Source organism: Acinetobacter pullicarnis, assembly GCF_006352475.1.
In the GTDB taxonomy this organism is placed as follows: Bacteria; Pseudomonadota; Gammaproteobacteria; order Pseudomonadales; family Moraxellaceae; genus Acinetobacter; species Acinetobacter pullicarnis.
In genome coordinates this window covers 2998914-3056584 of the sequence record NZ_VCMZ01000001.1, presented here as the reverse complement: position 1 = coordinate 3056584, position 57671 = coordinate 2998914, and the positions used below count along the sequence as shown (strand labels likewise).

Genomic DNA, 57671 nt, shown 5'->3' with positions numbered 1-57671 from the left:
TTTGCAGCAGGGGCGATGGCATTGTCTTCGGTATTTGTATTGGCCAATGCACTGCGTTTGAATGCCTTTAAACCCGTGTTAACGTCATCATGATCGTCACAATATTTGTGATTATTTAAGTAATTACTTTTATTAAAGACTCAACGTCGCTTAAGATAGGTGGAGTTTTGCTTAGGCGACGAACTGAGGGATAATCAATATGAATATTGGGCAAGCGGCAAAGCAATCGGGTATTTCTGCCAAAATGATTCGTTATTATGAAGAGATTGGTTTACTTCATGCGGTCAATAGAACTGATGCAGGTTATCGAATCTATGCGGCACAAGACCTCAAAGCCTTACATTTTATTAAACATGCACGCGAACTAGGTTTTTCTTCGGAACAAATGAAAGATTTATTGTCACTCTGGAAAAATACAGATCGACAAAGTGCAGAAGTTAAAAAGTTAGCGCTACGACATATCGAAGAACTCAATCAAAAAATTAAAAGTCTGCAAGAGATGGTGCTGGTGCTCGAACAAGCCACAGAATGTTGTGCCGGTGATTATGGCCCAGACTGTAGCATTTTAAATCAAATTGAGCAGGGCTTGGTGGGGTAGAAATCTACTTGTCTTCTAGAATGGCATTCGCAGTGACTGTGCTTATTTATCTACTGAGCATTTAGTCTCTACCAAATAGCCTAGATGATATTTACCCCCTTTTTTCCAGACATCAATACCAATTTTCATTACTAGGTTAATAACCTCATTTCGTGTTTGTGCAAAAGGTAGAAAATTTCTCTAAATCTGTGCATTTTAGGTGGTGCAATAATAGGTATTCTTCTTCACATCGATAATGCTTTTATAGCACTGCTTGGTATCGTAAGTACCATCTCCATAAACTGCAATAATTTCTGCTGACTCCAGAATCTGATCCAGTAAATCGGGCAGAACTTCTAGATCTCCAATGCGGTTACTTTTCATTTCTACAGATGTAATAAAGCCATTTGGTTGTATTGATTTTTTTCAATGAAAAGGTGCAATTACCAATTTAAAGTGGTTTTGTAAAAAAAAGAATAATAATGTTAAGTGGATTGAAAAGTTTTAATACTGATATTTATAACTATTAAAATGGTTTGATTGTATTTTAATGCTAGATAATTATATTTTGGAATGTGTTTTAAAAAAATAATAGATTTATGAACTTCTAATAAATGATTATTTTTATTTTATTGTTAATTTTGTTTGAAATTATTTTATATTTTTATTTGTAAATTTTGATTGTTTAGAATTTATTTAGTATTTGTGTTTTTTGTAGGATCTTTGTTTTATTTAAACATAGATTAGTTAGTTTAACTAAATTGGTTGGGTTTTATTTTTTATTTTTTTATTGGCGGTAGTATAAGGGTTGTGGTGTTTTATTTTAAGGTGATTTGCTTTTTTATAATATAAAACTATATTTAGAGTCTGTTATTTGTGGTTTAAATAATAAACAGCCTTTGTTGAGAATAACGAAAAGGTTAGCTTAATAAAAGGATATTTAAATAATTTTATGTGAGAAAACTTAATGAATAAAACTAAACTTGGGTTAGCCTTTATTGGCATTTTAGTCGGATCATCATCTGTTTATGCTGCTGAAGGTTCTATTACCTTTAGCGGATCGCTTGTGTCTGGTACTTGCACACCTAGTATTGAAGGTGGGGCGGGAGTTAGTTCAGGAACAGTTACCCTACCAACGCTGAATATTTCTGAATTAAAGGATGCGAATAAAACAGCTGGTGAAATGAAATTTACAATTGCACTAACAGGTGATGCTGGGAGCGATGGTTGCGAATCAGGAGGGAAGTTTGCAACACCATATTTTGAGCCTGATATTGCAAAGGTAAATTCGCAAGGTCGATTAATTAATACGGGTACTGCAACCAATGTTGATATTCAAATTTTGGATGGTGCCAACCGAACAATTGATCTAATGAAAGACACAGCTGATCAGATCACTTCAGTATCACCTGGACATAAAGATTACAACTATATTGCTCGTTACTATGCAACTGATACAGCAGGTGCAGGCGCTGTAAATGCATCAATTAGCTATAGTTTCATTTATAAATAATAAGTATAAATTTTTTTTGGTGGGAGAGATTATAAAATGGGTATTAAGTTCCTGGTTACATTGATAACATTGATTTGCTCGCAAACCCTTTTCGCGGGTGTAATAGTTACTGGTACTCGAATAATCTTTCCCTCCGACCAGCAAGCCGTTACAGTACAGTTGGCTAATCCTTTGGAAGTACCAGCACTTGTTCAAGGATGGCTAGATAATGGAGATTCCAAAACGATTCCTGATGCAAATGAAGTTCCTTTTATTTTGACACCCCCATTGGTTCAAATTGAGCCAAAGAAGGGGCAAATGATAAGAATTATAGCAAAGGATGTAGATCAATTACCGAAAGACCGTGAAAGCATATATTGGTTTAATATCTTGGATATTCCACCTGTTGCAACTGAAAAAACAGATGAAAATAAGTTGCAGGTTTCAATACGTACGCGCCTTAAATTAATTTATCGTCCAGTAAAGTTGGAAATGGGCCAAGAAAAAGCTTTTAAAGCGCTTAAATTTAAATATTTATCAGATTCAAAAGAAATTCGAGTTGATAACCCTAGTCCTTATTATATTAATTTTTATGATCTAGATTTAAAATCAGAAAAGCAAGAAACATTTGTACATACAGATCCTGTCATGATTGCACCTTATGCATCAGATAAATTTAAAATAAATATTAATTTTATTCCTGTTCGAGTGGGAGTTAATCTAATTAATGATTATGGCTCGAATCAATCCTATGATTATAATATAGAAAATATAAAATGATGAAAAGATCACTTTTAAGTACTTTAGTCATTTTCTCTATGCAAATTTCCATTGCAGAAGAAGCTGGAGAAAATTTAGAAAATTTACAAGCTTCAGGCATGTCTGCAAGCCACTTGTATTCTTTTGATGCGAGATCATTATTTGGTGGATCAAGTCAAGATATTGACTTGAGTAAGTTTACAAGCACAGATGCAATTGCAGCAGGTGTTTATTCGTTAACGACCAGTGTAAATAATCGGTCTTTAGGGCAGCTTACCTTACAGTTTAAGCATTTAGATGCAAGTCGTAGTGCAGTACTATGCATTGATGATAAATTATTACAATACTTGGACTTACGTAAAGATATTTTAGAGCAACTCCCTAAAGTAGAATGTTTAACGATTAAAAATTTAAGTCCAGATGCTTACTATGATGCTGATCTTTCTACACTGTCATTAAGTATGTCATTGCCTTTGGTGATATTAAATAATCGACCATCTGGTTATATTGCACCAGAACTATTTGAACGAGGGGTAACTGCTGCTTTTTTGGGATATGATTTCAATACTTATCAAAGTAAAAGTGATGGTTATGAAAAAATAACGAGTAATTATTTAAGCCTTAATGGGGGGCTTAATATAGGTGGTTTGAATTTTCGTCATTCTGGGAGTTTTAATGGAGATAGTTCTAGTCTTGGGGACTATCAATCTTATTTAAATACAGTTTCAACAGATATATTACCGTTAAAATCGCGTTTAACGGCTGGTGAATTTAATACGCAAACATATTATATCGATTCGGCTCAAATTGTGGGTGCACAATTGGCATCAGATATTGGTATGCGACCAATGTCTCAACGCAGTTATGCACCTGTGATTAAAGGGGTAGCCAATACGAATGCACTTGTAACTGTTTTTCAAAATGGTCGCAAGGTGTACGAGCGTACTGTTCCAGCTGGTGACTTTGAAATTAATGACCTTAATGCGATTAGTAATAATGGTGATTTGACCGTACAAGTGACAGAAAATGGTGGGGAGAAGTATAGTTTTATTGTGCCATTGCAAGGCAGTATGAATATTATTCGTATTGGGCAATTCAACTATAGTGCTGCAGTAGGTAAATATAAGCTAAATAATAAAATTTCAGATGATTATATTTCACAATTTAGCTTTGAATATGGCTTAAGCAACTATGTGAGCTTGTACGCTGGAACTAATATCAGTAACCCATTTAAAAGTTACCTTTTAGGGGTTGGTACCAATACACATTTAGGTGGCATAAAGTTTGATGTAGAACATAGTAATGCAACATTAGCAAATAATGAACGTTCAGGACAGAAATATCAGACGGCTTATCAATATAATTATGCACCATTGGGTACATCTATTAGTTTAGGTGCGCAGTATCAAAGTCGGGAGTATATGACTTTAAGTAATACAATGGCGATGCGTAATTTAGATAATTTAGATAATGCAGAAATAGATAATATATTTAGAACCTACCGCCTTAAACAACAATTTAATATTTCAATGCATCAAAGTCTCAAAGAAAATAAATATGGTTCAGTCTATTTAAGTGCCTCAAAAAATAATTATTGGAACTCATCCAAGGACTTTTTTCAATATAGTATTGGATATTCAAATAACTGGAAAAAAATAGGATACTCGCTGAGCTTATCTCAGAGTGCAACTGATCTTTTCTTAGGTAATAAAGAGAAGAAAGTTTATATGAGCTTTACGCTTCCACTTGATTTTGGAAGTAAACGTGCAAGTGTTTATTCAAGTATTCAGCATTCAGATTTAATTGGAAAGCCAACCTCAGCAAGTCTTGGATTAAGTGGTGTACTCGGGGAAAGTAATCAGTTTAATTATGGTTTAAATACCAATAACTATTGGAGCAATGATCATTCTAGTTCATCGATATCAACCAATATAAATTACAAACTACCACAAGTGCAGTTAGGTGCAGTTGCAGGATGGAGAAATGATCAAACACAATATGGTATGCATGCACGTGGTGCGTTTGTTGCACATAGATACGGTTTGACTGCCACAAATACCTTATCAGATACATTTACCATCATACATGCTGATGGGGCAAAAGGAGCTGGTGTTTCAAATGCTTGGGGAACTAAAATTGACCGTTTTGGTAATGCGGTTTTTTCAAATCTATCCCCATATGAAATTAATACTGTCAGTTTAGATTTGAAAAACTTACCAGTTAATCTCAATTTTAAATCGAATCAAGCAGAAGTCATTCCTCGTCGTTTTAGTACAACAATGGTGGAATTTAAAGCGGTTAAAACATCAAATATTTTACTTAATGTGAAGTTTGATCAAGGTCAGAAAATTCCAATTGGTGCGTATGCTCTAAATACTGAACAAAAGCCTGTAGGCATGTTTGGTCAATCAAATCAATTATTCATTGAAAATACAGTTGATCTAGAAAATGACATTCAAGTACTTTGGGGGGAGTCAAATCAATATAAATGCCAGATTGAAGCTCCCGAAAAATTAGTACAAAAAACAAAAACAAGCAAAGCCTTTCAGGTTATTGATGTGGAATGCAAATAATGAAATTTAAATATTTTTTTCAAATATCACTATGTTCACTTTTTCTCAGTCAAAGCCATCTTGTCTACGCAGGTGGTGATTGTGAATCATTTACACCAAATTTAAAACTTGGTCAAACTACATTTACTGCTACAACGACCCAAATCCCTGGTAAAAGTTGGTATATTGCAAAGGATGGCATTAGCGATAGAATTAATGCATTTGGGCTGATTGACTGTCGAGCAACAATACCAGATGGATTAGCAAAGGATAAAAACACACAATATGTTCTCGGGAACAAAAGTATAGCGTTACGAAGGGAGCAGACTATTGATGGGATCAGCTATCATGGTCTCATGAATACTGGCCACCCTTTTCTTGACCGGCATGCTTTTATTAACTTTTCCCTACAGAATGGAGATTATGCAGGTACAAATACAAATATAGAGAAGATAAACGGTGCGGTTCGAATCGATCAAGGGAGTGCACTAGGTAAATCATCAGCATTAGATCTAATTTTACATAATCTTCACTTTATTTTTCTGGCACCAATTCCATATCCAATGTCTACAACTCTTAATATTGGTGAGGCTGTATTGAATATGTCAGATAGTAGGCCGTATAGTGAATTACCCGAAGGACAAAAAATTGTTCTTAATCATATAGAAGATCTCTATGTAACAATAAACTTTTTACCTGTTGCAACAAAAACCTGCAGAATGGCGAATCCAACAGTTATTTTACCAAAAGTTTCTACAACAAGTTTTAAAAAAATTGGCGATGAGGTCAGTAAAACAAATTTCTCTTATAGTGTTAGCTGTGATCCGGGCGTTGGATATCAGCTAGTAGAGGTAGTTTTTTTAGATAATGCTGAGATTGAAAATAGATCGAATATATTGAAAAATCTAGGTACGGCAAAAGATGTTGGTATTAAAATCTATAATGCTGCGGACAATGCAGAAGTCAGATTTAATACTGCAATAGATTTTGGCACAATATGGACTTCTAATAAAGAAACAACATTAACTAAACAATTTTATGCGAGATATATCGCGACGGGATCGGATGTTACTGGTGGTACTGTAGAGGCTAAGGCGATAGTTCACCTTAATTATAAATAATATCGCCCTACCAAAGTGAAATATAATAGATCAATCGGTATAAATATGAAGAAAATGCTGCAAGTCGAATAATTAAATAGAAGCCGTGAGAAGATATGTATTCTATGGGAGATGAATTCATCAATATAGAATCATACTTATTTGTAGTCATGATGTCCGTGATATTTTTATTTTTGAACTCAATGTTAATGGCTCAGTTATTTATTATCTAAAATAGCCTAAATGATATAAGCAAAGAAATGTCAATATGCTCTCAACGGTTTTGCGAATAGGCTGTCATTGAGATAAGACTACTTTCACCATTCTAGATTTTAAACACGCAAACGCTTAAAAATATCCGCTAACTGCTGTATAGCCAGTGTTAATTCTTCGGTGGTATAGGCAGCAAATCCCATTAAAATGCCTGCTTGGCTAGGCTTTAGGGCATGTAAGCCACTAAGCCCCAAAAGATCAATGTCCACACGAGCAGCTTGTTCAATCAGCACATGTTCAATGAATTCACCACGGAAGATACACGGGATTTGCAGACCACCGCTGGGAATGATTGGCTGCACAAAATCACTGAGATACTGTTGAATCAGCTGTAATAAAACGTTGAGTCGTTCGGCATAGAGCATGCGCATATTGCGCACATATGCGCCAAAATGTCCGCCTTGGATAAAGCGTGCTAGGGTCAGCTGTGCAATCGGTGCACTATGCCCATCGAGTAAGGTTCGGGCGATGGTCATGGGCTGTACCAACACAGAAGGCAAGACCATATAGCCGATCCGCAAGCCCGGAAACAATGACTTGGTAAAGGTACCGATGTAGATGGTCCGTTCATGCGGATCTAGCCCCTGTACGCAAGCGGTGGGTTTGCCTGCATAATGGAACTCACTGTCATAGTCATCTTCAATAATCCACGCCTGTTGCTGGCTGGCCCATTCAATCATCGCCAAACGGCGGTCGAGTGATAGGGTGACCCCAGTTGGAAACTGATGTGAGGGGGTGAGAAAAACCGCTTTTGCTGCATGTGGACTTTGGCGTAATTGGTCGACTGAAATGCCATCTTGATCGACTGGAATCGGAATGCAATTGAGCCCAACCGCATCGAAGGCTTTTCGTGCGCCGTGATAAAGCGGATCTTCAATAAAAATTGCATCACCTACATCGAGTAATAATTGTGCGCATAAGCTCATGGCCTGTTGTGAACTGGTCAGCACCAAAACCCGTTCAGCCGTTGCATGTGCGCCGCGTTCCAAATTGACATAGTCGGCAATGGCATGTCGTAAGCATTCGATACCTTGGGGTGGACTGTGCAATAAGGCTTTACTGCCATATTCCTTGAGTACTTGCCGTTGTAAACGCTCCCAGATGGGTAAAGGAAATAGTCGTGTTTCGGGAACGCCCGGTGCAAAGGGGCGCGGCTGCATAAAGTCACGAACTCCACCATTTTTAAAAATATGCATGCCACGTTGACTGAGGGTTTGTGCTGGCGTGCCGTGCGTATTGCGTTTTGGCAGACGTTGTACTCTTTTGGAGACCACACTCCCACTGCCAATGCGTCGTTCAATAAAACCTTCGGCATGTAATTGGCTGTAGGCCATCTCGACTGTATCACGTGAAACACCAAGTGAACTGGCCAAAGCACGTGAGGCAGGGAGTGGTTTTCCCACATCGAGGATGCCATCCAAAATTAATTGACGGATGGCACGCTGAATCCGGGCGTAGCGTGGAAGGGCAGCATATTGAGGGGCGACTAAGCAGACCTTTACCGATTCGAGTTGTGAGTGCTTAAACAAATGGTCTGCTCATCTTGATTAAAATGGTAGGGTAATACAAGCCATTGTGCTTTTACAATAGCCATTCTGATCTTCACTCAACCGATCAATATGGAGTAAAGCCCGAACATGTCCTCATCCTCTTCTTTGCGTTTTAATGATCTGATCCACCCAAGTGTGGCAGGCCTCATCTCGGTGATTGTCAATTATGGCGGCACCTTTATTTTGGTATTTCAGGCGGCAAAAATGGCAGGGTTAAGCCCTGAACTCACGGCCTCTTGGGTCTGGTCGATTTCGATTGGGGTGGGGATTACTGGCATTATTTTAAGTTGGTGGGCACGTGCACCGATTATCACCGCATGGTCAACCCCGGCGGCCGCATTTTTGGTCACCGCACTGGTTGCTGTGCCCTATTCTGAAGCGATTGGAGCATATTTACTGTCTGCTGCTGCATTTGTGCTATTGGGGTGGTCTGGCTATTTTGAAAAACTGATTCGCTTTATTCCAGCCAGTATTGCTGCGGGGTTATTGGCAGGGATTTTATTGCAATTTGGCATTGGTGCATTTAGCAGTATGACGGTCGATCCTATATTGGTCGGATTATTGGTCTTGGTTTATATTGTATTGAAGCGTTTTACTGCACGGTATGCGGTGGTCGGTATTTTATTATTGGGCATTATTTTATTGCTGCTGCAAACACGGATTGATTTATCTGGCGTGCAATTAAGTTTTGCGACCCCAGTATTTACGATGCCAACATTTTCTTTTAATGCCTTGCTGAGTGTGGCATTGCCATTATTTTTAATTACCTTAACTGGGCAATATATGCCTGGCATGTTGGTTTTACGCAATGATGGCTTTAAAACCAGTGCCAATCCGATTATCACCGTAACCGGTTTGGGTTCATTGCTGATGGCACCATTTGGTTCACATGCCTTTAATTTGGCTGCGATTACTGCTGCAATTTGTACTGGAAAAGAGTCGCATGAAGACCCATCAAAACGTTGGATTGCCGGTATTGTGGCAGGGCTATTTTATATACTGGTTGGATTGTTTGGGGTAACCTTTGCTGCCATCTTTATGGCCTTACCTGAAACTTTTATTATGACCTTGGCGGGCTTGGCATTACTCGGCACCATCGGTGGGAGCTTGGCAAATGCTTTGGCTGAGCCGAAAACCAGAGAGGCAGCATTAATTACATTTTTAGCTGCCACTGCAAATATTAACTTGTTTGGAATTGGTGGGGCATTTTGGGGTCTAATTATTGGATTAATTGCCTATGTGATTTTAAATGGCTCGCTTACTGGTTTTAAAATGGGTATGAAAAAAGCGTAGTGAGACGAGGGTGATGCTGAGATGTGGGCGAAACAATCACAATCAATCGCCCACCTTGCTTAAATTGACGGCAAGATTAGATCACCCACCAAATCACCAAGGGCAGAGTAAAGGCGACACAGAGAGTTTGTAGGCTAATCACTGCTGCCATTAGTTGACTGTCACCATTCAGGACTTTGGTCAGGATGTATGCAGCGGATGCAGTTGGGAGTGCAAAGAAAATCACCACAACTTGCATCACCAAGAGTGAGACATCAAATACATAGATGCAGACCAGCCAAGCCAGGGCCGGCATGATCAGTAAGCGCGCAAAGGTGTTGATAAAGAGTGGCCAGAGCGCAGCTTTAAACTGGTCAAATTGCAGTGCTGCACCGACGCAAAGTAAGCCAAGCGGTAAGCTACAGATCGCCAATTGATGGAGCAGGTGATTCAATCCGACCCAAAGACTCAGACCAGACGCATTAAATAGCGCCCCAATTAAACAGGATAAGATGAGTGGGTTTTTGATTAAGGCTTTGAATATTGCAATAAAACTCATTTGTTCCGGATCAGTCAATGCCACCACGGAAACGATATTTACCGCAGGAATACTCATGGCCAAACAAATGGCCAAAATGGTCATCCCAGGTTGTTGAAATAAAGCGGCTACCACGGCCAAGGCAATATAGGTATTAAATCGCACGACACTTTGCATATAGACGCCAAAACGTGCTGAAGGCGTGTGATAAAGGGCACGGATGAGATATAAGGCAATACAGGCGATCCCAAAGACTAGCCCTAAAACTAACATCAGACTTTGTACCAGCGCAAAATCAATATTGGCTGTGGCCAACTGACTAAATAGCATGGCAGGGAATAAAATATAATAATTCAGCTTTTCAGCACCAGACCAAAAACCATCGGCTAGAATTTTTTTATGATGCAGCAGATATCCACCCAAGATCAGGGCGAGGAGTGGGAATAGCGAAATAAAAATCTGGCTCATACGAAGGGGGTTATTCCTGTTGATGCTGTACTGTTGACCCTGATTTGGCTTTTTTATTGGTCAAAATGACCCCAGCAAAACAGAATATACCGCCAAGCAGCATGGCCCATGTAACCGTTTCTTTCAAGAGGAAAAAAGATAAGATCACGGCAAAACAAGGTACCAGATTGTTGAAAATAACCGTACGTGATGCACCAATCTGTTCAATGCCTTGTGCATACCAGACAAAGGCCAATACCGTACCGAGGGCACCAAGATATAGCATTGCCAACCAATTCATCGTTGAAATATGAATGGCTTGCCAACTTTCTAATTGTGGAATGGCACTCACCAGCAAAAACAGCAGCCCCCAAAGAATCGCATAGGTGGTGGTGAGCTGGGCGGATAAGGGCGCAACTTTACGAATACACAAGGTGTAGATCACCCAACAGCATACGGCCCCAGACATCATGGCTTCGCCTTGTCCAAAGGCACCATCCAATAAACTACTGAATTGCCCACGACTGACCACAATGATGGTTCCTAAAAAGGCCAGTAAGACGCCAAAATAATTCAGTTTGGACAGTTTTTCTTTAAAAATGATTGCTGCTGCAACCACGGTCATTACCGGCGATAAACTGACAAATAAGGCACTGCGCCCAGCCTCTATATAGTTGAGTGCACCAAGAAAGAAGAGGTTGTAGATGCAAATTCCAGTGAATCCCATTATTGCGGTATACAGCAATTGTGAGGGGCTAATCCAGACCCAGCCAGCGTGTTTACGTACAACCAAAATCACCAGTAAAATTGCGGCAATCCCAAATCGGCCAATTGCAGCCAAATGTGGAGGGACGTCAGGTGCTAAATGACGACCAGCAATAAAGGTTCCACCCCAGAAAAATGCCACTGCAATTAATTTGAGATAGAGCTGCCATTGCGGTGCTCGGATGAGGGGGCTGCGGTCAACACTGGACATGGGGAGGGTGACTTAATTGAATCAAGAGCAGCAGCTTAACCCAGATAGGTCGATTGTAAAATGAGTTTTGAGCGTTAAACCTAGTTTTTTATTTTTATATTTCAGCATTTATTTTTATCATAATTTAAATAAAAAAAGTGGCCAATTGGGAGATTGGCCACAAAGGTTGAGCGAGTGAGGGCTTTGATTTAGCGATCAAGCCCATCGTATAACGTTAAGTCAGTCCTCTTTGATTAGATCACCAGCGCAGTATTGAGTTCGGCAGTGCTTGCTTCAATATTTAAACGTTGGATCAGCTGTTGGGCTTGGGACAATAACTGCTGATCTTGAGCAAAGGCATTGACCAGTTGAACCCCGATCGGCAGTTGATCTTTGCTAAAACCAATCGGAAAGCTGCAAGCGGGAGCATCTAAGTAGTTAAACGGACGAGTGTAATCGCCAACATGCACATAGTTCGTATCGAGCTCATCTAGATCGGTGGCGAACAAGGGGCTGGCGGGTAATAACAAACAGAGGTTGTCGCCTAAACTGTCTTTAAAAATTTGTTGATAATGTGTGCGTTGCTGCAAAGCAGTTTGATATTCGTCTGCTGAAATCAACTTGCCTTTGCAGACACGCTCACGGACCACTTGCCACATTGGCGTCGCAGGATTTTCAGCAGCATCCCCATGATAGCGATAAGACTCATAGGCAATGATTGTTGAGGTAAAGGCTGATAATTCCGTAAAATCAAGTTCTTGTGGTCGTATCCATGGCTTTAAAACAACACCTTGTAAGCTCAAGTCCTCAAGCAGTTTTTGCCAAAGCAGCATAATTTCTGGTGCTAAGGGTGCAGGGAAATCCAAATGATCCAAATAATAGATTGGTGCCATGGCTTCGCTCATGCTGGCAAGTGACTGGTTGCTGAGCAGCAAATACAGCTGAACCAAGTCATTAAAATGCAATGACATCGGTCCTAGCGTATCTAGACTTTTGGCCAAAGGCACCGTACCGGAACCATCGATGCGAAACTGTGATGGTTTAAAACCAAAAATACCGTTAAAGGCAGCAGGTGCCCGAATTGATCCGCCAGTGTCTCCACCAATCGCCAACGGGCTAAGGCCCGCGGCAATTGCGACTGCACAACCCGAAGACGATCCCCCTGGTGCGACCACTTGTGTCGCCCACGGATTATGCGGTGTGCCTTGTTGTGGATTTTGCCCTGAGAGACCAAAAGCCAGTTCTGTCATTTTGGCTTTGGCTAAAATCACAAAACCAAGTTGTTTCAGCTGTTGTACTAAGCTGGCATCTGTATCTGCTTTTTCAGAGAGATAGATCGTACCAGCCTGTGAAACGTGCCCAGCAACATCAATGCTGTCTTTTAAAATAATCGGTGTGCCATGAAAAATACTACAGGCCTTTCCTTGCGCGGTTAAGTCATCTAAATGCTGTGCTTGCGCGAGCGCCTGTTCAGCAAAAAGATCAGAAATACAATTTAACTCAGCTAAGCTTTCGATCCGATTAATAAAAAATTGGGTGACAGCGACAGATGAGGTTGAGCCATTTGCGATGTGCTGAGCCATGTCTAATGCAGACATATTTAAAAAGTTCATTAAATATCTTCCAATTTTTTTCCGGCAGTTTCGGGCATTTTGATAAAGGTGATCAGTGTGATTAAAGCACCGACTAAAATGATGAAGTAAAAATAGTCTTGTTTTCCAATGCTTTGTAACCAAGTCAACATATAAGGTGTGGTTCCACCCAAGAGGGCAACGACTAAGTTGTAGGGTGCACCAATACCAACAGCACGTACTTCTGTTGGAAATTGTTCTGACATTACTGCCGGCCCAATTGAGGTATATAAGGCATAGAGCAATAGACCAAACATCTCTGCCAATAAAATTGAGCTAAATGAGCCATCCATCCATTTAATCACGGGATAGAAGAAGAGTAAGTAGCCAACAGCAAAGACGATCAGTTGTGGTTTACGACCAATTTTATCGGAGAGCATGCCGAACAAAGGTTGGCAAAGCATAAACAACACCATGCTAATGGTATTTGCAGCAAAGGCCGTTTTAGGGTCAGCACCCAGTGTATTAATGGCGTAGGTCGGTACGTAGATTACAAATACATAGAAAGCAAAGGTGGTAAGAATCGAGATGCCAACGATGCGACGTGTTTCACGTGGGTAGTTCTTTAACAGTTTGAAAATTGGGTTTTTAACTTTTGGTTTGTGTTCAGTCAGTTCACTGTCCGGCACTGATTTACGAATCCAGAGTCCAACCAAACCACCGACTGCACCAATGATGAATGGAATTCTCCAGCCATATTCGCTCATTTCGATTTTGCTTAAGCTAGAGGTTAAGATCCAGGCCAAGCCTGATGCCGCCAAGATCCCAATCGCAGAACTAAAGAAGATGAAGCTTGAATATAAACCACGACGATGATCCGGTGCCATTTCAGAGAGATAGGTTGCAGCAGAGGCAAACTCGCCTCCCAAAGAAAGCCCTTGGAGTAAACGCGCAAGCACTAAAATAATGGGGGCCACAATGCCAATCGTAGAATAAGTCGGTGATAAACCAATCATTAAGGAACCAACAGCCATCATAATGATGGTGACTGATAAGGCCGCTTTACGCCCATAACGATCTGAGAAAATACCGATGACAATGCCACCCAATGGACGCATAAAGAAACCCACTGCAAAAATTGCAAAGGTCGCTAACAAGGCCGCTGTTGGGTTGTCAGAAGGGAAAAATTGTTTAGAAAAATATAAGGCGAAGGTTGCATAGATGGTCCAGTCGAACCACTCTACGGCATTTCCTATGCTGCCCGCGATAATCACTTTACGCTGTGAGACAGTTTCTGGTTTAGATGCAGATTCATCTCTGTTAAACTCATCCATAAGTTATTCCCATATTCATAATTCATATTGTGGACAGAAAATATATTATTTATTTGGTTTGTAGACCCAATATGAGATTATATTTAATTTATAGACGTGTCAATGATGATGAATGAGATAAAACATATCGACGAGGTTGATAAGGCATGTGTAACGGCCTTAATGGCCAATCCACGCGGTTCTTGGCGTGACTTGAGCTTGAGTACCGGTATTCCTGAAAAGAAATTATCGAGAAGGGTCAACAAGTTATTTGAAGAACACTATATTCGTACCGTGGCTGAATTGAATCCTTTGGTGGTCAATCGTGGCATTACGGTGCATGTCTGGATCGGGGTGTTGTTTGGCAAAGAAAAAGCGGTTGCTCAGTTTTTTTCTGCTTTGCCTGAGGTTCGGGTGTTGTTTATCACCACGGGGATGGCAGATATATTTTTAGAAATTGGTTTAGAAAAACAGTCTGATCTTGCTGTTTGGATGCATGACTTTGTTAACAACAGCTCAGATATTAAAACGGTTGAAACCCAAGTGGTGTTGAAGCCGTTTACTTGGGCGAGTCGTGTCAGAAAAGCAGATGATCTTCTGTCAACGCATTATCCTGATCGGCACTTAAGCAGTGATGAACTAAAGCTTATTCACCTTTTGTCTTTTGATGCACGCTTGTCGATTAAGCAATTGGCAGAACAGATGCAAATGAGTGAGCATCGGAGCCAAAAAATGCTCAACGATTTACTCAATGAAGATGCATTTTCAATTCGACTTGATTTTGAGCCGAGTATTTTGGGTTTGAGTGTTGAAGCGATTCTGTTGATAAAAATTCAACCACAGCATGCGCAAACCATCGCACAAAGCTTAGTCAGTCTAACGAATACTCGATGTTTATTTGGAATTAGTGGCGAATCACAGTTTTTCTGGCATGTCCTTTGTGAAGACTTAGCAGACTTGTGGCGTTTAACCACGGAAGAGTTGGGTAAACTTGAAGGTATTGTTTCATGTAATAGTAATATGGTGATTGGTGCCTATAAGCGTGCTGGCTTCATGCGTAAGGGAATGAAAATACAGATGGATTAGCAGTTGCTAATCTTGGTATTAGGGACAATATTGATTGATTTAAAAACAGGCAGCATCATTGGAATGATCTGCTGCCTGTGTAAATTGAGTCTGTAACTTTCAACACAACTCAATTGAATTATGCCAGTACATCTGCTTGCTTAGCTCAAAACAGCTTGAGCTTCAATTTCAATGAGCCATTCTGGTAAAGACAGCCCAGTTACAATAATCCAAGAGGATGCAGGGGGGTGTTGACCAAATTTTTCTAATAAAACTTCAGAAATTTCAGCTTGTTCAGCAGGACTGTCACAGCCTTGTTTGATATAAATCCGGAGTACTGTAACGTGATTGAGACCGGCTCCGGCAGCATGCAGTACTTTTTCAATATTCTCTACAGCTTTACGAGTTTGTGCTTTGATACCGCCCGTAACAGTTGTTTCATCGACGTCGACACCCACTTGACCAGATAAAAATAACTGGCGAGTGCCTCGCGTTTCAACCGCTTGACTAAACCCATATTGCAGCGAGTTAAATACAGTCGGTGGATTAATACGTTGGTGTGTCATGTTCGGCCGCTCTGAATCGAAACAAAGACCATAACATACAGCCCAATAAATCTAAATATTATGTTGTGAATTGAAGAGCTTAGCTAAAGATGGGGATTTGAGGAGGGAAGTAAAGAGAGGAGATCTGAATGGGTAAAACTCAAAAACAAAAAAAGCACTATAGCGTGCTTTTTTTGTTATTTGCTACTGATTATTCAGCAACAATGTTTACAGCGTTCGGGCCTTTTTGACCTTGAGCGATGCTGAAAGTAACCTGTTGGCCTTCAGCTAAAGTTTTGAAACCTGAACCAGTGATTTCGCTGAAGTGAGCAAAAACGTCTGGACCTGATTCTGGTTGAATAAAACCGAAACCTTTAGCTTCGTTAAACCACTTTACAGTACCTTTCATTGTATTAGACATAATATATCCTATTGAATTTGAAGATCTTAGCCACTTTTTGGGTGACTGGTTTATAACTTTGAAAAAATAATGCAACTTAAATCTGAAAAAACGAAGGATTATGACTAAAACTGCGATACTTAAAGAAAATTGACCAAAACAAGATTTTTCCTAGTTTGCGATTATACTACATGAAAAAATTCAACTTGCAAGCGTTTTTATTTTCTTTTTTACTTTTGGCTGTGATGCCCCGTTAAATGCTAACAATTAAGCAATTTTCTCAAAATAAAAAGCATCTAGCTGATGAATGTTAATCAATGAACACAAATATTGGCATTTTAAGCTGATTGGCATAAATCCAGCTGCTGTGATGACTGCTTTTTAGCACGATCTGTATTTTTGATGAAAAACAATTAGATCGAACTCGTTTGTTGGCTTGGGGGATCAGATTTCAGTTTTAGACTGATCAATAAGGAAATCCCCATCAATAGTGCGGTAATTGAAAAACACCAACTAAAACCGTGGATGACCGATGCTGTAGATGATTCGCTGAAGCTTGCGAGGTTTTGTCTTCCTGTGCTGTAGGCGAAAATGCTACTCATCAGCACCGTTCCATTGATCAGGCCAATGTTACGGCTCAAATTGAGTAGACCAGTCATCAGACCTTTACGTTTAGGTTCAAGCATGAGGATCAGTGCGGTATTATTTGCGGTTTGAAACAGCGCATAGCCGATGGTGACGAATACCATGAGCAATATATAGCTCCATAGCGTGAGTTGTTGCGCCAATAGGACAAATAGACTGAATCCAAGCGCACTACAACTTAAAGCAAAGGTACGGATGGTTTTTACCCCAAAATGATCGACCCAACGTGCAGCAGGAACGCCCAAGCTTGCAGCCAGTAGCGGCCCCACCGACATCACCAAACCCATTTTGGCAGGGGGGAACTGCAAAACTAAGCTTAGATAAAATGGGCCAATAATCAAAGTTGCCATCATCGCTGTTGCCATCAGGCTATTGATCAAGAGACCGGCTGAAACCGATCCTCGGCTCAACAAGTTCAATGGAATCATCGGTTGCAGACTGCGACGTTGCATACGATAAAAGCCATAACCACAGAGCGCACTACAAATAAGAAAAATGATATTCAATGGTCGATCTAAGCTGAAACCTAGGCCATAAGTAATCAAACTTAAGCTAAGCAGTAGCATCGCGAGCCAGTCCACTGTTTTTTTAGGGGGAACGACTTTGGGGCTTGCTGGTGAAGTGGTTGAATGAGGAAGACGAAAAATCAAGATCAGTGCAGCAATACCGATCGGAATATTTATCCAAAAAATTGCAGGCCATCCTGCAAATCCAATCAAAGCACCACCTAGCGTTGGTCCGAGTGCAGTTCCGACCGCGGATAGACTCCCGATCCAGCCCATGGCTTGGGCTGAATTGGGATCTGCTTGATAGCTGATGAACAGCAACATGGCCGAACTCAGCATCATCGCTGCGGCAATTCCTTGTAATGCACGGTAAAAAATCAGCCAGCCGATACTAGGTGCAAGGGCACAGCAGAGGGCACTCAACATAAACAGGACAATGCCACCCATCAGTATTTGACGACGATCATGCTGATCCAGATATTGACCGATGATCACACTGCTACTCATCATGCTGATTAAATACACCACAATGACCCATTGCACCCCATTTAAGCTTTGCTGAAAACTGGATACCAGCGTGGGAATTGAAATATTAACAATGCTGGTACTGAGTGATGCAAGTAAGATAGGAATGGAAAAGGTAATGAGTCCGGTACGGAAATGCTGCTGATTTGGCATGGTAGTTGAGTATTTAATGGGCAGAATCAGCAGTTTAAAAGCAAAAAGTTGTGCGTTGAAGGCGCGTTAGCTGCAAATCCGCTATGCAGCAAACGCTTGAATGAACCAGTGATCGCTGTGAAATAATCAAGGTGCTTATCTATTTTTATTATTGCCAGACACGAATCACTCAAAATTAGGTTGAGAAGCAAGCGCATGTCCATTGATAAACTTGATTATAATTCGTTAAGAACCTTGCAGGCTTTATTGATTGAACAGAATATTACCCAAGCTGCAAAGCGTTTAAATTTAAGTCCATCGGCAATGAGCCGTGCATTGGGGCGCTTAAGGCTCAGTATGCAAGATCCTTTGTTGATCCGGGCTGGCCAAAAAATGTGTTTAACACCAAGAGCCATTGCTTTGCAGCACGAGATTTTTCCGTTGATTGAGCAGATTGAGAAAATTTTAAGTCCAGTTTCTGCGACCCAGATTGAAAGCTTAGCGCGTTGTTTTACTTTGCGCTGTAGTGAGGGATTTGTAGAAAATTTTGGCCCAAGGCTGATTCGTTATCTTGCTGTACATGCACCTTATTTTGAACTACGTTTTGTGATGAAGCACAATAAAAACAACCAAGGGCTCAGAGAGGGAAGCATTGATTTAGAAACCACGGTTGTTGGTCAGTCCACAGGCTTAGATATGCGCAGTCGTATCTTGTTTCAGGATCGTTTTATTGGTGTGGCGCGGATGGGTCATTCTATAAGTCAGGCTACGCCGAGTATCGAATCTTATATTGCCGCACAACATGTTCTGGTTGTGCGCGATTTTAATAAAATTCATCCCATTGATAGCTATTTAAAAAAAATGCAATTAACTCGCCAAAGTCAGATATCTGTTGCGAGTTTCACGGCTGCTTTGGCTTTGGTGAGGCACACCGATTTAATTGCGACTGTACCTGAACGGTATACAGATCAATTGTGTAGCGACTTATATCGTTTTGAATTGCCTTTTGATTTACAACCGATTCCGCTCTCTTTACTTTGGCATCCACGTTTTGACGCAGATCAGGCACATGCGTGGCTCAGGCAAGTAATTTTGGCACTTTGTAATACAAATTAATGGTGGTGAAAAAAACTACATTGTTGTGTTCCATTATATAGAAAAAACTCATGTTGAAGCGCTAGGTATAACGGCATTCTCACAATTTAATTCAGTTTAAAACACTATTACATAGGTATGTTGTTTTGCTTGACTGAAAACACTAAATTGTGGGTAAGCTTATGAAATAATTGAATATATTTCTTTGTTTTTTAAAAAACTGTGCTATATTTCACAGCGTTGCAAGGCTTTTAGTTTCTATTTAAATATATGACCATCATTTAAATCATGGTTTCAGATCTAAGTACTCAATATTCGCTGGTATTTTTCGGCAAAGCCCCTGATTGAGGGGCTTTATTTTTGTTTATAAGTTTATAAGTTTATTTGTTGTCATTGTAGATATTGTCTTGTTCTGCCACATTTCTAAATCGCTTATACGACCAAATATATTGTTCTGGCGCAATGCTGATCATTTTTTCAATTTCCTGATTTAAACAGTCCACTGATTGTTGCACATCTTTTGAGCGAATCTCATCCGGGAGGCGATGACAATGTACATCAAACTCGGTTAAGTTCGCACGTCGGATACAGCTGAGACCTACCACATTACATTGCGTTTTTGCAGCCAATTTAGAAACCAGCGTACTCGACAACGCATTTTGTCCAAAAAAATCAGAATAAACTCCACCGGAGAGTTTGGGGAGGTGATCGGGTAAAATAACGGTTAAGCCACCTTGTTTAAGGGTTTTGAAAATCGCCCGAATGCCACTTTCATCTGTTGGAACTAAAGTGGCTTTAAACTTTTGTCGTGCCTCTAATAGATAGCGGTTGATCCCTTTGATTTTATTTGGTTTATACATAATCACAGGCTCGCTGTAGACGCTTAACCATGAGTTTAGTAATTCCCAACAGCCATAATGCAAAACCACCACGATGACGCCTTTTTTATTTGCTAATGCTTCCGTAAAGTGTTGTTCACCATGAATTTTAGCCAATAAACTTAAATTATATTCAGCGGGCATTCCCCAAATTTTTACAAATTCAACATAAGTCCTACATTGGCTTTTTAGGCTATTTTTAATTAAACGCTGCTGTGCTTGTGGAGCTAATGTTGGATAAGCAAGCTTAATATTAATCTGTGTAATACGTTTCATCGATGAATTGTATTGATACAAGATGATCGCAATCCAACCTGCAAATAACTGCAATAGGCTGAGCGGGAGGAATGCGATAAATTTAAAAATGAAATACATGAATGGGCTACTTAATTGAACCGAAGTTCAAATTTGAATAAAATTCTAGAAAATATCAGAGAATATTTCTAGCTTATCCGCATCGTTGAACAGTAAAACGGTATGCAAAAAAATCAAAGCGACGAAAGTCACCGCCGTCAGATGCGTGATCAATAGAGAACACGAAATCGTGGATAAAAAACCAGTAATTGATCTTACAAAATTGCTTTTGGCGTGAAGTAGAATATTGAAATACAGGAAAAAATCTAGTCAGTCACGCTTGCCCAACGGCAACAAGATGAGGCAGGTGATGATATAACATAGAATTAATGTTGGCGCTATTTAAATGCACGATGTCGGCCGATTAAGTTGTAGATCGTGCTGTGTTTAAGTTGATCTAGATTGAGGGACTCAGGCTATTCATAAAATAATCAATAAATTTTATGATTCAGGGCTTGACCTTACGATCATGGCAAGCTTTAGAGTTTAACTGTTGAGATTGTTTTATTCTTTTTAATGTCCCGTTTGGAGTCCAATATGAAATTTACTGTTCCTAATATGACCTGTGGTGGTTGTGCACGTGGTGTAACTGCTTCAATTAAAGCCGTTGATGCAGATGCTGTGGTCGATATTAATGTCGCAACAAAAATGGTTGAAGTACAGAGTACCCAATCCTTTGAGGATATTGCTGCAGCACTGACTGAAGATGGTTTTCCACCACAAGCCGTGTAAATAAAATCGCTAAAATCGAGCAATAGCCTGAAGCATCAAGCTATTGCTCCGTCAGCGCAGACCTTGCGTTGAAAACAGGTACTTGATTTCAAAAGTTAAATTGGCTATGTTTCATGCAGTATTTTGTCAATTAAGAATTAAAAATGCACAAAACAAATGACTTACTTCAAGCTGTTGAATGGAAAGATTTACTGAAGCTTACGCAGAAAGACATTATTTCAGAACTTTTTATCTCGCTACCGTGGTTACTTTTTGCCTTTGGCTTTGCTTATTTTGCACAACAATATCACTTGCTTTATTTGCCTGCTTTGGGCTGTTCTTTTATGTTCTTCCTAACCGGTCTGCGACAGGTTCATAACGCATTTCATTTTGCACTCGGTATCACCCGTCCACAAACCCATTGGGTCATGTTTGGGCTTAGTGTATTGATGCTTGGTTCAATGCATGCTGTGCAGATTAATCATTTACGTCATCATCAATATTGCATGCAAGATGAAGATGTTGAAGCGAAGAGTGCGAGAATGCGTTGGTGGCAAGCACTATTATTTGGCCCAATATTCCCATTGATGCTACATAAAAAAGCCTTGCAAGTGGGGAATCAGACACAGCGTAAATGGATTTATGCAGAGCTGTTGGCCAATGTACTGGTATTGCTACTGGCCTTTGTGGTTTTTGATCATATTATTTTGAAATTTCATGTGCTTGCAATGCTTATCGGGCAATGCATGACTGCTTTTTTTGCAGTTTGGACAGTACATCATGATACCGAAGATCATATTTATATGGCGCGTACGGTCAGGCATGAGCTGAAACGTGTGGTCACCTACAACATGTTTTTTCATGTCGAACATCATTTGTTTCCAGCCGTACCGACTCGGCATTTACATGTATTAGCGAAACGTCTAGATGCTTATGCACCTGGGGTCGAGATACGGCAGGTGTTCTAAATATAAAAATACCTACATTCAATTGCTTGACGGATTTCTAAGCAATAGGTAAAACTGCATGTCTATTTCGGCATTTTAATTGCACACTGCCAGACCTTGTCACAGATCTCGCCTCAAGTGATTTAAAGCAATAAATTTGTTCAGTTTTAGGTTTTAAACAAGCATTAAGTTTTTAAAAACTGCATCTTTTCCATGCAGATTAAAGTGGATTCATTCAAGAATATTTAAGCTTTAGGCAAATGATCACTCCAGACGCTTTACCGCAGATTGAGCCGCATCTCTACCCAGCGCTATAAAACAGTATTTAGGACAATTTTATTCGATGTTTAAATCTTTTTTTCCAAACCCCAAGTGGTTTTTTTTATCTGTTATTTTGTGGTTTCTGATCAATATTGGGCTGTGGTACAGCGGTGGTAAAGAATGGGGGACGCTCATTGGTTTTCCTACTGATTATAGTCAAATAGAGCATTCTCTAGGGGTCAGTCGGTTTTGGGACTTAAAGTATATCTGGTTCTATTTATGGTATTGGCTCTCTATTGCGATCTTTGCTTTATTTTGGAAAATTAAAGTCAATCATCCTTGGCAGGCTTGGTCGATTTGGGGCTCTGCTTTTATTATTTTCAATGTCTGGCTTGGCGTGCAAATGAGTGTAACCATTAATGCCTGGTATAGCCCATTTTTTGATTTGATTCAAAAAATGATGAATGATGGGGTCGGTGGAGATGTTAATTTACTCTATCAAGGGACATTAACTTTTTTATATATCGCGATGGTTGCGGTCACCATTGCTGTATTGAATCTATTCTTTGTTAGTCATTATATTTTCCGCTGGCGTACCGCAATGAACGATTATTATATTGCAAACTGGGCGATTCTACGCCAAGTCGAAGGGGCATCACAGCGGGTCCAAGAAGATACCATGCGTTTTGCCACCAGTTTAGAAACGCTTGGGGTCAGTTTTATTAAAGCCATTCTGACTTTAATCGCATTCCTGCCTGTCTTGGTGCAATTATCAGCACATGTACCTGCTTTGCCGATTATTGGTGAGCTGAAATACTCTTTGGTGTGGGCCTCAATTGGCTGGGCATTATTTGGGACATTTGTCTTGATGGTGGTCGGTATTAAATTACCGGGCTTGGAGTTTAATAACCAAAAGGTTGAAGCAGCATTACGTAAAGAGTTGGTTTATGGTGAGGATCATGATCATCGTGCTGAACCGAAAAAGGTGAAGGACTTGTTTGGCAATGTCCGTAAAAATTACTTCCGACTGTATTTTCACTATGCCTATTTCAACGTGGTGAGTATTTGGTATATCCAATTGGATATTTTATTTAGTTTGGTGGTGCTATTCCCTGCGATTGCTGCGGGATTAATCACGTTGGGGTTATTGCAACAGATTAGCCATGTCTTTGAAAAAGTCCGTGAATCCTTCCAATATTTGGTCAGTTCATGGAAAAGCATTATTGAAATGCTCTCGATTTATAAACGTTTAAAAGAGTTTGAGTCGATTTTAAAGTAAGCCGCATCACCCTCATGCTAGTCTTCTCCCTCAGCGGGAGAAGGTGTTTTTAGACAGAATCGATCAATCAAAAATGGCAGTATTTTCCTTAACTGACTAGCATTAGGTGGAGCGAGGACGTTTGCAGGGTTATTCTCGTCAGTGCTGATCAGCACAAAAATATCCTCTTAGGCTTTGCATAATAAATCCATTTCTTTGACCAACATTGCCCAAATGGGTACGGCATCTTTTTTAAAATAGCCCATATGACCAATCTGTGGCATCGCCAATTGTTTGGCTTCTAGGTTGATAAAATGCATGGGGGCTTGTCGATAATATTGCATAAAGGCATAGCGTGAGTTGGGCAAGGCCCAATCGTCATCGAGCGCGGCATAGGCATAGATTGGGGTTTTAACTTCAGCAAACTGAACTTGCAAGGCTTGACCAATTTGAGGGTCTGCAAAGAAGTAAGTTGGGTTTTTACACCAACGTCGCCATTCGTGATATACCCCTTTGGGCAGATCAGCGCCCATCTTCAGTTTGCTCCAAGGCAGATAACCGCTTAGGGCAACCAGCGGTGGAAAGATCACATTCCAAATAATTTTCACTTTAAATTGTTCTTTGGCCGGCATATAACCTGCCCAGCCTGCACCCGTACCAAAGCAGAACATGGCTCGAACCTGTGCATGATTGCTGCAGAGTCCCAGTGCTTGGCCTCCGTAGGAGTGCCCCACCATAAACAATGGCAATTTAGATTCGGCTTTTAAATAAGCAATGGCGCCAGAAAGATCGTATCTGCCCCAGTCGAGGTAAGACATTTGAAAACCTTTGAGCTGTGGTGGGGCGGAAGCGGCGACACCACGATAATCAAAGGTCAGGACTTGATAGCCAAATAGGGTCATGTATTCCGCAAAGCGACGATAAAATGCTTGGGGTACGCCCGTCGCACAGGCCACGACAATCTTGGCTTTGGCGGCAGTTTCGGGGGAATAGCAGGTTCCAGATAATAGATAACCATCACTGGCAGGGAACTGTACAAGGTCTGAGGCACAGGCTACGTTGCGCATGTTGCTTGGATTTTGTGACATAGGCTTAGACTTCATGGGGCAGTGATTAAGTGAAACCAATTAAGGTGATAGCTAAGATAACTAAGATCGCTAAACTGCAAATTCTGAGCTATTGACCGCTAAATTTGGGCTTACGTCGTTCCAGCATGGCAAAGGCACCTTCTTTGGCATCAGCTGAATTTAACAGCGGTGTAAGTTGGTTTTGAAGTTGAGCAAATGCCATTTCTGGGCTGTTTAAAAATGCGCATTGTGCTGATTGTAAAGTGGCTTGGACTGCGAGTGGGGCTGCACTGGCAATGCTTTGTGCAAGTTCCAGCGCACGTTGTAACGGTGATATCTCATCATGCACAACTTCAGTAATCAGATTCATATCATAGGCTGTGGCACTATCAAAAAAATCACCGGTGAGTAAATAGCGCATGGCTTTGACCCAACCAGCCGCTTGCACAAAACGTGCTGTTGCACCACCAAAAGGCATAATGCCGCGTTGCACTTCGATCTGTGCAAACTGACTCTCTGCATGTGCAATTACAATATCTGAATTGAGCATCAACTCAATGCCTGCGGTATAGCAATAGCCTTGGATCGCGGTAATCAGTGGTTTACTGCGTTGACGACCGACAGTTCCCCACGGATTGACCAAATCATCGGTGAAATTAAATACGCCATCTGCAAGTTTCGGTTGTAACTCGATTAGGTCCAGACCGGCAGTAAAATGTTCACCATGTGCGAACAGCACGGCACAGCGCAATGCGGGATTTTCATCGTATTCCGTCAATGCCCACGACAGGTCATGAATCATATGGCTATCGAAAGCATTGCGTTTATGTGGGCGATCCAAGCCAATTAAAAAAACAGATCCACGTATTTCCCGACTGACTTTGCCTTGTTGTTGCTTGACGGTATTCATTATGATTATTTTCCGAAATGAAAATTGTCTACTGTTGTAGCGGTTTCCGCCTCACTACGTCAACCGCAACCCGTGAACCAAGGTTCATAGACATTGCTGAATTGAGCATAGAAGGATGCGGTTAGCCATATTGCTTGTGTAATTTGTAAAAAGTGGATATTTCTTAACGATGATTTTGATTTTAACTTGCATTCAGATGGCTTTTTTTCATAATAGGATTTTTAAAAATTGAACTGAGTCTTATGTCCCCACTTGAAGTGTTTGCGGTTGTGGTCAGTGTACTGGGTGTTTCGTTGACCATTTTACGCAGTATGTGGTGTTGGGTTGTCAATCTGCTTGCTGTGGTGCTGTACGCTTGGCTGTTTTATGAAGTGAAGCTTTATGGGGAAACTATCCTGCAAATCTTCTTTATGGGGATGAACGTCTATGGTTTCGCATATTGGCTGAAAGGAAAACAACAAGATCAGCAAATTCGGGTTGAAATGATTCCGATGCAACTTGCTTTCAAGCAAATGGGCTTGGCGGCGATTGGGGGCTTAATCTTTGGCTTAATTTTATATTTCTTTACCGATGCCGCTGTGCCAATTTTGGATGCGCAACTGGCTGCTTTTAGTTTGCTGGGCACCTATTGGACCAGTCAGAAATATATCGCAACATGGATGCTGTGGGTGGTGGTCGATATTATTTATGTGGGAATGTTTGCTTATAAAGACTTGTATTTAACTGCCGGACTTTATGCCGCCTTTGTTGGACTCGCCGCTTTTGGTTGGTGGCAATGGTTACAGATCCGTGCCAAACAACAGTCTCCTTCTTCGCTATAAGCGTTGATTTTGGCCGATGTTCGGAATGATCCGCGGCCTACTGGATTGAGATTTTAAGGTTCAGCACTTAGGGCATGCTTGAGGGATTGACCATGATTATTGATTTACGCGAACAGCAATTGTTGAAGTTTGAGCAGATCGCGCAGAAAATCATGGCGCAGCCTGAGACTTATTTAAACTTTGATTCAGTCGCAGATTTTTATCAAGCCACGTGGTTAGATGATTTTCCCAAAGGGACGACTTTTTATGCCTCGGGTTTAGATGATGGCGCTGAACAGTTTTATGCACGGATTGAATTACGTGTTTATCGTCATGATGGTGCCTTGGGAAATCCACATCATGCACGACAGGGCTGTTATTTAAATATTACACATAACCATAAAACAGAGATTCAATTTGGCTTCATTTTTGCTTTAACAGCGCAGTAGAGCCAATGACGAACAGCGGTATTTTGCATTTAATGGCAATGGACCTCGGTGCAGGGGATAACAATAGCTGAAATCTGCACCGTTTAAATATTGGATAGAATTAAAAGCGTTAGCGAAAGGATCAACCATGGCACATCGCTTTACCGTCAATGCCACCTTACACGGCATTTCATTACATGATTTTAAACGATTGGCTGCAAAAACAGACTTACATGAAGCTGTCTGCAAACGTATCCCTGGTGAGAAACTAGAGATTTTTGAATCTAAAATAGAAGGCGAGATTTATACCTTAAGACGTGCATACAATTTAGACGTCAATATTCCCGAGATTGCAAAAAAATTATTAAAAGATGCTTTTCGATTAAAGCGTACCGATATCACCAATTTGCAGCAGATGACTTCGCAAGTCGAGCTTGGTGGCAATCTGCCACTAAGTGCCAATTGTGCACGTACCGTGACGGGCAATGCAGATCAGATTGAAATTCATTTGGAATGGGAGGTCAATGTCAAAGTTCCTTTGATTGGTGGCATGTTAGAACGTCATGCTGAAGGTGAAATTCGTAAGTTTAGTGATATTGAATTAGAAATTGTAGAAGATGAGTTGAAGAAAAACCTAAGTATTCAATAATCGATTCAGCATTAAAAAACGCAGCGAAAGGGTTAATGCCAGTTAGTTAAGCTTTTTTAATGATTCAAATGCCCCTCATCCCAGCCTTCTCCCAACGGGAGAAGGAGCTTTCAGAGATAATTGATTAATCTAAAATGGCAGTATTTGTCTTAACTGACTGGTATTACAGCGCAAGGGCTGCGTTTTTTAATGCTGAATGGGTTTAGCTTTTATGTTTTCTGCCGTGCTCGGATATGCTGAATCAACATATAGGCGAGTCGAACTACAAGCAAGGTCGCAACAGCTGCTACCGTCACGTAAAAGGCCTCATGATAGGGCAGTAAGTTGCGCCAAATACGATGTAACCAATGGCTGATTTGGATGCCAACACTAACCACCACAAAAGCCCAGAGAAAACAGGCTAATAAGTTGACTGCGATAAATTTGAGTCGTGGGAAATGTCGAATTCCGACACTCATTGGTAAAATGGTGCGGAGTCCCCAAGCGAAACGCATAAAGAGAATCGTTAAATAGGGATAACGGTCTATAAAAATACTGGCTTGTTCAAATTTCTGTTTGAGCTTGGGTTTATTGTCGATAAAAGCACGACCGTATTTGGCACCAATTTGATAATAGCTTTGATCACCAATAAATCCACCCATTGCTGCCACTAAAACCAATAACCAAAAGTTTAAAATATGCTGTTGTACCGCATAGGCACCCAAGACCAGTACGGTTTCGCCTTCAAATATTGTGCCGATAAAGACAGCAATATAGCCATATTGTTGTAAGAGAGATGCCCAATCCATTTTAATCCTTATTACTTAAGTTATTATAAATATAGAAAGTGAATTATATTCGCACAGTTGAATGATTTTATAAAAGGTTTTGCCCAACATAATTTGGTTGGGCATTTGTACGACTTAGCTGGTTTTTTCAAATTTTTGTCGATATAACCAGGCGGTAATCATCGCAACCACACAGACCAACAGAATATAATACATTCCACCAATTGGACTATATAGACTGAGCCATTGCACGATAGGCAGCGTTAAACCACCTGCAATGGCATAAGACAGATTATAGGAAAATGAAATACCTGAAAAACGAATCGGTGCAGGGAACATTTTCACCAAGCCATAGGCCACCATACCGACAGTGCCTGAGCTCAGTCCTAACAGCATATATAATATAAATAAGGTGGATTGACTGACTTGTCCGAGATTAAGATAAAATAGCAGTGAACTTAAGGCGACAAATATGGCACCCAACAATAAGGTTTTGGTTGCGCCAAAACGGTCTGCACAGAGGCCTGCAATAACACAGCCAAGCATCTGCATGACAATCGCCATACTTTGCATTTTAAAGGCATCTGCACGGGCTATGCCAAAATTAGCAAGTAAATTGGGGGTCGCCAAGATAATCACCACCACACAGGCGGTTAAAAACCAAGTCAATAACATGCCAATACCCACAGCAGTTTTATGCTGAGCAAGCACTTGTAATACTGGAAGTGATTTGGCCAATTGTTGCTTGGCCTGCATGGCTTGAAAGACTGGGGTTTCTTTTAAATAGCGTCGGAGATACAACGCCACCAATCCAAAAACACCGCCAACAATAAAGGCAATACGCCACGCCCATGCTTTCACTTCGAGTTCAGTAAATTGCATTGCAATCCACAGCGACATCAGTGCGCCAAGTAAAATCCCAAGCGACAGGCCCGCGGTGAGTAAGCCGTTGGCAAAGCCAACCCGTTGCGGTGGCACATGTTCTGAAACAAAAGTCCATGCTGCTGGAATTTCACCCCCAATGGCAATACCTTGCAGAATACGCATCAGTAACAGCAATAAGGGGGCGGCATAGCCGATATGCGCGAAATTGGGCAATAAACCAATGGCCAATGTCGGCAAGGCCATCAGTAAAATGGAGAGGGTAAATAGGCGCTTACGGCCAAGTAAGTCACCAAAATGGGCCATCACTACGCCACCAAGTGGCCTAAAGAAATAGCCCGCTGCGAAAATTGCATAGGTGTTAAGCATCGCCCAAAATGGACTTAAGCTGCTTGGAAAGAATTGCTCGGCAATGATTTTGGCGAAAAATACATAAATGACAAAGTCATAGAACTCGAGTGCACCGCCCAGTGAGGAAAGCGCGAGGGTTCGACGATCTTGTCGGGTAAGTGTGGTTGCATCCTGCGGTGTTATCTGTGTCATGGTCGGTTATTTTTTTGTCATCATGATTCGATATTACGCGAATATTAAAATAAAAGTAACACTTTAAAAATATTGAATTTCAAGCGAGCCATGCTTTTTAAAAATGTAATTTAACTTGCTAGGCAGGGCGGCAATGACAGTGCTAAGCTAAGTCCGTATGATTTTTTGTTTTAAATATCATTTTATTGCGTTTAAAGCAGTTGCCTAAGCTGATCTGAGCGCTGACTAAAAGCTGAAACGCTCAGGCATTTTCAGGTTGAAGCCAGTATGACTGTATTGCAATTTTGATTATGGATACGAGTCGTGATGCCAAAGCTAGGCCTAGGTATTCTTTGATCATCCCCTCTATTTTTTAGCCGTGTATGGAGTCATCATGTCCGTTAAATTAATTGCCGTCGATATGGATAGCACCTTTTTAAAAACTGATAAAACTTATAATAAACCACGGTTTTTAAAACAATATGCAGAGCTGAAAAAACGTGGAATTCATTTCGTCGCCGCCAGCGGTAATCCGTTATATACCTTGAAGCAGTATTTCCCCGAAATTGGAAATGAAATTGCGTATGTGGCAGAGAATGGGGTCTATGTGATGGATGGTGATACTGAAATTAACTATTCAGCCTTTCAGCCGGAATTCCTCAAGCAGATCATTGCCGATTTACATCCTGATTTTGCTGAATGTATGCTGCTGTGTGCCAAACACTGTGGCTATATGGGGCCTGAAATACCTGAACAGAGCCTTGCCAAGTTAAATATTTATTTTAAAAAATTACAACAGGTCGCAGATTTACAATCGATTGATGAACCGATTTGCAAAGTGACTTTAAATACTTATCCAAGCGATGAACCAGCAGCCTTGGCATTGTTAAAAACCAAGTCTTATGTGATTGAACAACAGGTGAATATCGTTTCGAGTGGTTTTGGATTTATCGATCTGATTTTGCCAAATAAACACAAAGCCTTTGGCCTTAGTTTTTTGCAGAAAAAATGGGGCATTACCGATGCTGAGATGCTGACCATTGGGGATAACTACAATGACTTACAGATGGTGCAACAGGCTGGGTATGGTTTTGCCATGGCCAACGCCGTGCCGGCATTGAAACAGGTTGCGAAATATCAGACCAAAAGTAATGACGAGGAAGGTGTGCTGGATGTGATTGATTGGGTGCTTGCAGGCAAACAAGATTGGTCGTTATAAGCTGTGAGTCTCAAGTCACAGCTAATCCTTTAAACCCAGATTTAAATCCCAAGTGCGACCGATGTTCGATTATTCCGGTAAACGGCGCTGTTTTGTGTCTGATACAACAGTTAATTTTTGCTTAATTGCGTAAGAGACTTTAAATTGAAGACTGCATTTTAAGTTGTTACTACCTATGAGTCTCAGTCTTTATCTCGCATTTTGTGTGTATGCCGTGGTTACTTCTGTGACACCTGGCCCCAATAATTTTATGGCCTTGGCATCAGGGGTCAATTTTGGTGTGTTGAAAACCCTTCCTTTGGTGATTGGCATCTGTTTTGGTTTTACCATTATGTTTTTGCTGATTGCACTGGGCATTAATGCGGTCTTTGTGCGGTTTCCAGTGATTATTCCTGTATTAAAAATTGCGGGCAGTTTATATATTCTCTATTTGGCCTATTTGATTGCACTCTCTGGAAAATTTAATACCAAGCAAGGCGAGTCAGAGAAAGTATTGGGCTTTTGGAAGGGTGCATTTTTTCAATGGATTAATCCTAAATCTTGGATTGTATTACTCGGTGCAGTGACGGCCTATACCACGGCACAAAGTTCAACGAGTGATATTTTAATGATTGGACTGACTTATGGTGCGATTGGAGTGCCGTGCGTTTTGGTTTGGGCAGTCATCGGTCATCAATTGGCGAGCTATTTAAATCAAGGCAATCGAGTGGTTATTTTTAATCGGGTGATGGGCATCTTGTTGGCATTGTCCTTAGTGCCGATCTGGACGATGTGATCAATAAGACAATGCTTGAGTCATGCGCTGTGCAAGCGTTATGATTTCAATGCAATGGCGACTCATCCATTGCTAGTGATGCTGAGATCAAGGCAAATTCTGAGGAGTAAGATCATGACTGCAATTTTAGCGGTTGCCCAACGTGGTGAAGCCATTTTGACGCTCAAAGCTGCGCCTGTGGCAGAGAGTGAACTCGATAGTGCATGGCTCAATCAACTGAGTAATGCCATGTATGCGACCATGATGCAGCGCAATGGGGTTGGGATTGCAGCACCACAAGTTTATATTTCCAAACGCATTATTATTGTTGCCTCACGTGCGAACCCACGCTATCCCGATGCACCCGATATGGATGCCGTGGTAATGGTCAATCCAGAAATCACCCAGATGTCGGATGCAACCTGCATAGGTGAAGAGGGCTGTTTAAGCGTGCCAGATGCACGTGGTGAAGTGGTTCGCGCTGAAACAATTTCGGTTAAATATTTGAGCTTAGCCGGTGAGTCAAAACATGCGACTTATCATGGTTTTGTCGCACGGATTATACAACATGAGGTGGATCACCTCGACGGAATCTTATTTGTTGATCGGCTTTAAGGGATTGGCGCTCTAAACACGCAAAGAAAGATCAAACCATAGCCACACATTTGCCAGCCACTGAAAACACGAGTCAGGCTTTTTTGATAGCGTACGAACTCATTTTTAGAGAGGGTGTGCATAATCTCGCCACCGCTACTTAAATAATAATGTGTTAAATCATTGCTCACGGTATAAAAATCAAGATAGTGATCATCGAATAGGCTGCTACATAATCCCGCATAAATAAAAAGTGCAAAAAATATAACCCTTCTTTTTGCTGAGTATTCTTGACGTTGTTGTGCGAATAAATAGCTGTTATTCACTTTATTATCTGTTAGCGCAAGCGGTTTACGCTTGATATAACGAAAGCTCAATATAAATAAAATCGTCAGAACAACAGCAAGTACACCAAGCAACTCAGATTGATAGGCAAACTCAGTATTGAAATAAGTTGAGAGATTGAGGAAGAGACTCCATGCGATCCCGAAGCCTGCGATCAAACTGTAGTAAGGGCTGATGTTCTGGATAGGTTGCATTGATTTTAATCGACTCTTTTGAATCTACAGTTTAGTTTAAGCATCACTCATCATGGCTTTAATCTTGGTGGCTTTCTCAAAATGATCCAATTGGTGCTGCATAATCCACCAGTGTGCCGCTTCCATGAGTAATTCAGGGTCGTCATTTTTATTGGCAAAGAAGGCATAAAAAGAAAGACCGACATTCGTACCTTTCTTTTCAATTTTTTCATCACAAACTTTGATGATTTTAGCTTTGAGCGCAGGTCTGAGCATCTGTTGATTTTTCCTTTGGCTTTGAATAAGGCGCTTAGTATAAATATTTCAACAGTCAATTTCATCGTTATATGGCGAAACTAACACAGTATCAACTATTGGTTCATTACAAATAAACTAGCAATTTTTCATCAAGATTAAGCATAAATTGGCAGATTAAAATACTTTAGGATGTTTCTAAGCTTTGAATTCGCTTTTAAAAGAAAAATAAATAACGAAAATAGTTTAAGAGAAAGTAATGGAATTTCTCACTTCTGGCATAACTGAATAAAGAGGTTTATTACCATACTTTATATTAAAAATCGTGTTAAATACTCCATTCTTCATCAGCATTTATACCGAATGCCATAACGATGCATAACCAGGTTATGCTTTGGTTATCTGTATGGTTTTATCATTAGCCCTTGATTATAGTAAATGCTGTCGGTGATTAAAGTAATAATAAAATGTCATTTCAATAATTCAAAAACCATTTATAAATGCATATAAAACTCTTTGCTTAAATAAACAAGATCAACAAAAACTGCTGAATGAAATGCAAATTAATCTGAATACAAAACATTACATTTAAGTGTTGAATAATGTCATTGAAAAATACGCTGGTTTTCAGCATATTGAATGTTCTTGTGTATAAGTTTTTTTTATACGTATCATTCCAAATATTTATGTGTTTAGTTTTTTCAAGTTCGATTGTATTTAAGTGATATCAACCAAGGTCAGAAAATAAGTTCAGATGGTTTTGCTATGTTTAGCTTCTGAAATAAAACAAAAGTCGCAGAACGATAGTTAAGACCTCTGATAAATGGAATTGTCAGTGTTTAGAAGTTTAGATTATCTAATCTATATTGATTAGTTTTACTAAAGATTAAAGGACTAAGTTATGAATTCTAAATTTTTAATCCCAGGTGAAAATATACAGCCTGAATTTTGTAATAAAGTTTATCTATCTGGCGTTCAGGTATTAATACAAATCCCGTTAATGCAAAGAGAATTAGATAAAAAAAATAACTTAGATACAGCAGGATTAATAACTGGGTATCGCGGTTCACCGTTGGGTGGCTATGACCAGTTATTATGGAAAAATGAAAAGCAATTAAAATTAAATAATATTGTATTTCAACCCGGATTAAATGAAGATCTCGCAGCGACTGCACTTTGGGGAACGCAAATGCATAAAGCATTTGGTGCAGTAAAGTATGATGGTGTTTTCGGAATTTGGTACGGAAAGGGACCCGGTGTCGACCGAACGGGTGATGTATTTCGCTCTGCAAATATGATGGGAACCTCAAAAACGGGTGGTGTTCTGGTCATTTCTGGCGATGATCATGCTGCGCAGTCATCGACCTTTCCACATCAAACCGATGGGATTTTTGAAGCAGTACATATCCCTGTGCTACAACCAGCCAATGTGAAAGAAGTCTTTGAGTTTGGATTGGCGGGAATCGCACTGTCTCGATATTCAGGGCTGTGGGTTGCCTTAAAAACCATTGCAGATGTTGTTGAAGCAGCAGGGACAGTCGAGCTCAAAGCACCTAAACCTTATCTTGTGCCAGTAGATCAAGGTTATGATCAATATTTAAATTGGGATATTTCTTTAAAGTGGCCCAAACAACGTTTTGAAATGGAAAAGCGACTGATTGAGTATCGTCTTCCAGCAGTGAAACGCTGGGTAAAGCTAAATAATATCGACAAAATTATATTCAATGCTCATAACAGAACATTAGGCATTATCACCGTTGGAAAAGCCCATCAAGATTTAATGCAGGCCTTGGAGAACCTATCAATCTCTGATACTAAAATGGAAGCATTAGGTATATCGATTTATAAAGTTGGTATGTCATGGCCATTGGTTGAAGATGGAATTATGGATTTTGCCATTGGGCATCAACAAATACTGGTCATTGAAGAAAAGAAAGCCGTTGTTGAAGCGCAAGTAAAAGATATTTTATATAATTTAACAGCGGATAAGCGTCCAATTGTGGTTGGTAAAAAAGATCAGACTGGGAATATGATGTTGCCTGAAATCTTGGAATACTCACCTTCGATTGTGGCAGAAGTCCTCGTTAAACTGTTAAATCATGATCAGGATTTATGCCAAGCCTTTGAGAAACAGCGCGCTGCAGTAAAGCAGATTATTGATAATAAAGCGGTACGTGCACCGACCTTTTGTTCAGGTTGCCCACATAATACTTCTACAACGGTGCCCGATGGATCAATTTCAGGCGGTGGTATTGGTTGTCATATTATGGCCTTAATGATGCCAGATAGAAAAACAGATACATTTTCTCAAATGGGGGGAGAAGGGATTCAGTGGGTTGGTGCGCAACCATTTTCAGAAACCAAACATATTTTCCAAAATCTAGGCGATGGTACCTACGAACATTCAGGCATTTTAGCCATCCGAGCTGCAGTGGCGGCTGGAACCAATATTACTTTTAAAATTTTATATAACGATGCCGTCGCGATGACGGGTGGGCAGCCAACAGAAGGAAATAATAATCCGGCTCGAATCTCGAGACAGTTAAGGGCTGAGGGGGTCGAAGAAATATATTTGGTCTCAGATAATGTCGAGAAGTGGGCTAAAGCTAAAGACTTAGCAGCTCACGTTAAAATAGCGCATCGAGATGAATTAGATCGTGTTCAAATCACGCTTAGAGAAGTTTCTGGCACCAGCGCAATTATTTATGAGCAAACCTGTGCTGCCGAAAAAAGACGAAGAGGCAAAAGAATACAAGCACCGGCTTTACCAACGCGTGCATTTATTCATAATCGTATATGTGAAGGCTGTGGCGATTGCTCAAAACAATCCAATTGTATTTCAATCGAACCACTAAATACTGCATTTGGGATTAAACGAAAAATTAATCAATCGAGTTGTAATACAGATTTATCTTGCCTCAAAGGATTTTGCCCTAGCTTTGTTGAAGTTGAGGGGGCAGTGAGGGCTAAATCTACAGCTTTTTCTAGTCAAGTTGAACAGCAGCTCATTGGTGCGTTAATTGAGGTGCAGCCTCCTAGAATAACGGGCAGTTATAATATTTTATTTGCGGGTATTGGAGGGACTGGTGTTTTAACGGTGGGTGCTTTGGTTGGAAATGCGGCACTTTTAGATCAGAAAAATTCAAATGTACTCGATTTTACTGGCTTGGCTCAGAAAAATGGTGCGGTCTTTAGTCAGGTCAAAATAACCGACAATAATAGTGAAATACATTCATCAAGAATAGGCTTAGGGCAAACAGAACTGCTTTTAGGTGCAGATATGCTGTATGCAGCCTCGACGGAAATTTTATCGAAGGTATCTGTTGAGAAAACCAGTGCGGTCATAAACTCGGACTTAACTCCGACATCTAACTTTATAATCAATCGAGATGAGAAGATTGATAAAGATGAACTCAGAAGTAAAATACAAAGCAATACAAAAAAAGCAAATTATTTTGAGTTTAATGCCAACCTTGTTTGTGTAAGCCTATTTGGTGAACCGACTTTTGTGCATATTTTAATGCTCGGTTATGCATGGCAAAAACAACTTATTCCTATTTCCTTAATATCGCTGGTTGAAGTGATTGAAAATGGCGTTGCGCCGAAAGATAATTTAAGAGCATTTCAATGGGGGCGGATTTTAGCGCAGCATCCTGAAACCATCCAATCCTTCACCAATAATGACATCGTACTGCAAGATGAGTTAGCGACAGACACCCTCATTGAAAAATATAGAACAGAATTGATTGACTATCAGAACGTGGCCTATTCGGAACGATATTTTCAGGTAATCGAGAAAGTTACGCAAAAGTCTGCAAACCTGAATATAAATGACAAAATAATCAGAACTGTCGTAATTAATCTATATAAAGTGATGGCTTATAAGGATGAATATGAAGTCGCGCGATTATATAGTTCCGTTGATTTTAAAAAAGGCTTAGATCGCCAGTTTGATAAAGTTGATAAAATGTATATCTGGCTTGCACCACCTTTTTTAAATATATTTAAAAAAGATAAACAGGTTCAGAAAAAAATTAAATTTGGAAGTTGGGTATTTAAACTATTTTCAGTGTTATCTGCATTTAAATGGATGCGAGGCAAATCACTTGATCCATTCAAATATAATCCTGAAAGAAAATTAGAAGTAAATTTAAGAGAAGATTATATTGATTTGGTTGATCAGGTTTTAAGTCATTTAAACCAAGATAATGTTTTGGAAGCAGAGCATATTCTAAGTTTAGTCGCTGATGTTCGAGGTTTTGGAGAACTTAAAACCCATTCGATTCAGACTTATTATGAAAAAATAAAGCCAATGCTTGAGCATTATAAAGCAAATGTAAAACTGATAAAAATATACACCGAGGCGTAGGGAGTGTGGTGGGTAAACAAAAGAACCTCTCCCTAGCCCTCTCCTTGTAAAGGAGAGGGATTCCCGGTTTATAAGGTTCTGGAACTCAATTTAAAGCTCCCTCTCCCTGTTTTTTAGGGAGAGGGCTGGGGAGAGGGTTATAGCGCAGCAATCTGATCCATGCTTTGTTTGATCTTCGCAAGTTGCTCGACAAACTCAGCTAATTTGGCTTTTTCACCTTCAACTACAGCTGGTGGCGCTTTGCTAACAAAACCTTCGTTTGCAAGTTTTCCAGCGATTTGGTCATGTTGCTTTTGGACTTTATCAAAGTCTTTTTGCAAACGACCCAATTCAGCCTTTGGATCAATCAAACCTTTCATTGGTACATAAACTGAAGCATGACCAATTACCGAAGAAGAAGACAATGGTGGCTCTTGGTCTTTGCCCAAGAACTCAATGCTTTCAACTTTGGCCAAGGCTTTGAACAATGGCTCGATCCGTGAAATCTGGGTATGTTCGGCAGCAGAAATATTTTGTAGCAGTACAGGGAGAAGGCGTGCATTGCCGAGACCCATTTCACCACGAATATTACGTACCGCACCTATCAGACCTTGTAACCATTGCATATCTGCTTCGGCTTGATCATTGAGGTTTGCTGCATCCAATACCGGATAAGCCGCTGTCATGATGGTGTCGCCAGATTTGCCGAGCATTGGCGCAAGCGTTTGCCAAATTTCTTCGGTCAAGAATGGCATCATTGGATGTGCCAAACGTAATGCGGTTTCCATCACAGACAAGAGTACGCGACGCACTTCAGCTTTACGTTCTTCTGAAATTTCAGGATCGTTCAATACGGGTTTGGTCAGTTCTACATACCAGTCACAGTATTCATTCCAAATAAAGTCATAAATACTTTGTGCAGCCAAGTCGAGACGATACGTTGCAAAGGCTTGATGAACCGCTTGTTGCGCTTTTTCTAAGCGGCTCACGATCCATTGTTCTGGCAATTCCCAAAGTTCAGGACGAGGGCTTTGCCCAACGGTTTGACCTTCAAGATTCATCAGTACGAAACGGGTGGCGTTCCAAATTTTATTACAGAAGTTACGGTAACCTTCAACACGTTTTAGATCGAACTTGATGTCACGACCCGTATTGGCAAGTGCACAGAAAGTAAAGCGCACTGCATCTGTACCGTAGGCATTAATACCTTCTGGGAATTCTTTGCGGGTGGCTTTTTCAATTTTAGCCGCTTGTCTTGGGTCCATTAAACCAAAGGTACGTTTTTGTACTAAGCCTTCGAGATCAATCCCATCAATCAAATCTAATGGGTCAAGGACGTTACCTTTAGACTTCGACATTTTCTGACCTTCGCCATCACGGACTAAACCATGCACATACACAGTTTTGAACGGAATTTGTGGCGTGCCATCTTCATTTTTCATGAAGTGTAAGGTCATCATAATCATCCGAGCAACCCAGAAGAAAATGATGTCAAAACCTGTCACCAACACATCGGTTGGATGGAAGGTTTTAAGGTCTAAGTTTTGAATGTCTTTTTCAAAGTCGCCAGTCCAACCCAAGGTTGAGAACGTCCACAGTGCAGACGAGAACCACGTATCTAGGACGTCTTCGTCTTGACTGAGTTCAATATTGGCATCTAGACCATTTTCGCGACGCACTTCTGTTTCGTTACGACCAACATAAATGTTGCCAGCAGCGTCATACCAAGCAGGGATACGGTGACCCCACCACAATTGACGTGAAATACACCAATCTTGGATATTGTTCATCCAAGACATATACATATTGCTGTATTGCTCAGGTACGAACTTGATACGGCCATCTTTGACTGCATCAATTGCAGGTTCAGCCAATGGTGCAATTTTCACATACCATTGATCTGTGAGTAATGGCTCGATAATTACGCCAGAACGGTCACCACGTGGTGCTTTCAGGTCGTATGGTTCGATTTTATCTAACCAGCCTTCCGCTTCTGCTTGCTCAACCATTTTCTTACGTGCAGCAAAACGCTCTACACCAGCATAGTCAGCAGGGGCTGCGATGCTTGCAGAAATTGGCTCGCCCGCTTTGGCCATATATTCAAAGTCTGCCAAAATTTCAGCATTTTTATTGAAGATATTAATCAGTGGTAACTGATTGCGTTTACCCAAGTCATAGTCGTTAAAGTCGTGTGCAGGGGTGATTTTGACACAGCCCGTACCGAAGTCTTTTTCAACATAATCATCTGCAATAATCGGGACTAAACGTCCTGAAATTGGCAACACAATATTTTTGCCCACGAGGTGTGCATAGCGCTCATCTTCAGGATGTACCGCAACTGCTGCATCGCCCAATAGAGTTTCAGGACGTGTGGTGGCAACGACTAAATAGTCGAGGCCATCTTGAGTGCGTACAGATTTGTCTTCAAAGAAGTATTTGAAATGCCACAGTGAGCTTTTCTCTTCAATCGATTCAACTTCGAGATCGGATAGGGCAGTGTGAAATTTTGGATCCCAGTTGACCAAACGCTTACCACGGTAAATCAGGCCATCTTTATGTAGGCGTACAAAAACTTCTTTGACCGCATTGGACAAACCTTCATCCATGGTGAAGCGTTCACGTGACCAATCCACTGATGAGCCTAAACGACGAATTTGGTTGGTAATGGTGTTGCCCGATTGCTCTTTCCATTCCCAAATTTTTTCAATAAATTTGTCACGGCCAAGATCGTGGCGACTGATATCTTGTGCAGCAAGTTGGCGTTCAACCACCATTTGAGTGGCAATACCGGCATGGTCAGTACCCGGTTGCCATAAGGTGTTTCTACCCATCATACGGTTGTAGCGTGTTAGTGAGTCCATGATTGCATTGTTGAAACCATGACCCATGTGCAAACTACCGGTGACGTTTGGGGGCGGAATCATGATGCAGAACGAATCGCCCTGACCAGATGGCTTAAAGTAGCCTTTTTCTTCCCAAATCTTGTACCATTTTTTTTCAATCTCGGTAGGATCGTATGTCGTAGCAATATTTTGCGCAGTATCAGTCATATCAAAACAGATCAAAGGTCAACTAAAAATTGCGACCAGTATAACAAAGAATAATCCAACGTAGGTGGAGAAAACCAAGGCATTTTCTTGAGTTTTGAGATCAATCGGGCTAAATATAATGCAACGCTATTTTCACTGTAATACGAGAATCAAGGGATGGCATGAGATGATCAAGGTTTTCGTGTATAAGTATGACATTCTGTGTAAATAATATTAAATAAATCAATGATAAGGAATAGAGTTATGGCTCAGCTGGAAAAAGATCTACAGCAGAAAGTGGTGTGGATTACCGGTGCATCTTCGGGGTTGGGGAAAGCCTTGGCACAAGAGTGTGCATTGCGAGGAGCACGTTTGGTACTAATGGCGCGTCGTTTTGATGAACTGGAAAATGTCCGCAATGGCTTACTGAATGCCGATCAGCATGTTTCTATTGCCGCAGATATCACCAATGAAAATCAGGTCAGACAAGCCTATGTACAGGTGTTGGAAAAGTTTGGGCGCATTGATTGTCTGATTAACAATGCTGGTTTAAGCCAACGTGCCCTCATCAAAGACACCACCATGCAGACCGAACGCACTATTATGGAAATTGATTATTTCTCACAGGTGTTTCTCACCAAAACCGTATTGCCGACGTTTATTAAACAGAAGTCTGGTCGTATTGCTTATGTGTCGAGTGTGGCTGGACTATTGGGAACCCAATATCGTGCATCTTATTCGGCAGCAAAAGCCGCAATTCACATGTGGGCCAATAGCTTACGTGCAGAAGTGGCTGAAAATGGAATTGGTGTTTCAGTGATTTTTCCCGGTTTTATCCAAACCAATGTGTCCTTTAATGCACTTGATGGTGCTGGTCAGCCACAGGGACATCAAGATGATGCCATTGCCAATGGTTTAGCCCCGAATGTCTTTGCTAAACAGGTGGTCAACGCATTGTTGGCACAAAAGGAATATATCGTGGTGGCAGGCAAAAAAGAAAAACTGGGCGTAATGGTTTCACGCTTATCTCCAAAGTTACTATATAAAATGATTCGTAAAATCAAAGTGAAATAGCGCTCCATTGGAGGGTGTCAGCTGAGTGGTCGGGGGATACCACTCAGCTTGGTTTTATCATTTATCATCAAGTGCATCAGCAGAGTGAACACGTATAACGTTAAATTGCTTGATTATAGATAGGCCAAGTAAAACATAAGTATAAATAGCCTAAGTATCTGTAAAATATCCGTTAAACAACAGGCTTGGCTGAGCGAATTGCTGTGCCATAGGCAAATACTTCAGTCATACCTGGCATACCTAGATCGGTGGTGCTGATGCGTAGACCAAGAATATGATCCGCACCATTTTTTTCAGCCTCTAGTTTTAAACGAACGATGGCTTCACGGCGTGCGCGTTCGACCACGGTTTCATAACTGGTCAGACGACCACCGAATAAACTTTGAATGGTTGCAATGACATATTTAAAATAATCATGTGAGATGACTACATTGCTGCTAATTAATTGCCCAGTTTGATCTGAGCTTTTAAAGCGTGAATTGTCTGTACGGATATAAGCCAAGCGTTGTTCTTGCGCATCCAATGCTTTGAAGTGTTTGGCTTCAATCGAGCGACCAACTGCCCAACCAATCATAAAGAGGACAACAAATAGGCCAATTTTAAAAATTACGGCATCCATAATTTAACCTTGTGTCGCAAAGGGATCAGCAATTGGGGTATTGGGTTGTACCACCACTGCAGTGCCATAAACGAATAGTTCAGAAGCACCCTGGGCAATATTTGAAGTTGAAAAGCGAATCGCGACAATGGCATTGGCACCGAGGGCTTGTGCTTTATCGATCATGCGTTGCATGGCTTCTTGACGAGATTCTTCGAGCAGTTCGGTATAGCCTTTTAGCTCTCCACCGACGATATTTTTAAGACCTGCCATCAAGTCACGTCCTACATGTTTACTGCGAACGGTACTGCCATAAACCACATCAAGCTGACGAATAATTTGATGACCCGGAACATTTTCTAAATTACTAAGTTGCATAACTTTTTTTTCGGATGCGAAGATGTTATGAACATAAGAAATTTTATCAATAAAAGCAATTTAAATGATCGGATGAGGTCAAGGACATTAAAAAACCCACCGAAGTGGGTTTTTTAAAACAGGCTAAAAATGAGGCTTATTTCGTGCGTTCATCTTTATGATATTTCAACTCTGAACTGGAAGGCGCATAGTTGATTTGATCTGCGGTGCTGACTTTAACGCCACCACCTAAGGTTTTATACACTTCAATTTGATTGTTTAAATCAGCTTGTTGCAGTAATAAAAGCCCTTGCTCAGCGCTATAAGATGAACGTTGTGCATCCAATACCGTCAAGAAACTATCAATCCCTGCTTTGAAACGTGCATCTGACAATTGATAGCTCTTGTTGCTGGCTTCAACCAAGCGCTTTTGTGCTGTAAGTCGATCACCAATATTCTGGCGAGTGGCCAAAGCATCATTCACTTCACGGAAAGCCGATTGAATCGATTTCTCATAATCTGACAACGCAATTTGTTGATCAGTTTCAGAGATTTTGATATTGGCTTTACGTGTGCCCCAGTCGAAGATTGGCAGGTTGATACTCGGACCAATCGACCACGCACCGGTGTTTGAACTAAACAATTTGTTTAAATCACCAGAAGCATAGCCCGCAGTACCCGTCAAACTAATGGTTGGGAACATTTGCGCACGTGCAGCACCAATATTGGCACCAGCCGCACTCAATTTATATTCCGCAGTTTTAATATCAGGACGGTTTTGTAGCAATTGACTTGGTAAGCCAGCAGCAAGGGCTTTGCTGTTGGTCACTTGAGTGATGCGTGATGGTGGCAACAAGTTTGCTGGAACAGGCTCACCGACCAAAAGGTTCAATAAGTTCTGTGCTTGGGCAATTTGTGTTTTAAAATTTGCCACATCATTACGTGCCGTTTCTACCAAGATTTGTGCTTGGCGGACTGGCAATTCACTGTCAATACCAACATCAAAACGCTTTTTATTCAGATTATAAGAATCTTCTTGCGCTTTTAAGGTTTGTTGCGCCAGTTTGAGCTGGGCATTGGTAAAGGCATAGCTCAACCATGCTTGTGACACTTGACCAATCAAGGCAATTTGGGTGGCATCGCGTGAGCTTTGCGTGGCCAAATAGTTGTCCAATGCATTGTCTTTTAGACTACGAACCCGACCCCAAAAATCGAGTTCATATGCCGTCACCCCTAAGCCAACTTGATAGGTTGAATAAGGGTTGTTCGGATTTACGTTGGGTGAAACTTGACGTAAAACGCTGCCACTTGCACCAATCGTTGGTAACTGATTATTTTCAGTAATTTGATATTGTTGCTGTGCGCGTTGAATGTTCAAAGCGGCTTTACGTAAATCTCGGTTATTGGCCAAAGACAGATCAATGACTTGGATTAACCGTGCGTCAGAGAAAAAGTCTTTATAACCTTGCTCAGCAATGGATGTTCCAGCCCCTTGGCTTAAATAGCCAGTTGGAATATTTGCTTGAGCGACGGGCTCTGGGCCGCGCATGCTTTGGCAAGCAGCCAAAGACAGCGCGAGTGCAGATACCGCAATGCTACGACCTGAAATAGACCATAAGTTTTGCATCACGATGATTGCTCCTGATTAGTGGTATTTTTAGGCTTGTATTTAAAGACGCTTCGAATCCAAACAAAGAACACTGGAATGAAGAAGATCCCCAATACTGTAGAGGTAAGTACCCCACCAAGTACACCATAACCGACAGAATGCTGACTACTTGCGCCGGCTCCTGTTGACATGGCAAGTGGAAGTACCCCTAAACCAAAGGCCAGGGTGGTCATAATGATAGGACGTAAACGCATACGTGCTGCGTGCAAAGTCGCCTCAAATAACTCTTCGCCTTTTTCCTGTAGTTCTTTCGCAAATTCGACAATCAAAATTGCATTTTTGGCGGAAAGACCGATGACCGCAATAATGGCAACTTTAAAGTAAATATTATCCGAGAGATTAGGATCTTTTAAGAAGTACATCCCACCAAAGGTTAATAAAATCGCGCCAATAATCCCCAGCGGAACCACCAATAGTACAGAAACTGGAATAGACCAACTTTCATACAATGCAGCTAAACAGAGGAAGACAATGAGCAAAGATAATGCCATCAATGCGGGTGTTTGTTCGCCTGAATCACGTTCATCAAGTGATAAACCAGTCCATTCGAAATCAAATCCAGCAAGTCCCATGGCAGGTAGACGCCCAGCGAGCTCTTCCATTGCAAGCATTGCATCGCCAGAACTGGTGCTCGCACCAGGACTACCCTGAATGTTCATGGATGATACGCCGTTATAACGTTCTAAACGTGGTGAACCATAGCTCCATTCACCGCTAGCAAAAGCAGAGAAGGGCACCATTTCACCTAGATTATTACGTACATACCACTTATCCAAGTCTTCAGGCATCATACGCGCATCGGCAGCACCTTGAACATAGACTTTCTTCACACGACCACGGTCAACAAAGTCGTTGATATAAGAACCACCCCAAGCGATGCTCATGGTGGTATTAATATCGGCAACACTCACGCCCATTGCACCAGCTTGCGCTTGATCAATTTTGATTTGGTATTGTGTTGTATCTTCTTGGCCATTTGGTCGTACACCCATTAAGCGTGGATCTTGTGAAGCCATACCTAAAATAGCATTACGTGCCGCAAGCAGTTTGTCATGCCCTTGACCACTTGGATCTTTTAACTGGAAGTTAAAACCTGCAGTCACACCCAATTCAGGCATTGCGGGTAACTGCACAGGCATAATATAGGTGGCGTCTTTAATGTAGACGGCATCTTTGTAGTTCATGTTAAAGAACTTAGCACTACGCCCAACCAAACGATTAATTTGTTGCGGTAATGTCGTACGTTCACTCCAATCCTTTAATTGAACAAAGGCCAGCCCGGCATTTTGACCAACACCAGTGAAAGAGAAGCCCGCAACAGTAAACACAGACTCGACAGTGTCTTTCTCTTTTACGCGATAGTACTCACTCACCGCATCCACTGTTTTACCAGTACGTTCCAAGCTGGCATTTGGTGGTAATTGGACTAATGCAAAGATTACCCCTTGATCCTCTTCGGGTAAGAAAGAAGAAGGGAGTATTTTATACAAGCCAATCATGCCCAAAATCACAGCAACATAAATCACGCCAGAAAATAATTTCTGATGCGTCATGAAGTTGACACCTTTTTGATAGCTATCTGCAGTTTTTTCAAAACTACGGTTAAACCAGCCAAAGAAACGAGATACAGGATTGTTACTCGGTTTTTTATCTGGGTTGTGCTGTCTCAAAATGGTGGCACAAAGTGCGGGTGTAAAGGTCAGTGCCACAATCAATGACAGGATCATTGCGGTGACCAGCGTGACTGAGAACTGACGATAAATAACCCCAGTGGTTCCACTCATAAACGCCATTGGAACGAACACTGCTGTTAATACACTGGTAATCCCGACCAACGCACCAGAAATCTGTTGCATTGAATGTTCGGTTGCAGTGACTGGATCACTGTGCTCTTCAGCCATGACCCGTTCGACGTTTTCTACCACGACGATCGCATCATCGACCAAGAGACCGATGGCCAATACCATCGCGAACATGGTCAAGGTGTTAATAGTGAAACCGAATAAGTTAATAACGGCAAACGTACCTAAAACCACCACTGGAATGGCCATGGTTGGAATAATCGTCGCGCGCCAGTTTTGCAAGAACAAGAACATCACGAGGAAGACCAATAACACCGCTTCAAATAGGGTTTTCACCACACTTTCGATTGAAAGTTGAATGAACGGCGTTGTATCAAAAGCCAGTTTATCTTCAAGGCCTTGAGGATAGTTTTTACGTAATTCGACTAAACGTGCTTCAATGGCTTTCGCTGTATCTAAGGCATTGGCACCTGTGGCAAGTTTAATCGCAACACCGCCCGCGGGTTTACCATTGAATTTAGAGTCAAAACCGTAATCACTTGAACCCACTTCAACTTTAGCAACATCAGATAGGCGGACTTGCGCACCAGAAGCGGCATTCTTTAAGAAGATATTTTTAAATTCTTCAGGGGTTTGCAACATACTTTGCGCTGTGACTGTCGCATTCAAGAGTTGTCCTGGAACAGATGGTGCACCACCCAACTGACCGACAGCAACTTGCGCATTTTGCGCTCGAATTGCTATAGCCACATCATTTGGAGTGATTTGAAAGCTGTTCATCTTGGCAGGGTCAAGCCAGATGCGCATTGCATAAGAACCACCAAAGACTTGAATTTCACCAACGCCTTCAACACGACTGAGTGGTTCAGCAACTGTTGAGTTGACAAAGTCTTTAATGTCTGCACCAGACAGGTTTTCTGTTGGTGAATAGAATGCAACGACTTGCAAGAAGCTTGCACCAGACTTGGTGACTTTTAGCCCTTGACGCTGTACGTCAGCAGGTAAAAGGGCTGTAGCAGATTGCAATTTGTTCTGTACTTGAACTTGGGCAATATCTGGATTGATCCCTTGTTCAAAACTAATATTAATCGATGCCTGACCATTACTCGCACTGTTAGAGGAAATATAACGTAAACCATCCAAACCATTCATTTGTTGTTCAATGATTTGGGTAACGGTATTTTCAACAGTTAATGCAGATGCACCAGGATAAACAGCAGTAATCGTAACAGTCGGTGGAGCGATTGTTGGATACTGTGCAATTGGCATTTTGCTGATGGTGATCACACCAGCCAACATAATGACCAATGCAATTACCCATGCAAAGATGGGTCGATGAATAAAAAAGTGAGCCATTCAGTCTACTCCTTATACACTTGAAGTAGCTTTTTGATCAGCTGCTTTTGCCGGTTGACCAGGTTGAGCTGGAGCTACCGGTTTTGCTGCTGGTTGTGCACCTTGAGCAGGTGCGCCCTGAGGTGCTGCGGCTTTAGGCTGATACGGCTTTGCATTGACTGCTTGTTCAGGTTTTACCTTGGCAATACCATCAACAATAATTTTATCACCGGTTTGCAGACCACTGGTCACAATCCAATTTTCGCCTTTCGTACCCGCCGTTGTCACTGGACGTGGTTCAACCACACCTTTGGCATTGACAAGCATTGCCATCGCTTGGCCTGTAGGTGTACGAGTAATTGCGACTTGAGGAACCAAATAGGCATTCGGGATAACGCTTTGTGCAATCTCTGCATTCACAAACATACCCGGTAGGAGCAAATTGTTTGGATTTGGGAAATTCGCACGAATAGTGATGGTACCTGTATCTGGGTTTACACTTGCATCAGCAAAGGCAAGTTCACCTTCCACCTGATAATACGTGCCATCTTCCAGTTTTAAGCGTACTTTCCTGTTTGTACTGCCATCACGATTACCGCTGCTTTCTTGTTGTCTTAAACGAAGCAACTCAGTACTTGATTGGTTGATATCGACATAGATTGGATTCAACTGTTGAATGGTGACCAATGCAGTAGCTTGATTTGCAGTCACTAAGGCACCAGCAGTCACACTCGAACGACCGGTTTTGCCTGAAATTGGTGCACGTACAATCGAGTAGCCGAGATCAATTTGTGCATTTTTCAAGGTGGCATTAGATGCAGCTAGATCAGCTTCAGCAAGTTTAACTTGGGCAACCAAGTCATCATATTCTTGCTTTGACACAGCGTTCATACCAATGAGTTGCTTATAGCGATTGGTTTTCACCTGTAACGCATTTAAGTTGGCTTGTTGGCGAACCACTGCAGCTTTTGCACTATCTAAGTTAGCACGGTTAATACTTGGATCAATCTCATACAGCGGTTGACCAGCATTGACATAACTTCCTTCCACAAACAAGCGTCTTAAAATAACACCATTGGTTTGTGGGCGAACTTCTGAAATTTCATATGCAGAGGTTCGGCCTGAAAGCTCAACACTCTGTTCAACACTTTGTGGTTGTGCAACAACAACACCAACTTCAGTTGGTGGCATTTTTTGGGCTGCTGCTGCTTTTTCTGCCTCTTTCGGATCTTTACTGCATCCTACAAGTGCAATACTTGTTGCTAAAGCACAAGCAGTGAGGGCGGGAGCCCAAAGCTTTGCCAACATCATTATTCCACCTCGTTAAAATCTAACAAATTTAATTTTTTCTTAAGTTGCTTAAATTGCGCAATGCTAACCACAGCATTGCAATCCATATAAAACCCAGACTCCAGCCCGCAAGGACATCGGTAGGATAATGTGCACCTAGATAGACTCTAGAGACGCCCATACCAATCCACCAAAGGCAGGCAAGCCCAGTGATGACTCTAATTTGCTTATGTTTACGAAAAATAAACACTGCCAAACCTGCAAGTATCACTGCATAAAGACTATGCGCACTTGGAAAAGAGGCACCATAGGTTTCAATGAACGGGTCAACAAGATCAGGACGAGGACGATTGATCAGGTATTTTAGTAACCATCCACTCGTCGCACTTCCAAAAATAGTTATACAAATGAATAGAATGTTTGTATAGCTTTTTACCCAAGCAAGTCTTATACAGCTGATGACACAAATCACGAGCAAAAATGGAAAGCCACCAAGCAGCGATAGACCACGTGCGATACCACTTAAAAATGGAGATCGTACACTACTCATCCATGCCACAATCGTATGATCAAATTGTTGTATACAGGGAAAAGATAGACCTATGCAACTAATAATCATTCCTAAACAGGCAAAAACCAAAAGTAGATAAGGCATGATAGTGACCTGGTTTAGTTTTATCTCAGCTCATGAGATGTGTTAATAAGCCAAAGTGTACTTATCAGTACACTTTATTTCAAGTAAATAAAAATCGAGTTAATGGTAAATTCTTTTTATAACGGTTTAGTTGATCTCGCACATAAACACAACAAATCAGTTATTTGTTCGGTTTTATTGGGTTCGTATCGTTATCTTCAATTTTAAGCGTATGTTTCGGTGGCCAAAAAAAGTCTAATGGACGTGTGAGGAAGTGTGTCAATACCAACTTGGCCAAGGGTTTCCATTGTTCGAAGCGAACCCGCCTAGCGCGAAGTGCCACCACAATTGTGAGAGAGAAGCTGACGAATAAGTTGGTCATCCCAATCAGCAATACACCTAAGAATGAAATAAAAATCAAGCCAATGTCAGGTCCGCCATTGGTACACAGTAAGCCTTGGATAAAGTTAGCGGCTGCAAAAGCAATATGACGAATATCAAGCGGTAACCCTAAAATAAAACCGAGTGTTCCCATACTTCCCAGCATGATCCCGAACAAGAAGTTCCCTGCAAGTGCACCTAGGTTTCTTTCGATATAGTTGGAAAAGACATTTAAACGTTTCTGTCCCATCCATTTTTTTAAGCGGTGATGTGCTTTGAGTCGTGGGCCAATCTTGCGGTAAATTGCTAAATTATCGAAATAACCTGCAATCAAACCAGATAAGAATAAGCAGACACCAGCAATTGCGGCATGCGGTATTGCGAGCGATGTAAAGGGATTTAAGCTATGTAACAGTGCATCTGCCTTGGCATGTTTTAATAGCGGTTCATCAAAACCATATTGCCACAGTAGGGTGATCAGGGCAGCTGTTGGAATCGCAATGGTAATGTTCCCTAAAATGGCCACAAATTGGGTTCGAATAATATTCACAATCAAACCTGCCAATTCGGCAATCTGTGCAGTTTTAGAGCCTTTCTGGTGTTGTACCGTCGATGCCAGTGCTGCGGCTGTCATCGCAGGTTGTTTGGTCGCAACGGTAAAATGCAGTACATGAATCAACATAAAGCCGAAGGAGTAGTTCATGCTATATAAAAAAGCATGCATGACAGGGGCAAGGGTAAGTCGTGCGGCCAGTATCTTGAGCGTGGCCATGGTTGCGATAATCGCACCAGCCCCCGCTGCGGCTTTATACATCCCTAAAAAGCCTTTTTTGTCACTACTTACATAGTGCTCACCGGTTTTACTGGCATTCTCTGTGACTTGTAATGAAATCAATTCACTATTGATGACCAGTAAGGAACGCACACTTTTTTCACTGAAATTCGCAATCACCAAGTCGGTGAGAAGTTCGCCCATACTTTGATAGCGGGTTTGATCTTTCTCAACCAAGATGGTCAATAGTAATTCAATGCGATCAAGGCATTGTTCAAGTAGGGATAAAAGATAGGTGAGACTAATACTCACCCCAATTCGTTTGGTTGCACGTCTAATTTTATAAACCACGTCACGGCATTGCTCAAACATCACCAGCGCTTGAGACGCATCTGGCGGTATGTTTATTGCGGTCGCAGCAGTATCACGATGTTGTTTTTTATAGAGTTCAATGAATTCGACAATTTCACGATTTTGTACCAGAAAGGGAGACTCATATTCGCCCAGCTCTGGTTGTGCGTTAATGAATTCTGGGTAAAGCCCAATACCACTAATGCGATAAGACAACACCGTAATGGCTTTGATCAGCTCTTGCTCGATATTGAGAATGGCTGTTGTGTCGTGAAGATTTTTATTTAATAAGCCAAACAGCTGAATCCAGAGCTGATCTGGGATGTTCTCTAACCAATATTGATCATTACGTTCATTGAATACCTGACCGACCAGATATTGTAGTTGGCTTTCATTGGGGAGTAAGGGGAGAAAGTGTGCGCCAATACGTTGACTCAGCTGATTCCAAAAACCATCTAAAGATAAAATACCGCTATCGGCATAGAGGTTGGTTTGTTTGTAGCGATTGAGGAGGCGTACAAGATAGGCTTGAAAGCACGTGGCAGCAGTCGGAGTAAGTAACAGGGCTTGAAATAAAGCATTTAATCGCTGCTGGATTTCAATGCTGTCATTGCTATCGGCTGGACGAATTCGTTGTACCAGCGCGATGAGTATTTTTTCATCAGGAACAGTCGTACTGATCTCTAACTGTTCCTGCATTTTTAGGAAGAGATCGTTGAATTTTATATGCATATGCAATCGTTATATTTTATTGGATTCGATGTAAAGCCATTTCAGCCAAATAGATCAGTGCTTGGCGGTAGTCACTTTCAGGTAAAGCATGTAAGGCCTGAATAGATAATTCTGTTTCTTCATGCGCACGCTGTCGGCAATAGTCTAGAGCACCAGAGCGATGCACAATGTCGATCACCTGTTCGAGTTCCGTAACGCCACCTGTGGCAATACTACGGCGGATAATCTGGTGTTCTTCATCTTTGGTGTTTTTTAAGGCGGCAATCAACGGTAAGGTTGGTTTACCTTCCATAAGGTCTTCACCAATGTTTTTACCTAAGGTTTCTGCATCTGAGGTGTAATCCAAAATATCATCGATAATCTGAAAGGCATTACCAAAATGACCAGCAAAACGTTTTAATGGCTCACGGTATTGATCTTTGCCCGCCAAGATCGCAGCACCCTCAGTCGCCAGCTCAAATAAGCGTGAGGTTTTACCATGAATAATACTGAGGTAGGTTGCCTCATCTGTATCTGGCTGGTGTTGGGCTTGAAGTTGCAGTACTTCACCTTCGGCAATTTCACAAGTGCCTGTTGAAAAATCTTTGAGCAGGACCATGTTGTTCAGATCGACCAGCAAGTCAAATGCGCGTGAAATCAAGAAGTCACCGACCAGTACAGCAGTTTGATTATTCCATGTTGCATTCGCAGTGGGCTTACCACGACGCAGACCAGATTCATCGACCACATCATCATGTACCAGCGTTGCGGTGTGTAGCATTTCAATAATAGCCGCAAGTCGCTGCGCACGTGCTAAATCTGTTTCTCCACATGCATGTGCTGCCAGTAAACACATAATTGGGCGCATTCTTTTGCCACCCGCTTCAACCACATGTTTGCTAACAGACATAACCAACGCTACTTTAGAGCTAATTCCCTCATTAATTAACTTGTCCATTTCTGCAAAGTCTTGGGCAACAGGAGCGAGAATATCTTGCTTAAAGTCAATGGTCATATGAGCAGCGTCCTTATAAAATGTAGGTCAAATTCGCAGCTAGTGTAGCAATGTGCAGCGATAAATTGTTGCTTTTGATTTGATTGGATAGGTTGAGTGATTAACTTTCAATCCTAATAAAACTGACAACATCATATAATCGTATCAATTTCAAATGCATTACATAGTAGCCGATTGGATTTAAAAATCTATTTTATTTTTAGCTAAATATATAGTTTTGCAGCTTTAAAATATAAGTTGAGTGGAAGGTTTTGGTTCGCTCAACGGTTATGAATTTGGTCGATCTAAACATTTATAGAAAATTGCTTGTTGTTTGTCTAATAATCACTTAAAATCCTTCGCCTTGTATAACCCCCAGTGGCGATCGTCTTAAGATCAGTATATTTCCGTACTGGCACGACGACACGGGCATATATTGGAGTACATTATGTACGCAGTAATCCAAAGCGGTGGTAAGCAGCACCGTGTAATCGAGGGTGAAACCCTTAAAGTTGAATTATTGAAAGCTGAAACTGGCTCAACCATTACATTTGATGATGTGTTGATGCTTGTAAACGGTGATAGCATTCAAATTGGTGCTCCAGTTGTTGCTGGCGCAAAAGTTGTTGCAGAAGTCCTTAGCCATGGTCGTCACGACAAAATTCGTATTGTTAAAATGCGTCGTCGTAAACACTATCGTAAACAACAAGGTCACCGTCAATGGTTTACCGAGTTGAAAATTACAACGATTTCAGGCTAATTACGAGGAGTAATAGACATGGCTCACAAAAAAGCCGGTGGTTCGACACGTAACGGTCGTGATTCAAACCCAAAAATGTTAGGCGTTAAAATGTATGGCGGTCAAGCTGTGACTGCTGGTAACATCATCGTTCGTCAACGTGGTACAGAATTCCACGCGGGTGCAAACGTAGGTATGGGCCGTGACCATACTTTATTTGCTACTGCTGACGGCGTGATCAAGTTCGAAGTGAAAGGTCAGTTTGGCCGTCGCTACGTAACTGTTGAAGCTGTATAAGTTTTAGCGTTATAAAAAAGACCCACAGTTTTGTGGGTTTTTTTATGGGCGCAGTATAAGAGAAAAACGATAAAGCTCCACAATGATGGAGAGATTTAAACATTTAATCGGTATAACAATACAAAACAGCTTATTTCCCCAATTATTCGCTGTAAAATATGGTTTAACATGATCGTCAATTTATTAAATTACATACACTTTTAGATATGTGGGAATAATCTATGAATAAGCTGTTGAAAACAATCTCTGTATCTGTTCTTGGTGCAGCGATGCTAAGCCCAGTATTAAGTACGGTGGTTTTTGCAGCGACGGCTGCGTCTGAACAACAAGCAACCCGTAATTTGGTGCAACAACTTAGTAATATTAAAAGCTTTTCTGCCAATTTCGAACAAACCACCAAAGCAACTGCAGGGACTAAGCCTGCGCAACGTACCGGTTTGTCAGCACAGCATATGAACCAAACTTTTGTTGGGGAAATGAAAGTAGAGCGCCCTGGGAAGTTTTACTGGGAAACCAAAACACCCGCAAAACAGACGATTGTGACTTCGGGAAAAACAGTTTGGATTTATGATCCAGATTTACAACAAGCAGTACGTCAGACTTTAGATGATCAAGTCGCCAATACCCCCGCCTTATTGCTTTCAGGCAACACTGCGCAAATTATGCAGGCCTATCGGGTTGCACAGCCAGATCAAAGCAAAACCTATTATCGACTTTATCCGCGAGTAAAAGATTCAGCATTTCAAAGTTTAACCATTAGTTTTGGGACCAATAAAGCACCCAATATGATGGTTTTACTCGACTCACTCGGACAAACTACATCAATACGCTTTAATAATGTAAAAGTGAATCCAAGCATTCCAGCATCAGTGTTTAATTTCACACCACCAAAAGGCACAGATATTATTAATCAATAAAAGGTTAATCAATAAAAGATTAATCAATAAAAGATTAATCGGTAAAAGGTTAACCAGCAAAACGTTAGTCAATGCGTTTTTACTGGATTCGATCAGCCGAATGAACCAAAAAAACCGCTGAAGGCAAGCTTGCCTTCAGCGGTTTTTAATGTAACGCAACTTCACTACAGATCGAGCGCCATGACGTCTAAGTGTCGCGGTAGGTTGAAATTAATTAACCTCTAAAGTTCGACAATAAAGAAGACGTGATTGATTTATTGTGTGTCGATATTTGCGTTTTTCTGGTTTTTGCCGGATTTGGGTCGACACGTTCAATACGGGTTGCTTTAAACTTACCGTCGTTCTCAACCATCACAAATTTAACTTTTTCATTTTTTTTCGGTTCACCTTCTGTCGCTGGAAAATCTGAAATATGAAAAAATACATCTTGTTCAGGCATGGCAATAAAACCGAATCCTTTTTCAGAATTATATTGTCTAATTTTTCCTTGATGAAACTGCACTTTCATGGACTTTACCTTATGCTGTAAACACGATCAGCACAGTATATAAGAAAAGAGGCTTTTAAAACGCACTCCTGTTGCATAGTTTTATTTAAATAAAACCGAATGTGGCCATTTCAGGCCAATGTTTTAGCTATGAAACCACAGCATACAATCAATACGGCGCTGTTTTTAGCCGATCATCGTGAGTAAAGTATGAGAACCTTCAACTGAACTGGCAGATTTGAACAGGGTGTTTTGAGTCGGCTGGTTTGCATGTGGTATTTGAATAAGCGCGGTCACAATTACAAGCGTTGCATGGCTTTTTTATGCTGGCGATAAAGCATGTAATGCAACTTTTGAGATACATATTTTAATTTCATTCAAAGGTTTAGCTTTGTATAGTGATGGACACGATAGCGTTAGTAATAAAACAGGTTTATAAGATGATGCAATATAAGCACAAAGTAGGGCTTGGGGTCATTTCAGTCTGCGCAGTAGCTATTTTTGCTGCTGGTTGCCAGAAAAAGTCAGATGAAGAGCAATCACATGTTGGTAAAAATGCGGTGACTTTAATTCAAGCCAAAGTTGTTGAGGTTAAGCATCCAAGTAAAACCTTTTGTGATGAAGACGAATGTACCGAGTACAGCCTAAAAACGGTGCAGACTAATCTGCCTTGGATCAATGAATACTTCCTGAAACGCATTGAAAAAGATGTACCAGATGCCTTCACTCCATCCAAGGAAAAAGATCCCGCTAAAGTTGCCAATCAACCGACCGGTGAAAGCCAAATTTCGGTACGTTATTTGGGGCAAAATGATCAGTTTGCCAGTTTTGAAATGCAGACTTCGTTGTATGGTGCGGGCGCTGCACATGGTATGTCACATAATGAATATGTGATTTTTGATTTAAGCCAAAAGAAACGTCTGGCTTTGGCGGATATTTTAAAACCTAATATTGAAAAAAAATTATTAGAGAAGTTATATGAAGCCAATCAAACGTGGTTAGAAGCGCATAAGATTGAGCCAGCTAAACTGGAGCTCAGTGATAATTATTATTATGGGGTCAATGGGATTGTATTTGTCTATCCACTTTATGAGTTGGCATCTTATGCGGAAGGCATGAGTGAGTTGACCTTACCTTATTATGATGCTGCCGCATTTATTAAACCTGAGTATTTAATCAATCAGTAGAAATAGCACTGCGATTAACCCCAATAGATGCCGTTTAATTCAACGGCATCTAGAATCAATGCCAAATAGAAACAGTCTGATCACTATATTTTTAAGCGTGAAGCGCTTACACTATATTCAGTTTTTTTTGCATATAGATTGACTATGATTGACCCAAAATTACTTAGAAACGATATAGAGGCTGTAAATTTAGCTTATGCTAAACGTGGTATTCAACTAAATGCCGAAGAGTGGGCGGATTTAGAAAGCCGTCGTAAAGCGATTCAATCAAAAACTGAATCGTTACAGTCTGAGCGTAATGCGGGTGCCAAACAAGTTGGTCAAATTAAAAAAGCTGGCGGCGATGCATCTGAATTGATGGCACGTATGTCTGCGATTGGCGATGAAATTAAAATTGCTGAAGCAAGTCTCAACGAATTACAAGCTGAGCTAGAAGCTAAAGTTTTAAATATTCCGAACTTGCCAGATGAGTCTGTACCCCATGGTCAGAATGAAAGCGATAATGTTGAAGTATTGACTTGGGGAACGCCACGTCAGTTTGATTTTGAAGTGAAAGATCATACTGATATCGGTGAATTCATGGGTGGGCTTGAGTTTGAAACTGCAACCAAATTGACAGGTTCACGTTTCAGTGTGTTGAAAGGTCCATTGGCGCGTTTACAGCGTGCATTGACCCAATTTATGTTAGATACACATACCCTGAAGCATGGTTATACCGAAGCTTATGTACCGTATCTAGTTAATGCTGAATCTTTACGCGGCACAGGTCAACTGCCTAAATTTGAAGAAGATTTATTCAAATTACAAGGTGAAAAAGAATACTATTTAATTCCAACTGCTGAAGTGCCAGTCACCAACTTTGTCCGTGACGAAATCATTGATGCAGACCGCTTACCCCTTAAATATACTGCGCATACGCCATGTTTCCGTAGTGAAGCAGGATCTTATGGTCGTGATACCCGTGGTTTGATTCGTCAACATCAATTCGACAAAGTTGAAATGGTTCAGATTGTTAAGCCTGAAGATTCTAAGCAAGCCTTAGAAGACCTAACTGGTCATGCGGAAAATATTTTACAAGCGCTGGGCTTGCCTTACCGTAAAGTTGTATTGTGTGGTGGTGATCTTGGTTTTAGTGCAACCAAAACCTATGACTTAGAAGTTTGGGTGCCAAGTCAAAATACTTACCGTGAAATTTCATCATGTTCAAACATGGGTGATTTCCAAGCACGTCGTCTTAAAGCACGCTATCGCACCGATCCTAAGAAAACTGAATTTGTACACACCTTAAATGGTTCAGGTTTGGCTGTGGGGCGTACTCTATTGGCGGTGATGGAAAACTATCAACGTGCGGATGGCTCGATTGAAATTCCAGAAGTATTACGTTCATATATGGGCGGTGCTGAGTTTATCGACTAATTGCTCGCGTTGTAGTAAAGCGAAGTATAGATAGACCAATCTGTTGATATATTGCGATTAATTTACAGATGTGTGAATGCGGCTGGTGGGCAATGCCTCAGCCGCATTTGCGTTAAAAGGCTGGGTGTATTGTGGATATTTTTCCAATTTCATTAAAATTACAGGGCCAAGTATGTTTGCTGGTTGGCGGTGGACAT

General features: G+C 41.0%; 52 protein-coding genes (2 of these 52 cut by a window edge). 26 read left to right on the top strand and 26 right to left on the bottom strand.

Translation table 11 applies throughout. The annotated features are described in order from the left end of the window. A protein-coding gene (locus tag FD716_RS13565; RefSeq protein WP_139852832.1) for a heavy metal translocating P-type ATPase crosses the window boundary here: on the top strand, positions 1 to 93 show its end. 2580 nt of this gene lie to the left of the window's left edge; only the last 93 of its 2673 coding nucleotides appear in the window; its start codon lies beyond the left edge, outside the window; the stop codon is at positions 91 to 93. A gap of 106 nt (positions 94 to 199) precedes the next feature. Next, the gene (gene cueR / locus FD716_RS13560; protein ID WP_139852831.1) at positions 200 to 598 is read left to right on the top strand and encodes a Cu(I)-responsive transcriptional regulator; all 399 of its coding nucleotides are present in this window, start codon (positions 200 to 202) and stop codon (positions 596 to 598) included. Between the two features lie 195 nt (positions 599 to 793). Here cueR and FD716_RS18925 read toward each other — a convergent pair whose 3' ends face one another. Continuing rightward, a complete protein-coding gene (locus FD716_RS18925) occupies positions 794 to 976 on the bottom strand; it encodes a hypothetical protein (RefSeq protein WP_323808200.1) in 183 nt (60 codons plus the stop codon). Between the two features lie 568 nt (positions 977 to 1544). Between FD716_RS18925 and FD716_RS13555 the strand changes: the two genes are divergently transcribed. From FD716_RS13555 to FD716_RS13540, 4 genes are read left to right on the top strand one after another with little or no spacing between them, the layout of a single operon-like run. Then, on the top strand, positions 1545 to 2090 hold the full coding sequence (locus FD716_RS13555; RefSeq protein ID WP_139852830.1) for a fimbrial protein: 546 nt from the start codon (positions 1545 to 1547) through the stop codon (positions 2088 to 2090). 36 nt (positions 2091 to 2126) lie between these two features. After that, complete coding sequence (locus FD716_RS13550) at positions 2127 to 2849, top strand: fimbrial biogenesis chaperone (RefSeq protein WP_139852829.1); 723 nt, start codon at positions 2127 to 2129, stop codon at positions 2847 to 2849. Further along, the gene (locus FD716_RS13545; protein WP_228714953.1) at positions 2846 to 5401 is read left to right on the top strand and encodes a fimbria/pilus outer membrane usher protein; all 2556 of its coding nucleotides are present in this window, start codon (positions 2846 to 2848) and stop codon (positions 5399 to 5401) included. The genes FD716_RS13550 and FD716_RS13545 overlap by 4 nt, the downstream gene beginning before the upstream one ends. Beyond that, the gene (locus FD716_RS13540) at positions 5401 to 6501 is read left to right on the top strand and encodes a fimbrial protein (RefSeq protein WP_171477047.1); all 1101 of its coding nucleotides are present in this window, start codon (positions 5401 to 5403) and stop codon (positions 6499 to 6501) included. The genes FD716_RS13545 and FD716_RS13540 overlap by 1 nt, the downstream gene beginning before the upstream one ends. Before the next feature lie 311 nt (positions 6502 to 6812). Here FD716_RS13540 and pdxR read toward each other — a convergent pair whose 3' ends face one another. Then, the gene (gene pdxR, locus FD716_RS13535) at positions 6813 to 8282 is read right to left on the bottom strand and encodes a MocR-like pyridoxine biosynthesis transcription factor PdxR (RefSeq protein ID WP_139852827.1); all 1470 of its coding nucleotides are present in this window, start codon (positions 8280 to 8282) and stop codon (positions 6813 to 6815) included. A gap of 108 nt (positions 8283 to 8390) precedes the next feature. On the opposite strand from pdxR, the gene FD716_RS13530 reads away from it, so the two are divergent. Beyond that, complete coding sequence (locus tag FD716_RS13530) at positions 8391 to 9596, top strand: benzoate/H(+) symporter BenE family transporter (protein WP_139852826.1); 1206 nt, start codon at positions 8391 to 8393, stop codon at positions 9594 to 9596. Positions 9597 to 9672: 76 nt separating this feature from the next. On the opposite strand, the gene FD716_RS13525 is transcribed toward FD716_RS13530, so the two are convergent. The 4 genes from FD716_RS13525 to FD716_RS13510 all read right to left on the bottom strand — a co-directional run bounded on the left by FD716_RS13525 (position 9673) and on the right by FD716_RS13510 (position 14420). Continuing rightward, positions 9673 to 10581 (bottom strand): AEC family transporter, encoded by a 909-nt coding sequence (locus FD716_RS13525; RefSeq protein ID WP_139852825.1) that lies wholly within the window; start codon positions 10579 to 10581, stop codon positions 9673 to 9675. 10 nt (positions 10582 to 10591) lie between these two features. Continuing rightward, positions 10592 to 11536 (bottom strand): DMT family transporter, encoded by a 945-nt coding sequence (locus FD716_RS13520; RefSeq protein ID WP_139852824.1) that lies wholly within the window; start codon positions 11534 to 11536, stop codon positions 10592 to 10594. A 233-nt stretch (positions 11537 to 11769) separates the two neighbouring features. Beyond that, positions 11770 to 13128, bottom strand: coding sequence for an amidase (locus tag FD716_RS13515; protein WP_139852823.1), 1359 nt, complete (start codon positions 13126 to 13128; stop codon positions 11770 to 11772). Continuing rightward, positions 13128 to 14420, bottom strand: coding sequence for an MFS transporter (locus FD716_RS13510; RefSeq protein ID WP_139852822.1), 1293 nt, complete (start codon positions 14418 to 14420; stop codon positions 13128 to 13130). Before FD716_RS13510 ends, FD716_RS13515 begins: the two co-directional genes overlap by 1 nt. A gap of 108 nt (positions 14421 to 14528) precedes the next feature. Here FD716_RS13510 and FD716_RS13505 point away from each other — a divergent pair, with 108 nt between their 5' ends. Further along, on the top strand, positions 14529 to 15485 hold the full coding sequence (locus FD716_RS13505; RefSeq protein WP_171477046.1) for an Lrp/AsnC family transcriptional regulator: 957 nt from the start codon (positions 14529 to 14531) through the stop codon (positions 15483 to 15485). Between the two features lie 140 nt (positions 15486 to 15625). Here FD716_RS13505 and FD716_RS13500 read toward each other — a convergent pair whose 3' ends face one another. From FD716_RS13500 to FD716_RS13490, 3 genes are all read right to left on the bottom strand, one after another. Then, positions 15626 to 16030 (bottom strand): RidA family protein, encoded by a 405-nt coding sequence (locus tag FD716_RS13500; protein WP_139852820.1) that lies wholly within the window; start codon positions 16028 to 16030, stop codon positions 15626 to 15628. A 190-nt stretch (positions 16031 to 16220) separates the two neighbouring features. After that, on the bottom strand, positions 16221 to 16430 hold the full coding sequence (locus FD716_RS13495) for a cold-shock protein (protein WP_139852819.1): 210 nt from the start codon (positions 16428 to 16430) through the stop codon (positions 16221 to 16223). A 392-nt stretch (positions 16431 to 16822) separates the two neighbouring features. Beyond that, positions 16823 to 18238, bottom strand: coding sequence for an MFS transporter (locus FD716_RS13490; protein WP_139852818.1), 1416 nt, complete (start codon positions 18236 to 18238; stop codon positions 16823 to 16825). A gap of 195 nt (positions 18239 to 18433) precedes the next feature. Between FD716_RS13490 and FD716_RS13485 the strand changes: the two genes are divergently transcribed. Continuing rightward, positions 18434 to 19333, top strand: coding sequence for a LysR family transcriptional regulator (locus FD716_RS13485; protein WP_228714952.1), 900 nt, complete (start codon positions 18434 to 18436; stop codon positions 19331 to 19333). A gap of 359 nt (positions 19334 to 19692) precedes the next feature. Here FD716_RS13485 and FD716_RS13480 read toward each other — a convergent pair whose 3' ends face one another. Further along, positions 19693 to 20565: a lysophospholipid acyltransferase family protein gene (locus tag FD716_RS13480; protein ID WP_139852817.1), complete on the bottom strand. Its 873-nt coding sequence runs from the start codon at positions 20563 to 20565 to the stop codon at positions 19693 to 19695. A 516-nt stretch (positions 20566 to 21081) separates the two neighbouring features. Here FD716_RS13480 and FD716_RS13475 point away from each other — a divergent pair. The 3 genes from FD716_RS13475 to sbmA all read left to right on the top strand — a co-directional run bounded on the left by FD716_RS13475 (position 21082) and on the right by sbmA (position 23742). After that, complete coding sequence (locus FD716_RS13475) at positions 21082 to 21276, top strand: heavy-metal-associated domain-containing protein (RefSeq protein ID WP_139852816.1); 195 nt, start codon at positions 21082 to 21084, stop codon at positions 21274 to 21276. Positions 21277 to 21419: 143 nt separating this feature from the next. Then, positions 21420 to 22223 carry a fatty acid desaturase gene (locus FD716_RS13470; protein ID WP_139852815.1) on the top strand — a complete coding sequence of 268 codons (804 nt, stop codon included), beginning with the start codon at positions 21420 to 21422 and terminating at the stop codon, positions 22221 to 22223. Positions 22224 to 22545: 322 nt separating this feature from the next. Next, on the top strand, positions 22546 to 23742 hold the full coding sequence (gene sbmA / locus FD716_RS13465) for a peptide antibiotic transporter SbmA (protein ID WP_139852814.1): 1197 nt from the start codon (positions 22546 to 22548) through the stop codon (positions 23740 to 23742). A 167-nt stretch (positions 23743 to 23909) separates the two neighbouring features. Here the strand turns inward: sbmA and FD716_RS13460 are convergent, their stop codons facing one another. Beyond that, positions 23910 to 24809, bottom strand: a complete 900-nt coding sequence (locus tag FD716_RS13460) for an alpha/beta hydrolase family protein (protein WP_139852813.1) — start codon at positions 24807 to 24809, stop codon at positions 23910 to 23912. Between the two features lie 88 nt (positions 24810 to 24897). After that, a complete protein-coding gene (locus FD716_RS13455; RefSeq protein ID WP_139852812.1) occupies positions 24898 to 25698 on the bottom strand; it encodes a crotonase/enoyl-CoA hydratase family protein in 801 nt (266 codons plus the stop codon). Between the two features lie 242 nt (positions 25699 to 25940). Here FD716_RS13455 and pnuC point away from each other — a divergent pair, with 242 nt between their 5' ends. The 3 genes from pnuC (at position 25941) to FD716_RS13440 (ending at position 27575) form a co-directional block, all read left to right on the top strand. Then, positions 25941 to 26519 (top strand): nicotinamide riboside transporter PnuC, encoded by a 579-nt coding sequence (pnuC, locus tag FD716_RS13450; RefSeq protein ID WP_139852811.1) that lies wholly within the window; start codon positions 25941 to 25943, stop codon positions 26517 to 26519. Positions 26520 to 26611: 92 nt separating this feature from the next. Beyond that, positions 26612 to 26947, top strand: a complete 336-nt coding sequence (locus FD716_RS19325) for a hypothetical protein (RefSeq protein WP_323808191.1) — start codon at positions 26612 to 26614, stop codon at positions 26945 to 26947. A gap of 127 nt (positions 26948 to 27074) precedes the next feature. Further along, a complete protein-coding gene (locus FD716_RS13440) occupies positions 27075 to 27575 on the top strand; it encodes a DUF2505 family protein (RefSeq protein ID WP_139852810.1) in 501 nt (166 codons plus the stop codon). 209 nt (positions 27576 to 27784) lie between these two features. Here the strand turns inward: FD716_RS13440 and FD716_RS13435 are convergent, their stop codons facing one another. After that, positions 27785 to 28363, bottom strand: coding sequence for a DedA family protein (locus FD716_RS13435; RefSeq protein WP_139852809.1), 579 nt, complete (start codon positions 28361 to 28363; stop codon positions 27785 to 27787). A 114-nt stretch (positions 28364 to 28477) separates the two neighbouring features. Further along, complete coding sequence (locus FD716_RS13430) at positions 28478 to 29767, bottom strand: MFS transporter (protein ID WP_139852808.1); 1290 nt, start codon at positions 29765 to 29767, stop codon at positions 28478 to 28480. Positions 29768 to 30140: 373 nt separating this feature from the next. On the opposite strand from FD716_RS13430, the gene FD716_RS13425 reads away from it, so the two are divergent. From FD716_RS13425 to def, 3 genes are all read left to right on the top strand, one after another. Then, positions 30141 to 30965, top strand: coding sequence for a Cof-type HAD-IIB family hydrolase (locus FD716_RS13425; RefSeq protein ID WP_139852807.1), 825 nt, complete (start codon positions 30141 to 30143; stop codon positions 30963 to 30965). 175 nt (positions 30966 to 31140) lie between these two features. Further along, positions 31141 to 31740 (top strand): LysE family translocator, encoded by a 600-nt coding sequence (locus tag FD716_RS13420; RefSeq protein WP_139852806.1) that lies wholly within the window; start codon positions 31141 to 31143, stop codon positions 31738 to 31740. A 114-nt stretch (positions 31741 to 31854) separates the two neighbouring features. Then, the gene (def, locus tag FD716_RS13415) at positions 31855 to 32334 is read left to right on the top strand and encodes a peptide deformylase (protein ID WP_139852805.1); all 480 of its coding nucleotides are present in this window, start codon (positions 31855 to 31857) and stop codon (positions 32332 to 32334) included. Here the strand turns inward: def and FD716_RS13410 are convergent. Both FD716_RS13410 and FD716_RS13405 read right to left on the bottom strand, forming a co-directional pair. After that, positions 32331 to 32852 (bottom strand): hypothetical protein, encoded by a 522-nt coding sequence (locus tag FD716_RS13410; protein WP_139852804.1) that lies wholly within the window; start codon positions 32850 to 32852, stop codon positions 32331 to 32333. The two genes, def and FD716_RS13410, sit on opposite strands and share 4 nt — an antisense overlap. Before the next feature lie 36 nt (positions 32853 to 32888). Then, entirely contained in the window at positions 32889 to 33107 is a 219-nt protein-coding gene (locus FD716_RS13405; protein ID WP_139852803.1) for a DUF6500 family protein, read from the bottom strand. Between the two features lie 880 nt (positions 33108 to 33987). On the opposite strand from FD716_RS13405, the gene FD716_RS13400 reads away from it, so the two are divergent. Then, complete coding sequence (locus tag FD716_RS13400) at positions 33988 to 37455, top strand: indolepyruvate ferredoxin oxidoreductase family protein (protein WP_139852802.1); 3468 nt, start codon at positions 33988 to 33990, stop codon at positions 37453 to 37455. Positions 37456 to 37592: 137 nt separating this feature from the next. Here the strand turns inward: FD716_RS13400 and FD716_RS13395 are convergent, their stop codons facing one another. Further along, the gene (locus FD716_RS13395; protein WP_139852801.1) at positions 37593 to 40484 is read right to left on the bottom strand and encodes a valine--tRNA ligase; all 2892 of its coding nucleotides are present in this window, start codon (positions 40482 to 40484) and stop codon (positions 37593 to 37595) included. Positions 40485 to 40727: 243 nt separating this feature from the next. Here FD716_RS13395 and FD716_RS13390 point away from each other — a divergent pair, with 243 nt between their 5' ends. Further along, positions 40728 to 41537, top strand: coding sequence for an SDR family oxidoreductase (locus tag FD716_RS13390; RefSeq protein ID WP_139852800.1), 810 nt, complete (start codon positions 40728 to 40730; stop codon positions 41535 to 41537). 172 nt (positions 41538 to 41709) lie between these two features. Here the strand turns inward: FD716_RS13390 and FD716_RS13385 are convergent, their stop codons facing one another. The 8 genes from FD716_RS13385 to sdsA form a co-directional block, all read right to left on the bottom strand. Continuing rightward, positions 41710 to 42156: a YbjQ family protein gene (locus FD716_RS13385; RefSeq protein ID WP_139852799.1), complete on the bottom strand. Its 447-nt coding sequence runs from the start codon at positions 42154 to 42156 to the stop codon at positions 41710 to 41712. Positions 42157 to 42159: 3 nt separating this feature from the next. Next, positions 42160 to 42513 (bottom strand): YbjQ family protein, encoded by a 354-nt coding sequence (locus tag FD716_RS13380; protein ID WP_139852798.1) that lies wholly within the window; start codon positions 42511 to 42513, stop codon positions 42160 to 42162. Positions 42514 to 42649: 136 nt separating this feature from the next. Next, entirely contained in the window at positions 42650 to 44119 is a 1470-nt protein-coding gene (gene adeK / locus FD716_RS13375) for a multidrug efflux RND transporter AdeIJK outer membrane channel subunit AdeK (RefSeq protein ID WP_139853692.1), read from the bottom strand. Beyond that, positions 44119 to 47319, bottom strand: coding sequence for an efflux RND transporter permease subunit (locus tag FD716_RS13370; RefSeq protein ID WP_139852797.1), 3201 nt, complete (start codon positions 47317 to 47319; stop codon positions 44119 to 44121). Before FD716_RS13370 ends, adeK begins: the two co-directional genes overlap by 1 nt. A 12-nt stretch (positions 47320 to 47331) precedes the next feature. Continuing rightward, a complete protein-coding gene (locus tag FD716_RS13365; RefSeq protein WP_139852796.1) occupies positions 47332 to 48609 on the bottom strand; it encodes an efflux RND transporter periplasmic adaptor subunit in 1278 nt (425 codons plus the stop codon). A gap of 28 nt (positions 48610 to 48637) precedes the next feature. Beyond that, complete coding sequence (locus FD716_RS13360) at positions 48638 to 49243, bottom strand: phosphatase PAP2 family protein (protein ID WP_139852795.1); 606 nt, start codon at positions 49241 to 49243, stop codon at positions 48638 to 48640. A gap of 160 nt (positions 49244 to 49403) precedes the next feature. After that, positions 49404 to 51458: a site-specific recombinase gene (locus FD716_RS13355; protein ID WP_171477045.1), complete on the bottom strand. Its 2055-nt coding sequence runs from the start codon at positions 51456 to 51458 to the stop codon at positions 49404 to 49406. Positions 51459 to 51474: 16 nt separating this feature from the next. Then, a complete protein-coding gene (gene sdsA / locus FD716_RS13350; protein WP_139852794.1) occupies positions 51475 to 52452 on the bottom strand; it encodes an All-trans-nonaprenyl-diphosphate synthase in 978 nt (325 codons plus the stop codon). Positions 52453 to 52879: 427 nt separating this feature from the next. Here sdsA and rplU point away from each other — a divergent pair, with 427 nt between their 5' ends. The 3 genes from rplU (at position 52880) to lolA (ending at position 54384) form a co-directional block, all read left to right on the top strand. Then, entirely contained in the window at positions 52880 to 53191 is a 312-nt protein-coding gene (rplU, locus tag FD716_RS13345; protein WP_139852793.1) for a 50S ribosomal protein L21, read from the top strand. Positions 53192 to 53209: 18 nt separating this feature from the next. After that, positions 53210 to 53467: a 50S ribosomal protein L27 gene (gene rpmA, locus FD716_RS13340; protein ID WP_139852792.1), complete on the top strand. Its 258-nt coding sequence runs from the start codon at positions 53210 to 53212 to the stop codon at positions 53465 to 53467. Between the two features lie 221 nt (positions 53468 to 53688). Further along, entirely contained in the window at positions 53689 to 54384 is a 696-nt protein-coding gene (gene lolA, locus FD716_RS13335; protein ID WP_139852791.1) for an outer membrane lipoprotein chaperone LolA, read from the top strand. A gap of 214 nt (positions 54385 to 54598) precedes the next feature. Here lolA and FD716_RS13330 read toward each other — a convergent pair whose 3' ends face one another. Then, positions 54599 to 54892, bottom strand: coding sequence for a cold shock domain-containing protein (locus tag FD716_RS13330; RefSeq protein ID WP_139852790.1), 294 nt, complete (start codon positions 54890 to 54892; stop codon positions 54599 to 54601). Between the two features lie 422 nt (positions 54893 to 55314). Between FD716_RS13330 and FD716_RS13325 the strand changes: the two genes are divergently transcribed. From FD716_RS13325 to cysG, 3 genes are all read left to right on the top strand, one after another. Beyond that, positions 55315 to 56058 (top strand): RsiV family protein, encoded by a 744-nt coding sequence (locus FD716_RS13325; RefSeq protein ID WP_139853690.1) that lies wholly within the window; start codon positions 55315 to 55317, stop codon positions 56056 to 56058. 144 nt (positions 56059 to 56202) lie between these two features. After that, positions 56203 to 57474 carry a serine--tRNA ligase gene (gene serS, locus FD716_RS13320; RefSeq protein ID WP_139852789.1) on the top strand — a complete coding sequence of 424 codons (1272 nt, stop codon included), beginning with the start codon at positions 56203 to 56205 and terminating at the stop codon, positions 57472 to 57474. A gap of 131 nt (positions 57475 to 57605) precedes the next feature. Continuing rightward, on the top strand, positions 57606 to 57671 hold the beginning of the coding sequence (gene cysG / locus FD716_RS13315) for a siroheme synthase CysG (RefSeq protein WP_139852788.1). 1323 nt of this gene lie beyond the right edge of the window; the window shows 66 of its 1389 coding nt (coding positions 1-66); its start codon is at positions 57606 to 57608; its stop codon lies off the right edge, out of view.

What these genes read in the sequence shown, in the direction of transcription:
- sbmA (WP_139852814.1), top strand. Translation starts at nt 22,546, where the DNA reads ATGTTTAAATCTTTTTTTCCAAACCCCAAGTGGTTTTTTTTATCTGTT.
- FD716_RS13455 (WP_139852812.1), bottom strand. Translation starts at nt 25,698, where the DNA reads ATGAATACCGTCAAGCAACAACAAGGCAAAGTCAGTCGGGAAATACGT.
- FD716_RS13500 (WP_139852820.1), bottom strand. Translation starts at nt 16,030, where the DNA reads ATGACACACCAACGTATTAATCCACCGACTGTATTTAACTCGCTGCAA.
- FD716_RS13410 (WP_139852804.1), bottom strand. Translation starts at nt 32,852, where the DNA reads ATGCAACCTATCCAGAACATCAGCCCTTACTACAGTTTGATCGCAGGC.
- FD716_RS13405 (WP_139852803.1), bottom strand. Translation starts at nt 33,107, where the DNA reads ATGCTCAGACCTGCGCTCAAAGCTAAAATCATCAAAGTTTGTGATGAA.
- FD716_RS13355 (WP_171477045.1), bottom strand. Translation starts at nt 51,458, where the DNA reads ATGCATATAAAATTCAACGATCTCTTCCTAAAAATGCAGGAACAGTTA.
- FD716_RS13545 (WP_228714953.1), top strand. Translation starts at nt 2,846, where the DNA reads ATGATGAAAAGATCACTTTTAAGTACTTTAGTCATTTTCTCTATGCAA.
- FD716_RS13530 (WP_139852826.1), top strand. Translation starts at nt 8,391, where the DNA reads ATGTCCTCATCCTCTTCTTTGCGTTTTAATGATCTGATCCACCCAAGT.
- FD716_RS13470 (WP_139852815.1), top strand. Translation starts at nt 21,420, where the DNA reads ATGCACAAAACAAATGACTTACTTCAAGCTGTTGAATGGAAAGATTTA.
- serS (WP_139852789.1), top strand. Translation starts at nt 56,203, where the DNA reads ATGATTGACCCAAAATTACTTAGAAACGATATAGAGGCTGTAAATTTA.
- FD716_RS13390 (WP_139852800.1), top strand. Translation starts at nt 40,728, where the DNA reads ATGGCTCAGCTGGAAAAAGATCTACAGCAGAAAGTGGTGTGGATTACC.
- def (WP_139852805.1), top strand. Translation starts at nt 31,855, where the DNA reads ATGACTGCAATTTTAGCGGTTGCCCAACGTGGTGAAGCCATTTTGACG.
- FD716_RS13475 (WP_139852816.1), top strand. Translation starts at nt 21,082, where the DNA reads ATGAAATTTACTGTTCCTAATATGACCTGTGGTGGTTGTGCACGTGGT.
- FD716_RS13480 (WP_139852817.1), bottom strand. Translation starts at nt 20,565, where the DNA reads ATGTATTTCATTTTTAAATTTATCGCATTCCTCCCGCTCAGCCTATTG.
- FD716_RS13555 (WP_139852830.1), top strand. Translation starts at nt 1,545, where the DNA reads ATGAATAAAACTAAACTTGGGTTAGCCTTTATTGGCATTTTAGTCGGA.
- FD716_RS13380 (WP_139852798.1), bottom strand. Translation starts at nt 42,513, where the DNA reads ATGCAACTTAGTAATTTAGAAAATGTTCCGGGTCATCAAATTATTCGT.
- FD716_RS13420 (WP_139852806.1), top strand. Translation starts at nt 31,141, where the DNA reads ATGAGTCTCAGTCTTTATCTCGCATTTTGTGTGTATGCCGTGGTTACT.
- FD716_RS13395 (WP_139852801.1), bottom strand. Translation starts at nt 40,484, where the DNA reads ATGACTGATACTGCGCAAAATATTGCTACGACATACGATCCTACCGAG.
- rplU (WP_139852793.1), top strand. Translation starts at nt 52,880, where the DNA reads ATGTACGCAGTAATCCAAAGCGGTGGTAAGCAGCACCGTGTAATCGAG.
- FD716_RS13485 (WP_228714952.1), top strand. Translation starts at nt 18,434, where the DNA reads ATGTCCATTGATAAACTTGATTATAATTCGTTAAGAACCTTGCAGGCT.
- FD716_RS13400 (WP_139852802.1), top strand. Translation starts at nt 33,988, where the DNA reads ATGAATTCTAAATTTTTAATCCCAGGTGAAAATATACAGCCTGAATTT.
- FD716_RS13540 (WP_171477047.1), top strand. Translation starts at nt 5,401, where the DNA reads ATGAAATTTAAATATTTTTTTCAAATATCACTATGTTCACTTTTTCTC.
- pnuC (WP_139852811.1), top strand. Translation starts at nt 25,941, where the DNA reads ATGTCCCCACTTGAAGTGTTTGCGGTTGTGGTCAGTGTACTGGGTGTT.
- FD716_RS13435 (WP_139852809.1), bottom strand. Translation starts at nt 28,363, where the DNA reads ATGGATTGGGCATCTCTCTTACAACAATATGGCTATATTGCTGTCTTT.
- FD716_RS13370 (WP_139852797.1), bottom strand. Translation starts at nt 47,319, where the DNA reads ATGGCTCACTTTTTTATTCATCGACCCATCTTTGCATGGGTAATTGCA.
- FD716_RS13360 (WP_139852795.1), bottom strand. Translation starts at nt 49,243, where the DNA reads ATGCCTTATCTACTTTTGGTTTTTGCCTGTTTAGGAATGATTATTAGT.
- sdsA (WP_139852794.1), bottom strand. Translation starts at nt 52,452, where the DNA reads ATGACCATTGACTTTAAGCAAGATATTCTCGCTCCTGTTGCCCAAGAC.
- lolA (WP_139852791.1), top strand. Translation starts at nt 53,689, where the DNA reads ATGAATAAGCTGTTGAAAACAATCTCTGTATCTGTTCTTGGTGCAGCG.
- FD716_RS13495 (WP_139852819.1), bottom strand. Translation starts at nt 16,430, where the DNA reads ATGTCTAATACAATGAAAGGTACTGTAAAGTGGTTTAACGAAGCTAAA.
- FD716_RS13515 (WP_139852823.1), bottom strand. Translation starts at nt 13,128, where the DNA reads ATGAACTTTTTAAATATGTCTGCATTAGACATGGCTCAGCACATCGCA.
- FD716_RS13325 (WP_139853690.1), top strand. Translation starts at nt 55,315, where the DNA reads ATGCAATATAAGCACAAAGTAGGGCTTGGGGTCATTTCAGTCTGCGCA.
- FD716_RS13550 (WP_139852829.1), top strand. Translation starts at nt 2,127, where the DNA reads ATGGGTATTAAGTTCCTGGTTACATTGATAACATTGATTTGCTCGCAA.
- FD716_RS13365 (WP_139852796.1), bottom strand. Translation starts at nt 48,609, where the DNA reads ATGATGTTGGCAAAGCTTTGGGCTCCCGCCCTCACTGCTTGTGCTTTA.
- FD716_RS19325 (WP_323808191.1), top strand. Translation starts at nt 26,612, where the DNA reads ATGATTATTGATTTACGCGAACAGCAATTGTTGAAGTTTGAGCAGATC.
- FD716_RS13425 (WP_139852807.1), top strand. Translation starts at nt 30,141, where the DNA reads ATGTCCGTTAAATTAATTGCCGTCGATATGGATAGCACCTTTTTAAAA.
- FD716_RS13510 (WP_139852822.1), bottom strand. Translation starts at nt 14,420, where the DNA reads ATGGATGAGTTTAACAGAGATGAATCTGCATCTAAACCAGAAACTGTC.
- FD716_RS13460 (WP_139852813.1), bottom strand. Translation starts at nt 24,809, where the DNA reads ATGTCACAAAATCCAAGCAACATGCGCAACGTAGCCTGTGCCTCAGAC.
- FD716_RS13430 (WP_139852808.1), bottom strand. Translation starts at nt 29,767, where the DNA reads ATGACACAGATAACACCGCAGGATGCAACCACACTTACCCGACAAGAT.
- FD716_RS13525 (WP_139852825.1), bottom strand. Translation starts at nt 10,581, where the DNA reads ATGAGCCAGATTTTTATTTCGCTATTCCCACTCCTCGCCCTGATCTTG.
- adeK (WP_139853692.1), bottom strand. Translation starts at nt 44,119, where the DNA reads ATGCAAAACTTATGGTCTATTTCAGGTCGTAGCATTGCGGTATCTGCA.
- FD716_RS13505 (WP_171477046.1), top strand. Translation starts at nt 14,529, where the DNA reads ATGAATGAGATAAAACATATCGACGAGGTTGATAAGGCATGTGTAACG.
- FD716_RS13330 (WP_139852790.1), bottom strand. Translation starts at nt 54,892, where the DNA reads ATGAAAGTGCAGTTTCATCAAGGAAAAATTAGACAATATAATTCTGAA.
- FD716_RS13385 (WP_139852799.1), bottom strand. Translation starts at nt 42,156, where the DNA reads ATGGATGCCGTAATTTTTAAAATTGGCCTATTTGTTGTCCTCTTTATG.
- rpmA (WP_139852792.1), top strand. Translation starts at nt 53,210, where the DNA reads ATGGCTCACAAAAAAGCCGGTGGTTCGACACGTAACGGTCGTGATTCA.
- FD716_RS13520 (WP_139852824.1), bottom strand. Translation starts at nt 11,536, where the DNA reads ATGTCCAGTGTTGACCGCAGCCCCCTCATCCGAGCACCGCAATGGCAG.
- FD716_RS13440 (WP_139852810.1), top strand. Translation starts at nt 27,075, where the DNA reads ATGGCACATCGCTTTACCGTCAATGCCACCTTACACGGCATTTCATTA.
- cueR (WP_139852831.1), top strand. Translation starts at nt 200, where the DNA reads ATGAATATTGGGCAAGCGGCAAAGCAATCGGGTATTTCTGCCAAAATG.
- FD716_RS13490 (WP_139852818.1), bottom strand. Translation starts at nt 18,238, where the DNA reads ATGCCAAATCAGCAGCATTTCCGTACCGGACTCATTACCTTTTCCATT.